Raw genomic sequence first — 57,671 nt, 5'->3', positions numbered from 1 at the left:
GCAATAGTTCCTTGATAAAAGTTTCCGGGCCTAGTGATATGATTGCAGATCCACAGTTTATGAATGCCTCGGCTGGTGATTTTAGGCTCAAGTCGACGAGTCCGGCAATCAATAGTGGTATGAAGTTCAATAATGTGACAACCGATTTTCTAGGCGAGCCTCGTGTGAAGGGTTCACGATCCGATAGAGGGGCACACGAAATGCGGTAGTAGTTAAGAGGATGTTTTAAAAGTCTTGTTGTAGGTATCAAAACGTTCTAGATCCTCCTAAATCCAGACCTCTTGCTCATGGGGGAAACCCCCTTCTCTACGAGACGCTCCGCGTTGGCGGAATCCTCTCCCTTTGCAAGAGGTTAAGAGCGATGGGATCTCCCAAAGTGGAGCGACTAGCATGGGTTAGGGGGGATCAATAAGTGTCTAAAATCACAGCCAAATACTTTTCAAACATCCTTTATCAGTATGGAATTGGGTTGTATGGCAAAATCCTGATTTATCCAGCGTTTTTGTCTACAACCCGTTTTTTTAACACACTGTTCGCTCATAGCAACTAAGAAAAAGTGTGGTGGTAAATAATCAGGGTTTCAGCGTTTGCAAAGATAGTTAATACCTATATCAAGCTACGCTAATGCATAGGTAATTGCCTGCTAAACCTCAATACAGTTCAGTTAAGTATTTCTTCCTTCTCTTTGCGTCCTTCTCTTCGAGACACTTCGTGAAGGCGTCCTTCTCTGCGAGACGCTGCGCGATGGCGGTAGCCTGCGGCAAGCCGATGCAGCGTCTACGTTAAAAAAATAACTTTGGCAAAGAGTTTTAGCCTTAAATGAACCGTATTGTGGTAAACCTAGCTGTTGCTTCAACGGCAATACATTTTCTAGATTTAATCCCCGATCAAAACTAGATTCCTAATTTTTCCTAACTCTAATAAAAATAAAATGGGCGAACTGTAAGTTTTAACCTACATTCCCCATTTCAAGGTGTCACATGAATTAGGATCATGATTTATTAAGATGTATTGGAGTAGTTCCTAACCTTTGAAGGTTTTATTTTTTTGCAAGTCCTTGAAACTCTTTTGCCAACTTTGTTGGTTTAAAATATTCATGATCGTGATATAAATAACTACTAGATTCGTTTTTATCAATGATTCCATTCACGACTAAGCCTAGTACGTTGTAATTGGATCTTTCTAACATCTCTTGAGCAGCATTAGCACTGTTGGAATCAATTACCCCAGGTCGAGCTACTAACAAAATCCCGTCAGTCATTTGGCTTAAAGTCAAAGCATCGGCTGCCAAAAGGAGGGGAGGAGCATCAATAATTACAAAATCATAGTTATGTTTAGATGAGAAATTTTCAATTAATGATGCCATCCGTTTCGAGTCAAGCAAAGCAAGTGGGTTGGGAGGTCTAACCCCAGCACTTAAGACATCAAGATTATCCATTACCTTAGATACAGTAACGTCAAATTCAGCCTGCCCTACAAGAACCTCACTCAAACCAACTGCATTCGTTAGCTGCCAAAGATGATGCTGAGAAGGAACTCGCATATCTGCATCAATTAATAAAACTTTACGCCCTAGTTGAGCGATCGCTGCTGCCAAATTAGCTGAAACTGTAGACTTGCCTTCTTTAGGAACTGCGCTAGTTACCACGATAGTTTTGAGCACTTTATCTGAACTCAGGAATTTCAGATTGGCTTGAATCATTCGGTACATTTCACTAGTTAAAGAGTAAGGCGTATCTCTGACAGCAATTTTTTGAGTTATTGATTCTACATTTGAATAACGAGAGCGAACCTTTTTAACAGACAAAGGAATAATTCCTAGCAATGTATATCTAAATACATCTCTGACTTCCTTAAGTGTTTTCAAAGATCTATCTCTCATGCTTAGGAAGAGAATAGTTGTAGTGGCCAAAAATAACCCAAACATCACTCCTAGCAATAAAATGATAATTTTTTTGCCTACTACTGGATCTTTGGGCACTAAAGCCTGAGCAATAATCCGCGAACTGGCTGTATTTGTATTCTCAACTAACTGTAATTCTTGAACCTTTTTCAAAAGAGTTTGATATGTCGATTCTGCAACTTCAACTTTCCGTTCTAACTCTCGCTGATTTTGTGCTAACTGGGGTATGATTTTCACTCGCTGCTCGTAGGTAGAGCGGGAATTAGATAGAGAGGAGAGTCTTTTAGCTAAACCAAGGCGCTGTATTTCTGATTGTAGAAAATTTTGGATCAGGTTTTGTCTGAGTTCTCCAATCTGCAATAAGCTCTGCGGAATTTGTGTTTGATTACCAACAGTTTGACCAATTTGCTGTTGCAGGAGGGATTTTAAGCTAGCTTTCTTTGCTTCTAAGTTAATAATTACGGGGTTATCATCTAGGAAACGGCTACGCTCAATTGCTAACTGTCGGTCGGTATCTTGAAGTTGTGTAAGAACTCCCTGGACTGCTGGCGACTGACTGAGGGCACTCACAGCGATCGCTTCCTGAGAATTTAGCTCTACTTTCTGGCGCAGTTCATTGGTTTGGGCATTTACCTCATCCAGTTGAGCCCTAACAGTATTCATCTCATTGTCGAGATTTCCGATAGTTTCAACGGCTGACCTTGTTTCCTCTGATAGATTTGCTATCTGATGCTTCTGTTTAAATATACGTAGCGCTACTTCTGCATTATTAACAGCCTCTTGAGTTTTAGGAAGCTGCTTGGCCATAAATTGACGAGTTGCTGCTGCCTCAGAGCGATTTGTCAAAATATCATTTTCTAAATAAAGACTCATGATTGTGTTGACCACTGCCGCTGATTGTTCAGGGTCACGGCTGGTATAGCTAATTCGCAATACATCTGTGCCGTTAACAATTTTCAGTGTGAGAGAATTTCGTAGTTTCTCTACTTCCAGAGGTTTACCTTCTTCGTCTTTAAGCTGTAGTTTGTCTATTGTTCGCTGCAATAGATTAGGTGAGGAAATAACTTCTATTTGAGTGTTTATAGGATTTTGAGTTGCTAGCAGGGATTTTAAATCTCCTGGATCTCCTCCTTCAGCGTTAGTAGGAAAAAGATTGGAGCCTACTACTTTAAAAGAAGGAATTCTAAATAGCAGTTTTCCTTCGGCTTCATAGGATGGCTTCATAAATTGTGTAGCTATAGCACTTAGCATAACTGTAGCTGCAAATATTGCAGTAGCAGGTAGCCACCATCGTTTTAATATCAATAAGTAACGACTAAGGTCTAAATCAATAGATTCCCTAGATTCCATAGATTTTTCTGACATAAATCTTCAAGAGTACAGGTTTTAAGCAAGAAACTAAAATTTGACTTAGAGAATGCACAAACAACTGCAATTGACAAGACTGATCTATTTGACAATATGAGAATAGTATAGACTATCTAAGTTACAAATTTAGTTTCTATCCAAAATTTAAAGTAACTACTAGCTTTGCCAAATTTTATTATAAGCCTCTAACAGTTTCGGAGCTTGATATTGCCACTCAACTATCTTTTCCGTTCTGCTTCGCCCCTCGGCTCCTATCTCAGAAGATAATCAATTCTCTATGGTTCAGCCATGACAGTTTCTCATAACCGGAAATACCACTCTGTTGAGTAAGCTAGAACTTAATGTGATAATCTTGAGACTATTAATTCTAGACCTTAGCTGCAATTTTTGAATAATTGGTCTATCTTTGATTAATATATCAGCGAAAGAATCACAAGTTAAGGTTTGATTTATTTTACCAGATTCAAAACGCTCCCTAGCTTTATCCTGAGGTCGAGTCAGCCTATTGATTTTATTTTTACAGATTTGCACGTGTGGAAAGTTTGCTTGATAATATCGTTGATACATAAAGTATCCATTCCAAACTATTTTGCTCTAATAATGTAGTTTCAGTTAGATTTGAAAGAATAATATAGGTAAAATAAACTAAAAGCCATAAATTTTCAGATGTTTGATTCCATCGGATTAAATATATCGCTCCTAATAGATTAATAACGAACCCAATTGCAAAAACCAAAACTCCTAGTAGACCCAACGCTAGCCAAAGATCCAAAAAACCATTGTGAGCATTAGGAGCATCCCATTGTACGGTTTGTATAACAATAGAAGACTCACTACTATTTTCCCAGAATGCTCCATAGCCATATCCTAGCCACGGTCTTTTCGCAACCATTTGCAACACAGCAGGCCATAGTTCTGCACGTCCAGTGAGTGTTGTGTCCTTACCTACTGAGCCTAGAATTGTATCAGCTTCAGAGATAACAAAAGTATACAAAGCTATACCAAGTGTTGATATAAACGTCACAACGGGTATCATTACTTTATACTTTAAATGTAAAATTCGATAATATATAAGAAAAGCAACTGTAATAATAATAAAATTACCTAAAGATGTTGTTGATTTTGATAATAATACAAGTAATCCAGAAGTAACATAACCAAGCCATAAAACCCAACGATTTTCTCGATTAGTCATGGCAAGGAAGAAAAATATTGCTCCACTAAGTACAAATCTTTTGCCAAGAAGATTCTTTTGTGGATATATTCCTCGCCAAGCTGTTGGGTCTCCAGCAGTTCCCATCCCGTACTGTGGAATTAGTACAACAAATAAGATACACATAAATGCTGAGATACCAAGCATGTATGCACATAACTTCAGTTGTTCTTTTAAGGTGTAGCGTGAAGCGAAATAAAGCCCAAAGAGCATTGTTCCCGTCAGACCTACAACACGACGTATAGTAATATCTGAATTTAAAGACCAAAAACTAGAAATTGCACAAACTCCGAGCAATACCCAAATAAGTTTATCTCTGTTAAAGACGTAAGCAACCTTCTTCCAACGTAAACCAATTAAGGAAAGGCTAACTATATATGTAAGAGTGAAAAGCAATCGAGCTATTAGTCTATCACCTTCTTTGATAGTAAAGCCATTGGTCATCAACGGATCTAGTGGAGTTCCTGAATAGATCATCAAAGAAGCGATTGTAAATAATTTTTCAGCGAGAAGTAGAAATTTTCTCATTTTTTATCATGTGTCAATATCATCGTATATATATATTTAACAAGTCACAAAGTTGTGATTACTAGTCCCCGTTAATTTGGAAAAATACTTTACTAAGTAATCGGAAAAAAATATTTACATATGACCTTTTAGACTGGATGAAGCTTTCACGTCAAAATTTGTGTAATTAATTTTGTCTTACTACTTATATCTATTCACTCATTTTTAGATGCTGTATTTTTTGAATTAGCATTTTTTCATTCAAACCGAAGACAGAAGTAAGCTAAGTATCCAAGCAGATAATTTAACCACAGACGTTTTGTATATAGCGCTATGGCTATTGCCAAAGATAGCTTTTTTTGGTGGTCTTTAAATTCACACTTCAAGGTTTTTTGTAATTATTTTTATTTTCTGCCTTTTGCATTTCTTGTATAAAAAGCCTCTTATTTTTTGGACTTCTTAGTCAAAACAGAGCTAACTTGCTGCCTCAGTTCCTGAGGGAACAGCCACATAATCAAGTACAAGCATATATCAATCGGGCGGGGCTTACCCCAGCGTATAGCTTCCCACAACAAAGGAAAAAAGGCTTTCCAATCACCTACTGAGGACGCAGAAGGAGTGATCATTGTTGCAATAAAGCCTGAATAAGCCTTTGGTGTTACTAAATTGCGGGTCGAACGAATCCAATCCAAGGAATATTTCCAGTCGTTGATATTGCTTAAGCGCTTGATTCCCACTTCTGAATGCCAGATTGCCATAGGCTCAGGCACAAACTCTACTCCTACACCTTCCATAGCAGTAACCCGAAGCAACCACTCCCAATCCTCATGTCTGTAAAATTTTTCTTCCAGAGGCATTTTTTGGACTAACTCTTTTTTCACGAAAATAGTTGAGGTTTGTATGCAGCCCTCTTCTTTAAAAAAGGAGTTACGTGCAAAAAGATATTCACTTAGAGGTTCAGAGAGGTTAGGTAGCCTTGTCGGACGAATAAAATCACCTTTTTGAGTCTGGGAAATGAAACGACTAGCGACAACTGGAAAATCATAATGGGAATTATTTGCTACTTCAAGTTGACGCTCCAATTTTTGTGGAAGCCATTCATCATCATCATCTAAAAAGGCTATCCAAGTGCCTTTAGCTTCCCTCACACCAGTATTTCTAGCCCCTGATGGTCCAACATTTTTTGATAGTTCTATCACTCTCAATCTGGGATCGGTTATCTGAGATAGTACATTAACTGTTTCCTGATCGGGGCCGTCTATTATAACAATCACTTCAATTGATTGCAGCGTTTGAGTTAATGCAGTTCTGACACCCCTCGCAACAATCTGTGGTCTATTGCGTGTAGGAATCACGACGCTGACTATTGTTTGGTTACTTTCATTGACCATTGTTAATTTCTGGTTTGTTGATTTTTTTGATTGAAGATATTCAATATTCATTGCTTTTATTATCTGTTATGCAAATTTCCTGTTTTATAAGCAGGTTGGGCTATTAAAACTTCATCATTTTTACAATTTTTTCTCTTACAATATGAATTCCACCTAAAACATGAATGCTCAGAAAAATAACAAATAAAATATAGGAGAAAATCGCAATAATTAGAGTAAATAAAAAGTCTAAATTGATTGTTTTTAAAATTAAGAATACAAATAGCATCAAAGTGCTTATTATAACAGGACGGCGAATAACTCGCCATAAATTTAATGGAAATAGGAGAGTATAAGTGAAGTAAAGATACTGGCTAAAGGCAAGAATAGTCATTAGCAATGCCATTATAGCTGCACCTACTAACTGATATTGCGAAACTAATGCTATACCTCCCAAACTTCCTAATGTAGTTGTAATAACCACTTCACGCAGATTCACTATCTCAAAATGGTTGGCTACAAGTAGAGAACACAGTGTGCGTATGAAGGGCAATAAAAGCAGTGATACAGCGCTTATACTAAGAGCTAAACTTGCTTGAGCAAAGCTAGAATCATAAATAAAAATAAGTAAATTTTTGCCAAAAAATAACAATCCAAGGAATAAGGGTAATCCTATAGTTAATAAAATTTCAATAAAGCTTTCAGTGATCTGCTGCTGCTTTTCCCGTCCTTGATCTACTACTTTTGAGAGTCTAGGAAACATTGCTACAGTTATACTGTTGGCAATTATTAAAAATGGTTGTAGCAGTTGTACTATTGCACCGAAAAGACCTACTAAAAACTCATTCCCTAGCAATGAAAGAATCAAGATTTCAATTCTACTACTGACTACAGCTATTGCTTCAATAGCAAAAAATGTCCGTGAAATTTTAATTGTATTCCATACAAAATCTTTATCAATTTGCCATTGTATTTTTACTAAATGTGTGATCAGAATCCATTCAATTACGAGAATTAATGTTTCCGAAAAAAATAGTATTCCTCCCAGATATTCAATCCCATACTTCAGTTGCATTACCCAGATCATTATTATTAGGCGTAATATATACACTGGCACTGTAGCAATGGCAATCAAATGCATCTTTTCTTTAGCTTGGAAAATTGCCTCTGTTACGTTGGAAAGTGCAAAGGGAATTATCGTTAAGCCCATTATGTAGCAAAGAGTCGAGGTTTTGGAACTATAGGGAAGTAAAAATACTATAATCACCAACGCCCCATAACTGAGCAAACTAAATATTAACTGTAGGCAGGTACCACTAATCAAATAAACTGATGTTTTTTGTGGTTCGCGGGCTAGTTCTCTTGTAAACAATATCTTTAGTCCCTGGGAAGCAATGCCCACAAAGATAAAGTAGTAGCTATAGGCTAGTAGATACTGACCTATAGCTTCAGCTCCTAGATTACGAGCAATAGCGGCGGTTAATACAAAAGCTGTTATGCTTTGCGCTAACCGATTGACTATCATTGAGAGGGAATTACTTATGAATTTGTACTTTTCTACCATTCTTAAATTATTAATTCACCTTAATTCGCTCATTTTGAATCGCCAATACCTATATATCTCATAACTGGAATTTTTTTCGGATATATCGTTAGAAGCTTGAGTAGTTAACGCAAAAGCTTTTATCGCCCTTAAGTAGGTAGTTAATAACTCAGCAAAGTAGAAAATCTAAATTGAATGCGTAAGAAACAAAAACTCTACTGAAAACAGCAATAATTGTATCAATATGTAAATACTATAATTATTGCTGTTCGCTATGATTTTGTTTTTCTGACCTTAGTAGGCACCTTCTTTTTTCAAAACTACCATAACTGTTTTGAGGAGAATTTCAAAGTCTAACCGAAGCGACCAATTTTCGATGTAGTTAAGATCAAGATTTATCACTTGCTCAAAATCTAAAATATCCGAGCGACCTGAGACTTGCCAAAGACCTGTAATACCAGGTAGAACTTCATGGCGAATAAAATGATGTTCAGAAAACTTATCTACATCTCTAATAGGTAAAGGGCGAGGTCCTACTATACTCATTTCTCCAAGGATAACGTTAAACAGTTGAGGTAATTCGTCTAAACTGTAACGTCGAAGAAATTTTCCAACACGGGTAATGCGAGGATCGTCTTTAATTTTAAAGATAATCCCATCTTTCGTTTCATTTAATGCTTCTAATTCTTTCTGTAATTTTTCTGCATCAGACCTCATCGTTCTGAATTTCCATACTTTAAACTGTTGCCCATGTAAACCTATGCGGGTTTGTCTGTAAAATACTGTGCCGGGAGAGTCCAGTTTGATAGCTATAGCTATAGCTATATAAATAGGAAATGATAACATTACAAATAAAGTCGCAAAGAAAAAATCAGAACTGCGCTTTATCCAAAAATCTTTCCCTGTAATTATCGGACAATCCAAACTCAAACAAGGCATTCCTCCTATTTTATTAAATTCTATGTTTTTATAAATTGGTTTTAATTCCATTGGCAAAATATGTACTTGGATGCCAGATGCTTGAAATAACCAGCATAAAAACATTCTATTTTTTAGAGCATCCCAAGAGATAAAAACTTCTGTTACACCTAATTCATTAAGTTGATTCAATGTTTGTTGACGTTTATATCTATCTAATGAGCTAGCATTAGCTGTTCCAGATACAATATAATGTTTTTCTTTTTTTATAAAGCTAGTTATTTGCTCATGGTCTTGAGGATCGCAAATAATAAAGACAGAAGAACGAACTATTTTTTTCTGTTTTCGCAGATATTCCAAAGTAATATTTATAGTGTACCTACCAGTACAAATAAATAATATACTTAGCAACCAAGATAATAATATTAATCTTGGGCGTGTAATATCAATAACTGGCTTATATAAAAGACAAACTAGGAGTATTAATCCATGAGCAAAAGTTAGCGATTTTATAATGTTGAGATAGTCATAGCGTTTTTGACCTTCTCGATAAATACCCTCGATAGCTAATGAGCCTATTTGAATCCCAATAGTTATTAAAATCGGCAAATAATGACTCTGTATATACGAAGTCAAATGCCCATAAGAAGACTGATATCCAGCTAAAACCCAAGCCAAGGATAAAAGAGTATAGTCTACTAAAAATAATGTTGTTAATCTCAACCACCACGAACCCTTGCGTACCCTGGCAAATGAAGATGCACGTAAATCTAGAGGCACTTCATTAAATTTACTTGTTGTAATGCTTTGATTACTCATAGTTTAGAAACACTTGGTGTAGTTAAAATTTGTTTGATGGAAGCTTATATTTAAGTAAGAAAAATGGGGTATCTCACATTTTTTTTCAAAAAAACCTGGACTTTGTAGCCTACTATTAACCATTTTCTTCGCACTAACTTTAAATTCTTGATCAAAAGCATCTTCCAGGGTCGGTTTGAGTGTGGTTACTACCCAGATACTTAGCTTTTGTTGCAGGGTAGAATCCAATTTAGCCTGGAAATTTTGAGCTTTGATGCCAAAAAAAGGATTTTTTGGTGAGTTAACTTAATAGTTGAATAAAATCCCTGACGTAAATAATCAAGTAGGTCAGGTAAAAATATTAGGAAAGATGTTTAAGGTGCGTAACAGTTGAACTGATTTACTACAGTTTGATTGCAGATTTCCACTTCTATATAGATGATATGCCTTCGGAAATTACTGTAGCATGTTTAGCTAGACTAATTCAGCTTTGTTTAAAACTTCTCTGTTTGTTTACGCATAATTACTGATTAACAAAACTTACACACATAAGATAGAACAAAATGCATCAAAAATTTGATTATTGTTACAAAACTTTACATAAGTTTTTGTCGTGATTGAGCTTGAGTAAGTTTCATGGGCATGTCCAGAGAATTTGGTCATAAAGTAATAAGCTGATATGCATCTAAATTATATAAACATTCTTTATAATCGTTGACGGTTGACGGTTGACGGTTATCGGTCATCAGTCAACCGTCAACAGTCATCAGTCATCAGGTAAATGTACAAGTTAAATGCGTAACAGCTTATCAACACTGTTTGATATCTGTGAGCCTTGTCATCTCTGCATTATAGACATTTTTACCTACTGAGAGAGAATCAATTTTTTAGCTTTACAGTATTTTTACATTTGAATAAACACAATGAAGATTCAGTAATAATTATTTTTTCCTTCAGCAAATTTTCGTAAAAAAAGATAAAGTCTTTTCAGTGATTGTGTTTGAACCATATTATGTTTATACAAAAAAGCAAAAAAATATTTGTAAAGTAAACGTAAATTCGGAAACTAAATCCTTCTCACTGACTGTACCTCAACAATGCAATCAGGTAATTTTTTAAATTTAAATGCATTTTAAAGTTTTAGTTTAAAAATAAAATGTTTTGTAAAAAGCTGGGAATTATTATATTAGAAAAAAATCGAGTAGCTAGAGTTTCAAGTATCAATTATTTTTGAAAATGCATATAATTAGCCTCGGTACTGTAAACCAGAAGTATTTCGCGCACCAGACTGCCCTTAAGCCAAGCTAGGCTTGTATCCTGAGGGCATTCATTAATGTGCAGATTCACATAAAAATTTGTATAAAAACATTTACAATAAATAATAAATTAAAACAAACGTACTTGTTGATGGAGTTGATATATAAAAAATGCAGATAAATAGCCAGACTCCAGAGTATAAGCAAAATATTCCGTTAAATACTTTAACTCACATCATCGGCACTCAAATTCTAGAGGCATGTAATGACACTCAAGTAGTTGATCACGATCTGTGCATCCATCAGATGTTTGAGATGCAAGTAGAGCGATCGCCTCATGCAATTGCTGTAGTATTTGAAGATATACAACTTACTTATCAGCAGTTAAATAAGCGGGCGAATCAACTAGCGCACTACCTACGTACTTTGGGAGTTGGGCCTGAAGTACTTGTGGGCATTTGCCTGGAGCGCTCTTTGGAGATGATCGTAGGAATACTGGCTATTCTCAAAGCTGGAGGCGCTTATGTGCCTTTAGATCCGGCATATCCCCCAGAGCGTTTAGCCTTCATCTTATCAGATACCCAGACACCAGTGTTGTTAACGCAAGAGAAATTGGTCAAGAACCTACCACCGCATCAGACGCAAGTGGTTTGTCTAGACTCAAACTGGCAAGGTAACACCCAAAACAATCAAGAAAATCCTGTAAATCAAACGACGGCTGATAACCTCATCTACGTAATCTACACATCTGGTTCTACAGGACAACCCAAGGGTGTAATGATCCCCCATCGTGGTATCTGCAATCAACTATACTGGCGGCAAACAACCTTTAGATTAACTCAAGCAGATAAAGTTTTACTGACTATTTCTTTTAGTTTCGACCCCTCAGTGTGGCAAATATTCTGGCCATTGTGCTTCGGGGGGCAATTGATCCTGGCTCGCCCTGGTGGACAGCAAGATACTGCTTACCTTGTGAAGGTGATTATTGAGCAGCAAATCACTGTCTTGGCCTTAGTACCTTCTATACTGCGTGTCTTACTAGAAGAGAAGGGAATTGAGAATTGTCGATTTCTCAGGCATATTACCTGCGGTGGTGAAGCTTTACCTAGCGAACTCATAGACCACTTCTTTGCCCAACTGAATTTGGACAATGTTTTCCATAATTGCTATGGCCCCACAGAAGCTTCTATTGATGCCACCTTCTGGACTTGTCAGCGCGGCACTAGTTATACCATTGCTCCCATTGGTCGCCCTATTGCTAATGCAGAGATTTACATCCTTGATGAAAATTTGCAGCCTGTGCCTGTTGGTGAATCAGGTGAACTGCACATTGGCGGGATTGGTTTAGCGCGAGGCTATCTTAACCGTCCTGAATTAACCACAGAGAAGTTCATTTTCAACCCTTTTAGCTCTGAAGTTGGGGCACGTCTTTACAAAACTGGGGATTTGGCACGTTTTCTACCAGACGATAATATCGAATTCCTTGGTCGTATTGACTACCAAGTGAAAATTCGTGGCTTCCGAATTGAATTGGGAGAAATTGAAGCGATATTAGGTCAACATCCGGCACTGACAGAGGCTCTAGTCATAGCTAGAGAGGATGTTCCTGGTGACAAGCAACTAGTAGCATATATTGTTGCCAACTCAGAACAAATTCCTAGTCAGGTTGAATTGCGTCGCTTTTTGCAAGGTCGGTTGCCTGAATATATGGTGCCTGCCTCCTTTGTATGTTTGGACACCCTGCCATTAAACCCCAATGGCAAAATAGACCGCCACGCTTTACCTGCACCCTATACATCTGATCTTCTGTCAACTAACTTTGTCCCGCCCCAAAATGCTACAGAAGAGGTCTTAGCTAACATCTGGGTAAAAGTTTTGCGTTTGGAACAAGTAGGCATTCACAACAATTTTTTTGAATTGGGAGGCCATTCACTGCTGGCGACTCAAGTCATGTCTAGGGTTCGCCAAGCCTTTCAGATAGAAATGCCGTTGCAAATCCTATTTGAGAATCCAACGATCGCTAGTTTAGCTCAAGCGATAGCTCAAACCCAGATTCAAGAAAATGATCCCCAAAACCAGACTATTCCCTCCATCGCCAACCGGGAGTCAATCCCTTTATCCTTTGCCCAGCAGCGAGTCTGGTTTTTGGAGCAGTTGGAACCTAACAGCCCAGCTTATATCATCTCCAATGCACTGCGCTTAACGGGCGAGTTCAACACGAGTATATTGCAACAGGCACTAGATGCGATCGTTATTCATCACGAGGCACTGCGAACAAACTTTATTACATCGCCGGATGGTAGCCCCATACAAGTTATTCGTAAGCCTCGGCCAGTTGAACTCAAGATAATTAAAGTAACCCAAGAGCAGGTACAATCTCTCCTAAATCAAGAGGCGCAACGCCCCTTCAACTTAGAATCTGACTTAATGCTGCGAGCTAGCTTGCTCCAGATAGACGAACAGGAACAGATACTTTTGTTAGTGATGCACCACATCGCATCCGATGGTTGGTCAATGGGTATTCTCTGGCAGCAGTTAGCATCCCTTTATGAAGCCTTATTGAGCGGTAAGCCTTCTCCCCTGGCAAAATTACCCATTCAGTATGCCGATTTTGCTGTCTGGCAGCACCAATGGCTATCGGGTGAAGTCCTCTCCAGCCAAATAAACTACTGGAAAACCCAGTTAGCAGGTGCTAATACTGTACTGGAATTGCCTACCGACCGGCCACGTCTACCAGTGCAAACTTACCAGGGGGCGGCCGAATCCCTCATGCTACCGCAGACTCTGAGTGCATCGCTGATAGAACTCTCGCGTCAGGAAGGTGTCACCCTATTTATGACCTTGCTGGCAGCCTTTGGGACAATCCTGCACCGCTACAGTGGGCAAGAAGATATTCTCATCGGTTCTCCCATTGCTGGACGTAACCGTTCTGAAATTGAAGGGTTAATCGGATTTTTTATTAATACTGTCGTTTTACGGGCTGATTTTTCCGGTAATCCTAGTTTTCGTTCAGTGCTAAGTCGAGTTCGCCAGATGGCATTAGGTGCTTATGCCCATCAAGATATGCCTTTCGAGAAACTGGTAGAAGAACTACAACCAGAGCGAGATACCAGTCGTAACCCACTGTTTCAAGTGTGGTTTAATATGCTCAATTTAAAGGACATCCAACTGGAACTACCTGGGGTGGCGATAGAACCAGTTTCGATGTTAGAAACCGCTTCTAAGTTCGACTTAACCTTGTATGTAACAGAAAAAAATCAGGGAATCCAACTTGATTTAGTCTACAACACTGATCTGTTTACTTCAGAGCGGATGATGGAAATGCTGCATCAATTCCATCATTTGTTGAATCAAATTGTTGCTGCAACGGAATGCCAGATTAGTTTGTATTCTCTTGTCACACCAGGAGCCAGAACTTTGCTACCAGAACCAAGGGCGGTTTTGCCAGAACCTCGGTACGAATTGGTAACAACAATGTTTACCTCTTGGATAAATCGTACCCCAGAACATTTGGCACTCCGTCAAGGATCTCGCACTTGGAACTATGGCGAATTGGGCAAAAGCGCTCAAGCTTTAGCACGGGTGATGTTGTCTCACGGAGTGGAACGAGGAGATGTTGTAGCCGTGTTTGGGACACGAAGCTTTGCACTGATTGCGAGTATGAACGCTGTACTTTTGAGTGGCGGTGTTCTACTGACTCTCGATCCAAAACTTCCCAGCGATACCTTTGGTGGGCTATGCCAACGCCACCTGCTCATGTTAAAGGAAGCTAAAGCTAAATATATATTATATATTGATAGTCAGTATCCAGAATATGAAGAAATATACAAATCTTTAATTATTATCCGTGTAAACCCAGACACAGGAGAAGCGATAAATTCACCCCAAAATAGCAGTAAAGCAATAAACTTGCCTGAAATCGCTGCCGATGATCCAGCTTATATTTTCTTTACTTCTGGCACCACTGGCGTACCTAAAGGGGTGCTGGGATGTCACAAAGGGATGGCGCATTTTCTCAACTGGCAGAGGCAAACATTTGAAATTGGTCAGCAAGACCGGGTTGCCCAATTGACAGGTCTTTCCTTTGATGTAGTTCTCAGAGATATTTTCTTACCTTTGACTAGTGGTGCAACCCTGTGTTTGCCAGAAGAAGGGCATAACCTAGAACCAACTAAAATTCTGAATTACTTGGAACATGAGCAAATTTCTGTGCTGCATACAGTTCCCTCGCTGGCGCAATCATGGTTAGCTAATGTGCCGTCAGGAGTCTATCTACGTAACTTACGCTGGTTGTTATTTGCTGGAGAACCTCTCAAAGAGACACTGGTATATCGGTGGCGCGATGCTTTTCCCGAATCAGGTGAAATTGTCAATCTCTATGGGCCAACAGAGACAACTTTGGCGAAGTGTTATTACAAAATACCTGTTGAGTGTACACCAGGGGTACAGCCAGTAGGATTACCGCTCCCTGAAACCCAAGCACTAGTTTTAACACCAAATAACCAACTGTGTGGCATAGGTGAACCAGGCGAGATCGTTATACGAACGCCATTCCGCACTTTGGGTTATATAAATGCTCAAGAAGAAAACCGTTCTCGATTTGTCAAAAACCTGTATCGGAATGACGAACGAGATTGGCTTTATTATACAGGCGATCGCGGATGCTATCGTCCAGATGGCTCTCTAGCAATTCTCGGTCGCCGAGATCATCAAGTTAAGATCCGTGGGATACGCATTGAGCCAGGGGAAATTGAGACAGTGTTAGCCCAACACCCAGATGTACTTCAAACTGTAGTAATTGCCCGTGAAGATGCTCCTGGGGATAAACGTTTAGTGGCTTACATTATCCCGAATCAAGACTGGGCATCCACAATTAGTGACATACGGAGCTTCCTCTTGACAAAGCTCCCACAGTACATGCTCCCTTCGGCTTTTGTCTTGCTAGACACCATGCCTCTAACCCCCAACGGCAAGGTAGACCGCTGGGCCTTACCTGCACCCGATTCATCAAGGCAAGGGTCGGAAGCTACGTTTGTTGCTCCCCGCAATGAGGTGGAACGCCAGTTAACAGAGATTTGGGAACAAACTTTAGGTGTCCAGCCCATTGGCGTCAACGATAACTTCTTTGAGCTAGGAGGGCACTCCATCTTAGCAGTAAAACTGTTTTGGCAGATTGAGAAGACATTTAATAAAAATCTGCCTCTTGCCATTCTCTTCCAGTCAGCAACTGTAGAGGCTCTAGCCAAAATAATTTGTCAAGAAGATTTAGCAGCAAACAAGGCTTTAGTAAATACCTTAGACGAATCAATAACTACTTGGTCATCCTTGGTAGAAATTCAACCCAATGGTTCCAAGCCACCTTTTTTCTGTATTCACGGACTAGGTGGAGAAGTCTTGTGTTTCCGTGAATTGGCACAGCATCTGGGGCCAGACCAACCATTCTACGGACTACAACCACAAGGGTTAGATGGAAAACATCCTTTCCATACACGGGTTGAAGACATGGCAACTCATTACATTCAAGAAATTCAGACCCTTCAACCCAATGGCCCTTATTTTCTGGGAGGTTATTCTTTTGGGGGTGTAGTTGCTTTCGAGATGGCTCGGCAACTCCAAGAGCAAGGTGAACAAGTTGGTATTCTAGTTATGCTTGATAGTTGTCGTCCAGGTTATAGCTGGCGGGCGTCATTTCTCAAGCGAGTTTTCTTGCATTTAAATAATATTGTTCAACAAGGGCCAGCCTACCTTTGGCAAAGGGTTGTGAGATGGAGTTATTGGCGTAAGTCTCATTTCCAGAATACATACGACCGTTACTTGGAAGTGGCACTAGATATACCTGTAAGTGACAAGCACTTAAAAATTATAGATGCTAACACTCAAGCCGTTAGTGAATATATTTTCCCAGTTTACCCTGGTCGAGCTATCCTCTTGCGAACAGAAGATCAAAATCGGGACGAAGCTATAGGCACACAATACGATCCTCAATTCGGCTGGGGCAAAGTAGTTGCTGGAGGATTAGATATCCATTACGTTCCTGGATCTCACCTTGGCCAACTTAATGAACCGCATGTACAGGTGTTAGCCGAAACATTGAGAAATTGCTTAATCCAAGCGCAGTCTCCAAAGAATTAATCTCACAACCCGCTACCTTAGCAAAAGAAGTCAACCAATTTTTGATTTTTGATTTTTGATTTTGGATTGAAAGAAACTAAAAGGGTACGAGGCTTAAGGATTTTGGATTTTTTCTAGCCTCAACTCAGCACTGCTGGGTGCTTTTGTCATGTCTTAGCCTAAACACTAATTAGGAGAATAATGGAGAAATGTTTGCTAGTGCTAACTAGGATGAGATAATTATTTTGTGGAACTGGAATACTGGTCGCAGTCCAATAACCAAAAGACCTGACCAATTTAATATGCGATGAATCCTGCTAGTGTCACAGATTGAACAGAGGTAGTTATTGTGACACTGTAGGCTTGAATGGCTGTTGTTTTAGATTTTAAGTTGGTAAGCAATCCACAATTTACTGATGCTATATAGACGATTTGGACGCACAGAATTACAGATGCCAGTGTTTTCCTGCGGTGGCATGAGATATCAGTTCAAATGGGAAGATGTTCCCAATAATGAAATTCCTGCTGATAACCAGGCAAATCTGGAAGCGACTATTAGAAGGGCACTCGATGTTGGGATTAATCATATTGAAACTGCTCGTGGTTATGGCACTTCCGAAATGCAATTGGGGAGAATATTGCCCAAGTTTCCCCGCGAAAAGTTGATTGTTCAGACCAAAATCAGCCCAAAGGCAGATGCGAAAGAATTCCGCGAGACATTTGAACAATCATTGCAAAATCTCCAACTAGATTATGTTGACCTTTTAGGGTTGCATGGCATCAATCATGCTGAGTCGTTAAATGACAGCATCCGTCCCGGTGGCTGTTTGGAAGTAGCGCAGCAGTTGCAAGCAGAGGGAAAAGTTAGATTTATTGGCTTTTCCACACACGGATCAACAGATATGATTGTGCAGACAATTAATACCAATCTATTTGATTACGTGAATCTGCACTGGTACTACATTAATCAATGGAATTGGGCAGCAATTGAAGCAGCTAAATGCCACGATATGGGGGTATTTATTATTAGCCCATCTGATAAAGGAGGTTTATTATATAAACCACCGCAAAAGTTAGTAAATCTTTGCGCCCCTTTGAGTCCAATGGTGTTTAATGATTTGTTTTGTCTGAGTCATCAAGAGGTGCATACCCTGAGTTTGGGAGCAGCAAAACCAGAAGATTTTGATGAACACCTGAAAACTTTAGAATTAGTAGATCGGGCATCAGAAATTTTACCGCCGATTTTAGCAAGGTTGGAAGAAGAAGCGATCGCTACTTTGGGAGAAGATTGGGTAAAATCCTGGCAGACAAATCTACCAACCTTTGACCAAACCCCTGGTGAGGTAAATATTCGGGTGATTTTGTGGTTGAGAAATTTAGCGATCGCCTACGATCTGGTAGACTATGCCAAAATGCGTTACAACCTGCTTGGTAATGCCAGCCATTGGTTTCCTGGTAACAAAGCTGATCGGCTAGACGAATTAGACTTGCGGCAATGTCTCGCCCGCAATCCCCACGCCGATAAAATCCCTCAAGTTTTGGAACAAACACATCAGATGTTGGCAGGTGAGGCTGTCCAACGTCTATCGAAGACTTGACAAATTGTAGGAATGGGGCATGGGGTTTGGGAAAAATAATTCCTAATTCACGCCGTGTGCAACTTTCTCTCAAACCTAACCCCCAACCCCTTCCCTACTAGCGTTGGGGAGCAAGAATCAAAGCCTCTCGGACTGTGGGGAGAGGAATGGAAGCGGGGTTCTAAGAATTAAGTTGCACATCGCGTTAACTCCAAACTCCAAACTCCAAACTCCAAACTCCAAACTCCCCCAAGCATTACTAATCAGATTTTGCCGTATCTGGTGATTTATTTCCCTTTGGTACGACCAGCACCTTATCAACGCGGTTTCCATCCATATCCATCACTTCAATTCGCATACTTTGCCATTCAAAATGATCTGCTGCGGCAGGAATACGACCTAAATGAGTGATTACAAAACCGCCTAAAGTTTGATAGCTACCGCGTTCCTCAGACTCCCACTCTTCCATACCGAAAAGTTCCAAAAACTCCTCTACAGGCAACATCCCATCTAAAAGCCAGGAACCATCCTCGCGTTGCACAGCTTGTGGATGATCCAGTCCATCTGTTGAAGGAACATCACCCACAATTTCGCTCATGATGTCGTTGAGAGTGACTAATCCTTGAATCACGCCGTATTCATCCACTACCAGCGCCATGTGAGTGATGGTTTGTTTGAACAATTCCAAAACTTTCAAACCACGGGTGCTTTCTGGGACAAATATGGGCTGTCGCAATCCCACTGTCAAGTCTAGCGGTTCTCCTCGGAAACTCCTGGCTAATAAGTCCGTAACAGGGATAACACCTAGCACATTGTCAAGTCCCCCTTGACAAACTGGATACCGAGAATAGGCACTATCAACCATTTTGTGACGATTTTCTTCGGGAGAGTCGTCTAAGTCTAGCCAGACAATATCGGGACGGGGTGTCATTAAGTAGCTGACAGGGCGATCGCCTAAACGAAAGACTCGCTCCACCATATCCTGTTCGGCTTCCTCAAAGGTTCCCGCCTCGGTGCCTTGCTCAATTAAGATTTTAATTTCTTCTTCGGTAACTTGCGGCTCAGTAGAAGCTGTAATTCCCAGTAATCGCAGGATCAAATCTGTAGAAGCGCTTAAGAGATACACCATTGGGGAAGCGATCGCCGATAAGGCTTGCATAGGAATCGCTACAATCGATGCAATCCTTTCTGGGTTGTTTAATGCCAAACGCTTCGGTACCAATTCGCCAACAATGAGTGACAAATAGGTAATAAGCAAAACCACTATTCCGAAAGATAGCGGTTCACTATAAGGTGCTAACAAGGGCACAAGTTTTACATAGATTGCCAATCGGTTGGCAATTGTTGCTCCTCCAAAAGCACCAGTCAGGATACCGATTAGGGAAATACCCACTTGAACGGTTGACAGGAAATGATTTGGAGACTCAGCTAGTTGCAATGCTGCCTTTGCCTTGGTATCTCCTTGATTGGCAAGCTGCTGTAGCCTAACTTTCCGGGCTGAGACAATCGCCATCTCAGACATAGAAAACACACCGTTGGCAATAATTAGCACCAAAATGATTAAAATTTCAAAAGTGATGGAGGACATGTTTAAAATTGCCGCTTATCAGAGCGAACGTAGCTCAATACCTAGTATCTAGTATTAAAGGTGCTTCTATAAATGCTTTGACTGTACACAAAGTAATAGTTATTTTCACGTTGACTGTTGACTGTTGACTGTTAACCGTCAACCGTCAACCTTTTAAAATAGTTGACATAAACTGCCTCAAGATTTTCTGATCCACAAAGACTCCCACCGCTAGTAGTACTTATGTCATTTTCTTCTATTGTGCGTGCCTTAGCGCGATCGCCGCTCACCACTGAATTTATTTCTAAGTTAAACCGACAACAAGAATTGCGGTTAAATGGCATTCCTCGACTACCCAAGGGTTTGGTGGCTTCGGCATTGGCCCAATCTCAAGGCAAGGATTTGTTTGTGGTTTGCGCCACCCTTGAAGAAGCTGGACGCGTTTACGCACAACTGGAGGCAATGGGATGGCAAACAGTACATTTTTACCCCACCTCCGAGGCTTCTCCCTACGAACCTTTTGACCCGGAAACTGAGATGAGTTGGGGGCAAATGCAGGTATTGGCGGATTTGGTAACAGGGGACAGGGGACAGGGGACAGGGGACACAGAACTGAACAACATCCCCAATCCCGCAGCGAAGCGATCTTTGGCAATCGTTGCTACTCAAGGGGCGCTGCAACCCCACTTACCACCACCAGAAGCTTTTGGGCGATTCTGTCTTACCTTAAAGCGGGGGATGGAATTAGACTTGAATGCCTTCAGTGAGAAAATAACTATTCTGGGATACGAACGAGTACCTCTGGTGGAAACAGAAGGACAGTGGAGCCGACGGGGCGATATTGTTGATGTGTACCCAGTTTCATCTGAGTTTCCAGTCCGGCTGGAATGGTTTGGTGATGAAATCGAGCAAATGCGGGAATTTGACCCAGCAACCCAACGTTCCGCCCTCGACAAAGTTGATCAGTTAATTCTTACCCCCACTAGCTTTGCTCCCATCGTCATGGCGGCACTGAAGAATAGTTCTGAGTTAGGAGTTATGAGTTATGAGTTAAATTCTGACTTAGAACTTAGCACTGAGAACTCATCACTCTTGGAGGGTAGTCGTCGCTTTTTGGGGTTGGCTTTCGAGCAACCAGCGTCCCTGCTAAACTATTTATCAGAAAATACCCTGATTGCCATTGATGAGCCAGAACAGTGTCATGCTCATAGCGATCGCTGGGTGGAAAATGCCCAGGAACAATGGAGGCTGGGGACTGGGGAAGAATTAAACCTCCCGAAAATTCATCGGTCGTTTGATGAGTGTTTGGCTGACGTTGCCAAATTTAAAACCTTATATTTATCGGAACTGTCAGAAGAAAATGATGGGATTAATCTTGCCAGCCGACCTGTTCCAGTCACGCCGCACCAGTTTGCTAAACTAGCTGAAACCATCCGCCAAGAACGCGATCGCAATTTCTCGATCTGGCTGCTTTCTGCTCAACCTTCGCGTTCTGTCTCTCTATTGCAAGAACATGATTGTCCGGCTCAGTTTATCCCCAATCCCCGCGACTACCAAGCGATAGATAAGCTCCAAATCAACCATACTCCCATAGCCCTAAAATATTCTGGTCTGGCGGAACTAGAAGGTTTTATTCTGCCGACATATCGAGTGGTAATCGTTACAGATCGGGAATTTTTTGGGCAGCATTCTTTGGCGACTCCCGGCTATATCCGCAAGCGTCACAAAGCTACTTCTAAGCAAGTTGATCCCAATAAGCTGCGTCCAGGCGATTATGTGGTTCATAGAAATCATGGTGTTGGCAAATTTGTCAAGCTGGAAAGTTTGACGATTAATAATGAAACCCGTGATTATTTGGTAGTGCAGTATGCTGATGGGTTACTCAGAGTCGCAGCCGATCAAGTAGGTGCTTTATCCCGGTTCCGCGCCGCAGGTGATAAAGCACCGGAACTCAACAGGATGACCGGTAAAGCTTGGGAAAATACCAAGAATAAAGTCCGCAAAGCGATCAAAAAATTGGCGGTGGACTTGTTGAAACTGTATGCAGCGCGATCGCAACAACAAGGTTTTAGCTTTCCAGGTGATATGCCTTGGCAGGAAGAACTGGAAGATTCTTTCCCCTACCAACCTACAACGGATCAACTCAAAGCTGTACAAGATGTAAAACGCGACATGGAAAGCGATCGCCCAATGGATCGCTTAGTTTGTGGCGATGTCGGTTTTGGTAAGACGGAAGTGGCGATTCGTGCTGTTTTTAAAGCAGTCACCGCCGGTAAACAAGTGGCACTCCTTGCGCCAACGACTATTTTAACACAGCAGCATTACCATACACTCAAAGAACGTTTTGCACCCTACCCGGTAAATGTCGGCTTACTCAACCGCTTTCGGTCTGCTGAAGAACGCCGTGATATTCAAAAGCGATTGGCAACGGGTGAATTAGATGTAGTAGTTGGTACGCACCAACTTTTAGGTAAAGGCGTGACATTCCGGGATTTAGGACTGTTGGTGGTGGATGAAGAACAGCGATTTGGGGTGAATCAGAAGGAGAAAATTAAAAGCTTGAAAACTCAAGTGGACGTGCTTACCCTCTCCGCCACTCCTATTCCCCGGACTTTGTATATGTCCTTGTCGGGAATTCGGGAAATGAGTTTGATTACCACACCACCCCCAACTAGACGACCGATTAAAACCCATCTATCACCAATAAATTCCGAAAGTATCCGTACTGCAATTCGGCAAGAATTAGATAGAGGCGGACAGGTATTTTACGTAGTTCCACGAGTAGACGGAATTGAAGAGACAACAGCCAATTTACGAGAAGTTTTACCGGGAGCTAGGTTTGCGATCGCTCACGGTCAAATGGATGAAAGCGAGTTAGAATCAACCATGCTCACCTTCAGCAATGGCGACGCAGATATCCTCGTTTGTACGACAATTATTGAATCTGGCTTAGATATTCCACGAGTCAACACGATTTTAATTGAAGATGCTCATCGCTTTGGATTGGCACAACTGTATCAATTACGCGGTCGTGTGGGACGTGCAGGTATCCAAGCTCATGCTTGGTTATTTTATCCGAAGCAGCGGACGTTATCTGACGCGGCACGGCAACGATTACGAGCAATTCAGGAATTTACTCAGTTGGGTTCTGGATATCAACTGGCAATGCGCGATATGGAAATTAGAGGCGTGGGTAACTTGCTAGGTGCAGAACAATCCGGTCAAATGGATGCCATCGGTTTTGATTTATACATGGAAATGCTAGAAGAAGCAATTCGGGAAATCCGAGGACAAGAAATTCCGCAAGTGGAGGATACCCAGATTGACCTCAACCTGACAGCATTTATCCCAGCAGATTACATTACTGATTTGGATCAAAAGATGAGTGCATACCGGGCAGTGGCGACAGCTAAATCTAAATCAGAATTAAAGCAGATAGCTGGTGAGTGGAGCGATCGCTATGGTACTTTACCAGTCTCTGCAAATCAACTTTTGCGAGTCATGGAACTCAAACAGCTAGCGAAAAAACTTGGATTTAGCCGCATTAAACCAGAAAACAAGCAGCACGTCGTTTTAGAAACACCAATGGAAGAACCCGCTTGGAATTTATTGGCGGCGAATTTACCAGAAAATCTCAAGACGCGCTTTGTCTATTCTCCAGGGAAAGTGACAGTGCGCGGGTTAGGAGTTTTTAAAGCAGATCAACAATTGCAGAATTTGATTGATGCTTTCGGGAGAATGCAAGGTGCGATTCCAGAGGCGGCTGTTGTTTAAATGCTAGAAAAAGATTAGTCATCAATTGCTTGATAAGTTTTGCTCAAGTTTTTATCAATTAAGAACCAAACCTACAGGGGATAAGCAGAGTGAGTATTAATCTTGATTTGCCACCAGAGCTAGAAAACCAGCTTTTTACTGAAGCTTCTCGGTTAAATCTTCCTCTTTCTGAATACATTCTTCGGATTCTTTCTGTGAGACAGGTTTTAGCAAATCCTCCTAAGACAGGAGCCGAACTCGTTGCTTATTGGCAGAGCGAAGGTGTGATCAACTCACGACCTGATATTACAGATAGTCAAGCATACGCTCGCAAGTTACGCCATCAGACCCAAACGCGTGAGCGAGAATAGGTAAAGTTGATGTATTTGCTAGATACCGACGTTTTGATTGATATTCAACGAGGTCATGCTCCTGCAATAACTTGGTTTGCCAGTTTATCAGAGTTGCCCAGTGTGCCCGGCTTTGTAGTCATGGAACTGATTCAGGATTCTCAAAACAAGCAACAATTAAGTAATGCTTTAAAACTGGTTGCGCCGCTACCTGTAGTCTGGGCTACTGAGGCTGACTTGACTCGCGCCTTGTCTGACTTTACGACCTACCATTTATCTCACAGTTTAGGGTTGTTAGATGCGCTGATAGCTGCTTGTGCTGTTGGGCAAGGTGCAACATTTTGTACATTCAATGTAAAACATTACCGTGTTGTTCCCGATCTTGTTATGGCACAGCCCTACATACGTTAACAGCTACCCAACACTTGTACAACCGGGGTCTAAGATTTGGGTTGGAGCGATCGCTATTTCTGCCAGATCCTTCGCGTTCACGTAGTGTCTCGCAGAAATAGCGGTTCGATAAATTAAGCTTTTTGGCAATTTTTGCCTAAGTCCTAACGATATATAGGACTAGTATTTGATTTTTGAAATCCACGTAGGCGAGCCAGTCGCGTGGGCGGGTTTCCCGACTTGAGCGAACTGGCGTTGTGTTAGCGATAGCATAACGCACCATTCCAAGCTTGTGGTGCGTTACGCTCTGCTAACACACCCTACAATAATACTTAGATTTTTTCACACAATCAAATATGATTCCTGTATCGCACAGTAGCAGATGTTGACCATCATCGGGAGTTGCCCAATTTAAGTAATAGACCAAAACTCAAGACCGCTAAACTAGCAAATCCAAAGGTAGGTTCGGGAATAGATTTTGCAACTACAAGCGGTTGAATTTCAGAAGAGGTAATATAATTGGTAAGGAAAGGCTTGCCAATATAATTAAGATAAGGCAAACCAACAATATTAGCAGTATACTCATCTAAATTTTCATAAGTTGAGAAAGCTAATTTAGAATTACTAGAGTTAAATCCAAAAGAACTTAAACTAGATACACCCAACCATTTCTCTTGCGGAACTTTGGAGTTGCCAGAAAATATCAAATCAAACGTATTTAACTCACTTGTGTAAATTAACCCATCATTATTTTCATCTACACCAGAAAATGAACCAGACAAGATACCTCCTCCTTCCCAGCCTGATTGTGTAAAGGCGTAGTCCAGAGATGCAGCTTGTACTTGGTTAACTGAGCTTCCTAGCAAGCTGAAAATACTGAGAGTAGTTGTAAATGCTATCTTTGGGAACCATCTCATAGTTTTATACCAGAGAATTGTTGAAGAATTTTTGATATTGAAAAAGAGAAAATACTTGCTCAACACTAGCTGTTACTCACCCAAAGGCGCTCCTTCACGACGTGGGTCAGCACCACTAACTAGCCCCTGATTAGTCAGTACAATTCCGGTGGAACCACTGGTTAATTGTATAACGCTGATTGTATGACCCCTAGCTTCTAAAGCAGATTTGAGGTTGGCAACATCTGTATTTTCTTCTAGTTCAGTTGGCCCATTACGACTACCAAAATTTGGCAAAGATAGCGCTTGCTGAATGTCCAATCCCCAGTCCAGATGGGCTACTATTGCCTTAGCGACATAATTAATGATTTGCGGCCCACCAGCTGAACCAATTACCATTACTAGCTTGCCATTGCGATCAAAGACCATCATGGGAGCCATTGAGCTTCTAGGACGTTTCTTGGCTTCTATGCGATTAGCAACGGGCTTTCCTTCTGATGTCGGCGAAAAAGAGAAATCTGTCAGTTGGTTGTTAAGTAAGAAGCCTCGTACCATTAATCTTGAGCCAAAGGCATCTTCAATGCTAGTAGTCATTGAAATAGCGTTACCTGCCGCATCGACAATTGAAACATGACTAGTAGATGGGAAATCCCTAGATTGATCTTTACCCAAGGGATTTACTTGCTGTAACAATGGATTGCCTGCTTGGGCTTGACCGATTGAACGTTCAGGATTGATTATTGCTGCCCGTAACTTCAGGTAGTTAGGGTTAATTAATTCTTTGACTGGTACTGAAACAAAATCTGTGTCAGCTATATATAAATTTCTGTCAGCATAGGCTAAACGTCCAGCTTCAGAAAATAAATGGACTGCTTCTAAAGAAGCTGGCTTTAAAGCTGCCAGATTAAATTTTTGAAGAATACCTAGAATTTGCAGTACGGTTAAACCACCAGAACTTGGAGGCCCCATGCCGCAAACTTTGTAAATTCGATAAGTGCCACAAACTGGCTCTCGCAGTTTAGCTTGATATTGCACTAGATCAGTGGTGGTTAAGTCACCTGGTACAGCTGCTTGGCTCACCGTAGCTACTATGTCTTTAGCAATATTTCCTTGATAAAAGGCATCAGCGCCTCCTTTGGCAATCTGACGCAATACCTCTGCCAAAGACTGATTGACCAATCTTGTACCAACTGGCTTGGGTGTACCATCGGGTTGATAGAAATAGCTCTTAGCTGGCTCGTTGCGAGATAGATATTGATCCTTACTTAGCAGAGTGTACAAACGTGGTGAAAGTGGAAAACCTTGTTCAGACAGTTGGATAGCTCCTTGAAACAGTTGAGACCAAGGTAACTTGCCATATTTTTTGTGTGCCAACTCTAGCATTCGTAACACCCCAGGCACACCTACAGATTTACCTCCGACAACAGCATCATAAAACTGTAATGGTTTGCCATTGGCATCGAGAAAGCGATCTGGTTTCGCCGCAGCCGGTGCAGTTTCTCGACCATCATAAGTGACCAACTTCTTCGTTTTGGCATCGTAGTAAACAAGGAAAGCACCACCACCAATACCTGAAGATTGCGGCTCTACCAACGTCAGTACCATTTGGACTGCAATAGCAGCATCGATCGCACTACCTCCACGACGTAGAACATCACGTCCGGCTGCTGATGCTAGTGGATTTGCAGCTACTACCACATACTTATTTGTGCGAACAGCTTCACGCTCAACTCGACCACTTGCAGCCTCCGGTGGAGGAGGGTTTTGGGCTTTGCCTATGATAGCTGGCAAGAGGGCAGCACTGAGTGTGAGAGGGAGCAAACAAGTCTTTAACGCAAGCTTAGATGCTGTAGTCAACGCAACTCTCCGAATTTAAATATTTCATTTATCGTTAATGCTGGAATTGCAAGAAAATCTCATCGAAACTCTAGTAATATCGAGAATCTTGCTTGTTGATTTCTTGTTTACTTCACAGATTAACTTACAAGACATCAACTTACAGTATATTAAGAGGCTAGTCAACTATTTATCACTTTTCAAAATTTTGATTGTGTATGTATTGAAAACAAAGCGATACCTTCTCTGCGAGACGCTACGCGTAGCTTGCTTCCCCGTAGGGGTACGGTGGGCTACGCCAACGCCACCCGCACCACCTGTAAAGATATCGTTGCCAGTAAGCTGTTCCACATCTAATTTTGCATAAAATCTAAATTAGACAAACTCGTGTATCTACTGCTAAGTAAGTCGGCTTTAAAAAATTAACCTATGTGACAAAATATAAAATCAGTAAACAGATTAAAAATTGGTCATTCCACAGTTTTTACAAAACTAAATATACATGGGTTTTATCATGCCGACTTACTTATGCCAGCCATTAGATACCTAACTCAATCGCAGAAATGAAAGTTTACAAAAAGCTCTTTCAGAGAGTAGGTAAGGACGATACAGTTTATCTGTCAGTGTTCAGCATCAATTTCCTGCTCTGATTCATCTACTAACTTGCTTGGTTCACCAGGGTAGAAGTCATAGTCCACAATCTCAAGACGCGCTTTGTGTATTATCCTGGAAAAGTTACGGTGCGCGGGTTGGGAGTTTTTAATGCAGCTCAACAATTACAGAATTTGATTGATGCTTTTAGGAGAATGCAGGGTGCGATTCCAGAGGCAGCTATGCTTGTTAGCATATTCTCACAAACTAGCTCAACAAGTTTGTCAGTAACTCAGGGCTAAAGCCACTGAGCTTGTAAGAGAAATCAAAACAAGCTGTACTGACCAGTCTAAGTCTTAACTGACTACGTTTTTTGAGTCACGACACCCTGGAATGCGTAGCTAGTTCCTCGCCCTGTCACTTGCAATTAAACAGTTTTAAAGTCACTGAAACAGTGTTGCAAGTCTAAAAAGCTCTTAAAACATTGACGAAGCTAACATTACCCGAAAGGAGGGACTTTATGTCCAAAATATTTGTTTTAGATACCGAAAACAGACCATTAGACCCAATCCATCCTTCACTTGCTAGACAATTATTACAAAACAAAAAAGCGGCAATATTTAGACATTTGCCATTCACAATTATCCTCAAAGAATCGCGCTCTGAGTCTCCTATCTCACTTTTGAGAATAAAGATTGACCCAGGAGCAAAATACACAGGAATTACATTAGTTAACGATTCAACTGGAGATGTTGTATTTGCGGCTGAATTAAAACATAGAGGCTTTGCCATTAGAGAAGCTTTAACGAATAGGAGGCAGTTAAGACGTAGTAGACGGGCAAGAATTACTCGTTACAGACAACCAAGATTTTTGAATAGAACCCGTCCAGATGGATGGTTAGCCCCAAGCTTGCAAAGTCGTATTGATAATATAAAAACTTGGGTTGAGAAGTTGCGTAAATTTGCACCAATTGGAGCTATTAGTCAAGAGCTTGTACGCTTTGATATGCAACTAATGGCTAATCCTGATATTCAAGGCAAAGAATATCAACAAGGGACTTTAGCAGGTTACGAAACACGAGAATATCTATTAGAAAAGTGGGGTAGACAATGTGCATACTGTGGAGTAAAGGATGTTCCCTTTCAAATTGAGCATATTCATCCAAGAGCAAAAGGAGGTTCAAATTCAATTACAAACCTTACTTTAAGTTGTGAAAAATGTAACATCAAGAAAGGAACTAAAGATATTAAGGAATTTCTCACAAAAGATACAACAAGGTTAGAGAAAATCTTGAAGCAAGCAAAACGACCATTGGCAGATGCAGCCTCTGTAAACACAACTCGATTTGCATTGTTAAATACTTTAAAAGTTACAGGATTAACAGTAGAAACAGGTTCAGGAGGATTAACGAAGTTTAATCGCAGTCAACAAAAACTAGAAAAAACACACTGGATTGATGCGGCTTGCGTTGGTCAATCAACACCAATTCTCAACATCAAAGGCATTAAACCACTGTTAATTACTGCTAATGGTCACGGCACTAGACAATCGTGCAGAACAGATAAATATGGTTTCCCAAGTCGCCACTGTTCTAGAACTAAGTTTCATTTTGGTTATCAAACTGGAGACATTGTTAAAGCAGTCGTTAAAACTGGTAAAAAAGTTGGCAAATATCTTGGAAGAATAGCAACTCGTGCTACTGGAAGTTTTAACATATCAACTAAGAATGGATTAGTTCAAGGAATTAGCTTTAAAAACTGTACCCATATCCATAAAAAAGATGGTTACAGTTACTCAAATTAAAAAGATTCACCGCGACTAAAGTCGCTTGAGTCGCTTCCCTCTCAGGGCTAAAGCCACGCTCGTTTCCCGCATACCACGTATTTTTATGAAAATCAGAGCAATCATTCATCCAGCAGAAGAAGGCGGCTATTGGGCAGAGGTTCCCGCGCTTCCTGGTTGTATTACCGAAGGAGACACTATAGAAGAGATGATGGCTAATTTAAAGGACGCTATTGAAGGTTGGCTTGAAGTTGCTAACAGTCGTAATGCAATTGAGTCAACAGATCAAGTTGTCGAAATTGCTATATGAAATCGATTTCTGGCAAGCAACTTTGTAAGATTTTGGAGCAAAAAGGTTGGGTTTTGCAAAGAATTACTGGCAGTCATCATATTTATGAAAACCCTGAAGTACAAAAAATCCTATCAATTCCTGTTCACCGCAATCAAGATTTGAAAATTGGAACCTTGAAAGCTTTGATGAAAATAGCCCAGCTATCTGAAGAAGATTTACTTTAATTTCAAATTACTGCTCTGATTCATCTAGTAACTTGCTTGGTTCACCGGGGTAGAAATCATAGTCCACAATCTCTGACAAACTGTAAGGGCACTCTACCGGAAAAGTCCGCTTGGGCAAATCTGTTTCTCCAACAGCCAATTCGACACCTTTAAGGTAGGCTTTGCGAAGTGCTTCTTCAAGGTAGGGCTTTAAGCTAGGATTGTCTTCGAGCAGTTCAGCAATATCTAAGCGTTGAATCCGAAGTGTTGCTAACCAGCTACGGCTACGACGCCCTGACTGGTACTGCCATTTTAGTAAATGTCTAATCAACACACTCAGACGGTTTCGCAGTTCTTGACGTTGCTGTTTACCCAAACATTGAATCTCCTCAATCAGATTTTGCAGATCAATCTGACTCCACTGCTCATTGCGAAGTAAAGTTACTTGTTCCTGTGTCCAAGCGTAAAAATCAGTCTCGTAGAGGCTTGGTGAAAGCATTGGTATCTTTGGGTTTGTTTCAGGTACACCTATTAGGTTAGTTCAACCTCAACGTCTTTGCTTTTATTGTAGAACTGTCTCAAACTCTACTAGTTCTGCTATTGAGAGCGATCGCGCTTTGCTCCCACCCCAAGCGATCGCACCCAACAGAGTGCAAGCAGAGATAATTTATAGTATGACTTTCGTAACGATTAACAGCTATGACTGAGCTACTTGAACAAGCGATCGCTAAACTAAAAAATTTACCTGCCAATGAACAAGATGCGATCGCGGCGATAATTTTGGAAGAACTAGAAGATGAACGCCGTTGGGATGAAGCTTTTGCCCGTTCTCCAGATATGCTTGCCAAACTTGCAACCGAGGCAATGGCTGAATACCGTACAGGAAAAACTCAAGAGTTAGATCCAGATACATTGTGAAGTCACGTATAACCGCTCAGTTTCGTCAAGGGTTTGCTGATCTACCTGAGCAAGTTCAAGAGCAAACCTGTGAAGCATACCGCCTTTTCAAACAAGATCCGAGCCATCCAAGCTTGCGCTTCAAAAAAGTACATCCAGAACTACCAATTTATTCAGCACGGATTAGCAAAAATTATCGAGCGGTTGGACAGTTAGATGGAGATACCGTTATTTGGTTTTGGCTTGGTTCACACGCAGAGTATAACAAGTTACTCTCTCAGTTGTAGCGACACAGTGCGATCGCGTACAGCAAATAGTTGAACTATTAAATTTAGAAGAGTGGATTGATGAAGACACTGAACCAGAAGAACCAGCAGATTGAAAAGCCGTCCTTAGAATATTATTTAAATCTTCAGTACCCTGTAACACTTTACCCTGACCCAGAGGGGGGATATGTAGCCCAAATTAAAGATTTACCTGGATGTCTTACCCAAGGCGAAACTCTTGAAGAGACAATGGCAAATCTCAATGAGGTGCGGGAATTGTGGATTGAGACAGCTTATGAAGCCGACGATAATATTCCCTTACCAAGTAGTAATAATAGCTATAGCGGTAAACTACTACTACGGATGCCAAAATCTTTACATCAACGTTTAGCTGAGACTTCTGAACGGGAAGGCGTTAGTCTCAACCAGTATATTGTGTCTTTGCTGAGTGCGGTAACATAATTAAGAGCAAAGCAATCTTAGTAAATTGCCAGAGATTTTATAAATATTCAAAAAATACTTCAGGTACTAATCTTAATGCCCCAGATTTCAAGCGAGAAATATCTATCCATAAGGCTCTATGTTTATGAGTTTGTGATTCTGAAAAAACTAAACTTTCCAGTTGATAAAATTTAGAATCAACAAAGTCACATTGATAAAGCTGAATAATTTCATGACCTTGCCTACCACTAAATGTAAACAGGTTTTCTATACAACCTAGATATTTAATATTCGTTAAATCTGCCTGAATTTCCTCTTGAAACTCGCGTTCTAAGGCGGCGCGGCTGGTTTCGCCAAATTCAACACCACCGCCTAAAGCACGATAAAATGTTTCTTGCTTAACGGGGTCGTAGCCTTCAGAAAGAAATATGCGTTCGCCATCCCGAATTAGCCCCAAGGCTATTACCCGAATTTCGCCTGCTTTATTCATTTTGGTAACTAATTATCGTAAATAGACTGAGGACGACTTTCGCTACCCTCAATAGGCCAATCTGGGTTTTCGCCACCGATGTACAATTCTTCAATGGTGACATATTCCTGACTTAGCTGGCTGAGGGCGTTGATTAAAATATCCAATGCGATCGCATCACTGGTTCCTAAGTCAAACCAACAACGCCCCCACTGACCCTCATATTCAAACTCACCAATGTTGTGCATCAGTGCTAGCAAGCTTTTGTCATACCCTTGCTCATCATAATTCATGTAGCTGATATCAAGTCCAGTGTCCTGCACCTGAAGATTCTCTGCATTAAATGCACCCAATTTACCCAGATAAAACCAGGAATTGAAAACTTCTTCTACATACTGCTTTTCACGCGCAGAAGGATTTGTGCTGAATTTCAGCCAAATCCATATATCAAAAGGATTAATTTCGCGGAACTGAATCTCCATTTTGGTCTAGTATCTCAATTACTGTTCTGCAAATAAGCATATCAAAGTAGGGAGTGGGGAGTTAGGAGTTAGGAGTTAGGAGTTAGGAGTTAGGAGTTAGGAGCGATGCCCACAGCAAGCCGTTGGGTTAGGAGTTAGGAGTTATTATTTCGCGCCTGCCCTATGCCCAATTATCTAGGATTGTTCAGGGTAACAGCACTGCTGCGTTCACTCTCAATTTGTTTGACTAAATCGCCTGGGAGTTGGGATTTTTTAGTTAATGCTTTGTCAAAATTAGCGATCGCTTCCTTGATCATCTGCTGGCTTTTTTCTTTTTGCCCCAGTTCTTTCAGGATTTGGGCTTTTAGATAATACATTTCTGGGTTATCGGATGTGGTTTTGATCGCCCTGTTGACATACTCTAGTGCTTGTGGATACCGTTTTAAATCGCGGTAAGCAAGAGCAATACCCCGATCCACGAGATACCCAGGAGCAGCATTTTTTTCTAAGCGTCCAATAGCCTGATCTGGGCTAGCAAAAGGCAAATTAACCGCCAACAATAAATCCATATAACCCTTGATTAAATTCAGTTCTGGGTCGTTGGCAGAAATTGCTTCGGCTTTGTCTAAATATTCATAAACTTGCCGCAACCGACTAAAAGCTTGTGGTACACCGTTGACTGTACCCTCACGGCTGAGAACTACTGCACCCTCTAAAAAATGACCAACAGCAGTGTATAAATTACCACGCAATGGATCACTAGAAATCAGTTTTCGTCCGGCTTCTAGAGTTTTCTGACTGTAGGTGTCTAATTTAGCCCAATCTTTATTTCCGTATGCTAAAGATGCCTTCATAGCATAAGCTAGAGGTTCATTTGGCTCTTTGGATAGTGCTTGTTCCAGATAACGCTCTGCTGCTGGATAGTTGCCCTGTTGGAAAATCGCTTTAAAAGCGGCTTCTGTTTGGTCGCCAATTTGATGAGGTTCACGATTGCGAAACGGATCGCCAGCCAAGGAGGGATTTACCCACAAATTAAGTGCGATTGCCCAAGGGGCAACGCCAAAGGCGAACGCAGCGCCAAAAGCAGTCTGAGCAAGGTTAGTGAGTCTAGCAGACACTACTAATCGAGGCGAAGAAAACCTTTTAGTCATTTTAACCCTCAGAATATTTGCGGTTGAAATAGTTGTATGTGTTACTTAGAATGCAAAAATGGTTAATTTTTACACTGAGCGACTTGCCTTGAGCGCAGTCGAAAGGAGTCGAAGTGTTAACTTGCCTCTGCTTCAACCAAAATTTTCTTATATAAAGGTTGACTTTGGTAATTTTTCCATGTTCCCAGGCTGGCTGGTTACAGCCAAAGTTTTAATGGTGAGTCTGCCACAATGGAGAAAAAGTGGATGATTCTTGCTGCTAGATTAAGATGTTAATCCTTTCTTTGAATTTTCCAGATGCTCTCAGTGTAGCTAATCAGTAATTTGCTGACTTTTTGGTAATCTTAACAAATGCTCTATCTCCGAAATCTAAATTATCACCCCACAGCGTGCCCAACAGCGATTCTCAAATCGATCAACTTGGAATTAGCACCCCAGCAGCTAGGTCTGATTATTGGCGCGAGTGGTTCGGGTAAAAGTACCTTACTAGAAATTTTGTCGGGACTAGCCGAACCCACTAGCGGCGCACTCTTCTGGCGGAAACAAGAACTTATAGCCGAACAGCTGCAACAATTAGCTGGGTTGGTATTTCAGTTTCCAGAACGGCACTTTTGCGGTGGTTCAATTTTAGAAGAATTGCGTTTAGGACATCCTGAGTTAGGGTCAGAACGAGTTAAACAGGCCCTTACTGAGGTGGGATTAGAGCATTTATCGCTCTTTGCCGCCCCCCATGCTTTGAGTGGTGGTCAGCAACGACGTTTAGCTTTGGCTGTGCAATTGATTCGCCAACCAAATTTACTGTTATTGGATGAACCCACAGCTGGGTTAGATTGGTCAATGCGTCGGCAACTGGTAAATTTATTAGCGAAACTGAAACAAGATTGGACGCTGTTGGTAGTGACACACGATGCTGGGGATCTGTTAGCGATCGCAGACCGTTGCTGGACACTCAACCACGGTGAATTAGAATCAGTAGACCCAAAAACACTAGAATCCAAAGTCAAAGAACCTCTACCATCGGTGTAAGAAAAGAGCAAGGGGACAAGGAGACAAGGGGAGCAGGGGAGGCAGGGGAGGCAGGGGAACAAGAAGTATTGATTTTTGACCAATGATCAATGACCAATGACTAATGACTAATGACTAATGACAAACCTATTGCCTGAAATGGCAGAAATCTGGCAGCAAACTCTCAATTGGCAACCAACTGTCCAACAGCAAGCGCAATTCCAAAGGCTTTATGAGTTAATCCTAGAAGGTAATCGCCAACTCAATTTAACTCGGATCACTGATCCCCAAGAGTTTTGGGAAAAACATCTCTGGGATTCTCTGCGAGGAATTGCACCTCTTTTCTCAGCAAATTTCTCCCCTGCTTCCCCTGCTTCCCCTGCTCTCATCGATATTGGTACAGGTGCGGGTTTTCCAGGTATTCCAGTGACAATTACTGTACCTAATTGCACAATTACTCTTCTGGATTCCACTCGGAAAAAAATTACTTTTATCGACAATATATTAACTGAACTTGCCCTTACCAATGCCAAAACTCTTATTGGTAGGGTTGAAGAAATCGGCCATCACCCGCAGCATCGACTAGCTTACGATATTGCGTTGATTCGTGCTGTAGGGGCAGCCTCTGTTTGTGCAGAATATACCTTACCACTGCTCAAACAGGGAGGTTTAGCCATAATTTATCGCGGTAATTGGACAGAGGATGAAACAACTGCTTTGCAGAATGCTGTGAAGCAGTTAGGTGGCGTGATTGAATCAATCGAACAATTTACAACACCCCTGAGTCACAGCATCCGGCACTGTGTCTATTTGCGTAAGGTAGCCACTACACCAATTCAGTTTCCCCGTGCTATTGGTGTACCTACCCAAAAACCGCTTTGAGGGGTGTTTCGAGGAAATTACAGCTACTTTCAGGTAAATAGACCACGCGATAAGGGCTAAGCTTTGCTCATAGGTGTCAACTTAACGTAAAACCCTTGCAATGACGTTATATCAAGTCCACTCAATTACTAATTAAGCCACTAATTAAGCCGTCGGAACCCCACCCCGCTTTTGTCTAACGACAAAATCTCCCCTCCCCGTTCACGGGGAGGGGATTAAGGGGAGCCAGTGCGGTCTTGGGGTTCACCTGCGTGGAGCCGGATAGCGTGTGGGGTAAAATGACTGTGGAATGAAGCTCTCTGACTTAAGTTGACACCAATGAGCAATGCTGTGCCCTTACGAAAGATGTGGTTCAAATATATGATTTCTGCTGTAACTAGACAAAATATTAGCCCTAATTCCTCAGAATATACCAAGTGCCATTACTCGGTCGCCATACTGCGAAGTCACTTTTAATAGAGAAATTATAAATGGCAGGGACAGGAATATCACCATTTACGCCCAGTTTTCTAGTAACTACTTGACCTGTAGAACTGTTAATTACATACCAAGTACCATTACTTGGTCGCCATACTGCAAAATCAGCTCTAGTATCCTCATCATATTTACCAGGGGCAGGAACATCACCATTTACGCCCAATTTTCTAATAACTACTTGACGCGTATAACTATTAATTACATACCAAGTACCATTACTGGGTCGCCATAGTGCAAAATCAGTTCTACTATCATAATCATAATCGGCGAGAACGGGAATATCGCCATTTACACCCCATTTTCTAGTAACTGTTAGACCTGTAGAACTGTTAATTACATACCAAGTACCATTACTTGGTCGCCATACTGCAAAATCAGTTTTCCCATCATTATCATAACTGCCCGGAACAGGAATATCGCCATTTACGCCCAATTTTCTAGTAACTGTTAGACCTGTAGAACTGTTAATTACATACCAAGTACCATTACTTGGTCGCCATACTGCAAAATCAGTTATCCTATCACCATCATAATCGCCGAGAACGGGAATATCGCCATCTACACCCCATTCTCTAGTAACTGCTTGACCTGTAGAACTGTTAATTACATACCAAGTACCATTACTTGGTCGCCATACTGCAAAATCAGCTCTACCATCCTTATCATAATTGCCGGGAACGGGAATATCACCAGCTACACCCAATTTTATAGTAGTAACTTGAGCTTGTACTTTAAAATTTAAAATTCCAAGAAATAATGGAACAGTTAAAGCAAGCATGAATAATTTGGAACCAATCTTCATGAGAATATCCTCCTTATAATCAAAATGACTCAAGAGTGTTTTTATTGAAATTGGACATTTGAATAAATGATTTTAAGCTTTATGCGTTGTCATGATAAAATCTTAAATTTTAATCTTATATAGCTTTTACTTGTCATAAGTCAATACAGTTCAGTTAAGCATTTATTTCTTCTCTCAGTGCCCTCAGCGTCTCTGTGGTTCCTAAAAAAAATTGACTTTGACAAAGAGTTTTAGCCTTAACCCAAGCGTATTGTGTCATAAGTAATTTAGCACGATAGGTGTAACGCCACTTCCTACAATGGGAGGAGTTCTGAGCAGAGACTTCCTCTTAGACAACTCTATGCAACGCAGTGGTTTTGCTTACTATAGGAATCATATTTTATTTTTTAAATTATCTACGTGGTGCGCGAAGCGCAGCGCAAGCGCGATAGGCAAAGAGTAGGCTTGCCGTGAGCGTAGCCGAACGGGAATATGGAATCAGGCTTTTCGAGTTGAGGGCGAGCTTTTTCAGAAATCAAATCATAGTCCTATACAAGTAAATCATTTTGAAAAAATGAATGACGATTAGCTTATCACATCTGAAAAACTGGCAGCAGAATATTGTTTCTGTTGCCAGTTTTTAAGCGCCTATAACTCTAAAATATTGTCTGGTTTCAGGCAAATTTAGTTGCTGCTGCAAACCGCTTGTTAATCTCATCCCAATTAACCACGTTCCACCAAGCATCTAAATAATCGGCGCGGCGATTCTGGTAATTGAGATAATATGCATGTTCCCATACGTCATTACCCAAGATAGGATATTTACCTGCACTTAAGGGACTATCTTGGTTAGCTGTAGTTGTCACTTCCAACTTGCCACCTTTGTTACGCACTAGCCAAACCCAACCACTACCAAAACGACCAGCACCAGCTTCGTTAAACTGTTTTTTGAAAGCTGCAAAAGAGGCAAAATTTTGATTAATCGCGGAGGCTATATTTCCTGTTGGTTCTCCCCCACCCTTCGGCTTCATAATTTGCCAGAACATTGAGTGGTTCACATGACCACCGCCATTATTGCGTACTGTATTGCGAATATCTTGTGGTACATTGTCAAGTTTCTGCAACAGTTCTTCAACGCTTTTACCTTTGAGTTCTGGATGTTTAGCTAACGCTGCATTCAGGTTTTTTACATAAGTTGCATGGTGCTTATCGTGGTGAAATTGCATCGTTTTGGCATCGATGTGTGGTTCCAGTGCTTCGTAGGCGTAAGGTAAAGGCGGCAGTTGAATAGCCCCTGTTGTATTTGCTGTTGTATTTGCTGTTGTATTTGGTGTTGCAGCGTTTCCGTCAGGAGATTTCTCTGCTAATGCACAAGCATCTAATGCAAAAGCACCCGCACCTGCTGTGAGTAAAAACAAGAAATGGCGTCGATTAATAGTCATATAAGTTTTTGCAGGGAATCCATTAAGTCTCTATTGCAGTTTTTATTTTCTTAGATTCTGGCTACAAAAAATTGGGAATTTGCAATTATTTCTGGCAGTTGAAGAAACTCTTTATAAAATTCTGTCCCCTGTTTTGGGATCAAATACAAACAATTGATTTAAATCAAGTTGTAGAGAAAGGCGATCGCCTGGACGCGGACGCACATCCCCGCCCACCTGAATATTCAACACCACCGGCGAACCAGGTAAACCAGCACGAATCAAAGTTTCCCTTCCCAAAGGTTCCACCACCTTAACTTCCACAATCAGCTGACTCTCATTTACTTCTTGGCGGGTTGGCGGTAGCCTGCGGCAAGCCGAAGCGTCTACGTTAATAAAAATATGCTCTGGACGAATCCCCAATTCATAACTATGTCCTTGACGCAACTGCAATTTTTCTTTCACAACTGCTGGAATTGCTAATAACTGTCCACTTACATCAAAACCGTTATTTTCATAGATTGCAGGCAAAATATTCATTGGCGGACTGCCTAAAAAAGTTGCCACCATCTGATTAGCAGGACTTGCATAAATAGTTTGGGGATCGCCAATTTGTTGAATCCGTCCGTGATTTAGCACGACAATTTTATCAGCCAAAGTCATCGCTTCAACTTGATCGTGGGTGACGTAAATTGTTGTAATGCCTAATTCTTGATGTAGCTGTTTCAATTCTGCCCTTGTATCATCGCGCAATTGGGCATCTAAATTAGATAAAGGTTCATCAAGTAAAAACACTTGGGGTTCACGAGCGATCGCTCTCCCTAATGCTACTCGTTGTTGCTGTCCCCCGGAAAGTTGTTTCGGCTTGCGATCCAGCAAATGATCCAGAGAAAGCGATCGCGCCACATTCATCACCCGTTCTTGAATGATTTTCGAGTCAACCTTTCGCATTTGCAAGCCAAAGCCGATGTTTTGCGCCACACTCATGTGAGGATAGAGAGCGTAGTTTTGGAACACCATCGCCACATCCCGTTGTCTGGCTGGGATATTATTCACCAAGCGATCGCCAATATAGAGTTTGCCAGATGTAGCGGTTTCTAAACCAGCGATCGTTCGCAAAATTGTAGACTTACCACAACCCGACGGCCCGACTAAAACCCAAAACTCGCCATCAGGAATTTCAAAGGTAATATCTTCAATAGCGGTGACGTTATTGAATCTACGTTTAATATCTTCTAGACGAACGTTTGCCATTATCTGATTTGATATTTTCAGTTTGGGATCTGCGGCACTTCCAACTAAGCACTAGGAGGTTTGATCCGCCCCCTCCGAGGAACTGTGAGGCTGCTTTGCAAGTGCAGAAACTTGGTCGTTCTGCACAACTCTAATCAGAAATCTTAGAGCCTCATTGACGGCATCAGCATTGGGAAAAACCTCTGCAACATCCGCTTCTAAACGAATTGTTGTCTTCCCAAAGCTTTTTCGTTCAGGGCCGAACTTTCTGACCCTTAAACTCTTTAAGTCATACTCTGATCGCAGATCGTCTTCCATTTCTGGCTTACCCTTCTTCATAGGCTTCTCGCTCGGATCGTGTTACTTCTCTTGCACTAATGAGACGAATCGAATTTCCTCTCTCTGTATACGACATGATTAGTAAGCGTCCCCGATTTGACTCTCCAATAATAAGGTAACGCTCCTCATCATCAGAGTGGTCTGGATCATAGAAGTCAACATAGAGCGGATCATCGAAAACAGTTTTGGCTTCTTCAAAGGAAACCTGATGTTTTAAAAGATTTATTGCCGCTTTGTTTTCGTCCCACTCAAACTTCATGAAATTATTAAATCACTACCTTTTGAATACTTATAAATTCTGGTATTTCTTCATCACTTGTTGTTTCTAAACAAAGTTCAATTACTTCTTTCATGTTAGCCATCAACTCATCAATTGTTTCTCCTTGACTGTAACAGGCTTGTAGCTGAGGTACTTCTCCGACATAGTAGCCATCTTCATCCCGTTCAATAATGACGTAGAACTCTCGGTTGGTGGGATTGATCATAATCTATTTGTACGTAGGCTCAAAATCATTTTTCTGGATTCTTCGACCAAGCAGGGTGAGAGAGTAAAGAAGCAAAGACTCGTACCCCCCGGAGTTGATTAGAGAGGGGTAAGTGACCTCTAGGCGCACTCAAATCCCAGGTAAACTCGTTAGGGTATCGCGTCCAGTTATTACCTGCTTTCCAGCCAATTTTCGGCCAGAAATTCTCCCAGTTTTTACCCAAACTTAACCAGATTTCTCGCTGCACTGAAAAGCCAAATTTACCTTCGGAGTGGACTAACCAAAGGTTGTTAATGGTTTGCAAGTCAACAGCCGAGGTATTTTCTACCTCAGTAAAGTACAACCATTTTCGTTGTACAGCCGTTGGCCCTGATAGTTCACACATTTTTTCTATGGTGACGCGATCGGCTGCTTGGAAGTCTTGAACAGCTAGTAGCTGTTGCAAAGAATTGTAGTTAATCCCGCACTCTGATTTTAGAGGTACAATTCCTTCAGGAAAAGAGGAGCGCAGAAATTCTTTGGCTTGAGGTGCATCAGAGTTGTAGAGGACTTGGTAAGCTTTGCCATCAACCCAAGTAGCTGGGTTCTCACGTCGTTTCAGTAAAAATTCCATCAACACGTCTAATCCCTCATTACCCAACTCAGCTAATTGTGGGATTATCTGCTGTTGGACTTTTTCAGACCCAGCGATTAACGGTCGTCGGAGGGAGTCGATGTCATTAGCAGGGCCTGATAAAATCATTGGGTCTGTCATGCCATTCTCGTTTTAGCGATCAGTGAAAGAGCGGTAAGCTATTGGGCTTCTCTAAGGTGAAGCATTGATAGCGAAAAGTAGTTTACTATTTTTGATCGTACAAAATTGCGATCGCTTCACTGAATCCCACACTTAATCCCCAAATAAGGTACAAGGGGAGTAGGGGGAAAATCTGCGCCTTATGGCTTGGTGAACAAAAAACACAGCAAAATATACAAGCCTGCCACATAAGGTTTTTTGAATAGCAGCGTATCGATTAGGAGTGTGTGAAGTATGTACGAAAAGATTACCCCCCCCGCAGCCGGAGCAAAAATCACCTTCAAAAATGGTGAACCAATCGTACCGGACAATCCAATTATCCCCTTTATTCGTGGCGATGGTACAGGTATAGACATCTGGCCTGCTACCCAAAAGGTGCTAGATGCTGCGGTAGCCAAAGCATACAAGGGTCAGCGTCAAATTAGTTGGTTCAAGGTTTACGCTGGGGACGAAGCTTGTGATTTATACGGTACTTATCAGTATTTACCTCAAGACACTCTAACGGCAATTGAAGAATATGGTGTAGCTATTAAAGGGCCTTTGACTACTCCCGTTGGGGGGGGAATTCGTTCTTTAAATGTGGCACTACGACAAATTTTTGACTTGTATGCCTGCGTGCGTCCTTGCCGTTACTATGCAGGTACGCCCTCCCCTCACAAAAATCCCGAAAAGCTGGATGTAATTGTTTATCGGGAGAATACGGAAGATATTTATTTAGGCATTGAGTGGCGACAAGGTAGCGAAATTGGCGATCGCTTAATTAAAATTCTCAATGAAGAACTGATCCCCGCCACCCCAGAACATGGGAAAAAACGAATTCCTCTTGATTCTGGTATTGGCATCAAACCCATCAGCAAAACTGGTTCCCAACGCCTAGTCAGACGTGCCATCAAACACGCCTTGCTATTGCCCAAACACAAGCAACAAGTGACTTTGGTGCATAAGGGCAACATCATGAAGTACACCGAAGGGGCTTTCCGCGATTGGGGTTATGAACTAGCAACTAGTGAATTTCGCGCCTGTACTGTCACGGAACGGGAATCTTGGATTTTGAGTAATAAGGAAAAAAATCCGAATATTTCTTTGGAAGAAAACGCCCGCCAGATTGATCCTGGGTTTGATAGTCTCACTCCAGACAAGAAAGCGCAAATTGTCAAGGAAGTTGAAACTGTTATTAACACAATTTGGGCAACCCACGGTGATGGCAAATGGAAAGAGAAAGTTTTGGTGAATGACCGGATTGCTGACAGTATTTTTCAACAAATCCAAACTAGACCGGATGAGTATTCGATTTTGGCGACGATGAATTTGAACGGCGATTACTTGTCTGATGCGGCTGCTGCGATTGTTGGGGGATTGGGAATGGGGCCAGGGGCAAATATTGGTGATTCTAGTGCCATATTTGAAGCTACCCACGGCACTGCACCCAAACACGCCGGATTAGATCGGATTAATCCTGGTTCAGTGATTTTGTCTGGTGTGATGATGCTGGAATTTATGGGTTGGCAAGAAGCCGCAGACTTAGTTAAGAAAGGTTTAAGTGATGCGATCGCGAGTAGTCAAGTCACCTACGATTTAGCGCGGTTGCTGGAACCGCCAGTTGAACCTTTAAAATGTTCTGAATTTGCTGAGGCAATTATTCAGCATTTTGGTTAAGTCTATTAGGGTTAATTAGTCAATTGATACTCCCCACCGCATGGGCGGATGGGGATTCTTAAGTAATCCAGAAACAGATTCTCAAAGGCGCTAATTCTGAAAGGATGTCTGATATCATGTCCGCCAAATCACCCATAATAAAAGAACCCCACCCCCAACCCCTCCCCGCAAGCTCTTAGGGGAGCTAAAGCGCAGCTTTTGCGGGGTGGGGTTCCGGTTATTATGGTTAATTACCCGGACATCATATGAAAAGTTTTTTTGTATACACCTAGCCCTTGGAGATCCCCCTAAATCCACGCCAGTTGCTCATGGGGGAAACCCCCAAGACCGCACTGGCTCCCCGATAAATTGGGGGACTTTAAGACTCTTATCCCCCCTTTTTTAAGCTACCGTGTATACACAAGTCGTCCTCTACCCACATTTTTGTCAGAGTGAAACTGTCACGCTCACCGATATCCCGCCCAGAATTGAAGTTCAGGGCTGATAGCTAAAGTCCACTCAAGTGGACTGAATTGATCATTTAGTCCACGCTTAGTGGACTTCAGCTATGAGACTCGGAATTCATTCCGAGGCGGAATAGAAACGCAGTGCGAGATTTATTAATAAAGATATGGCTGCGGTAAGACTTGTGTGTACACCGTAACTTTTTTAAGGGGGGTTAGGGGGGATCGACAAATATTTAATACTTCTCAGACATCCTCTGATAAATCAACCATTTTAAAAAAGCGAAATGGCATTTTATTTGCAAAAAACACCAAAATCAGAAAGCAAACTGGGGTTTGAGTAAGTCAAAGCTGATTTTACTTGCGGAAAATACCAAAATGAGAAAGTCAAAGCTTCTTTTGAGTAAGTCAAAGCTTCTTTTACTTGCGGAAAACACCAAAATGAGAAAGTAAACTGGGGTTTGAGAAAGCAAAAGCTTCTTTTACTTGCGGAAAACACCAAAATGAGAAAACAAACTGGGGTTTGAGAAAGTAAAAGCTTATTTTGAGAAAGTAATTGCGGATTTTGCTTATTGAATTTAGTCCAAATATGAAGTTTAGATAAAATTATTGAAAAAATTGCTGATAAATTTTGATCCGTCAAATTTTAAAGTAGTCAAAAAACAAAGTCCCCGGCTTTTCTAAAAAGTCGGAGATTTTTTTGGGGCAATCCCCTATCAAGTTTCCGTTATATCATGTCCGCTTGATTACTTATGAAACCCGAAGAACCCCACCCCGCCAAAGCTATGCTTTGTCTCCCCTCCCCGCAAGCTCTTAGGGGTTGGGGGTGGGGTGTAATGACTGTGGTTAGCGTAACTATTTATGCGGACATGATATTATTCGGATTTAGAGTTATCGAGAACTCGGCGCAAGTTCTCCATTAATTCGGATTTAACCCAATCGGTAATTGCTTTAACTGTGATTTCGCTAATTTATCAGGCGCGATCGCTCCATTCTCTGTAATGATGGCTGTAATCAACTCAGCTGGAGTAACATCAAAAGCTGGGTTGTAAAAATCTACACCCGCAGGTGTGAGAATAGTATCGCCAACTTGATAGATTTCTGTTGGTTCGCGTTCTTCAATGGGAATTTTGCTGCCATCGGCTAATTCAAAATCAACTGTGGAAAGGGGCGCAGCGACAAAGAAGGGGATATTATGTGCTTTAGCTGCGATCGCAACACTATATGTACCAATTTTGTTAGCAGTGTCGCCATTAGCAGCAATTCGATCAGCACCCACAACTACAGCATGAATCAAACCCTGTTTCATGCAATGGGCTGCCATATTATCAGTAATTAATGTAACTGGAATACCTTCTTGCACACATTCCCAAGTGGTGAGTTTTGCGCCTTGCAAACGGGGACGGGTTTCGTCGGCAAATAAACGTTCTAAACGTCCTTCCCTCCAAGCAGAACGCACAACACCTAAAGCAGTGCCATAACCAGCAGTAGCTAATGCTCCAGCGTTACAGTGAGTAAGCAGCCTCAGCTTTTCTGGGGTATTGGGCAAGACTGCTAAACCATTGTCGCCGATCGCCTGACAGGTTTGCAAATCTTCAGCGTTGATTGCTTGGGCTGTTTGGAAAAGGGTTTGCTTAATCTCTTCTACCGTTCCCAGCGTTTCGTAGGCGGCTTTCATCATCCGGCTAATTGCCCAAAATAAATTCACCGCCGTTGGACGAGTAGAACGCAACAGCTGGGCTACTTTATCTAAGTGTTGCAAAAATTCGTGGCGATCGCTTGTTTCAATTTCTCTTGCGCCAAGATACATTCCATACCCCGCAGCCACACCAATTGCAGGCGCACCTCGCACAATCATGGTTTTAATCGCCCGCGCCATATCTTCACTGCGGTGAATTTCTACGAATGTATATTCATTGGGTAAGCGAGTTTGGTCAATTAGTGACACTGAGTCATTGTGCCAAATAACGGGATAAACTTGGTTTGTGGAAGGTGTCATAAAAAAAGATAATTAGTGGATAGGCAATATTTTTTACTTTAATACACCTTGATGAAAGCGAAAATCTTTGTTATAGCTGAAATAATCTAGTTATATCATGTCCGCATAATTAGTTATGATTCCCACAGTCATTGCACCCCACCCCCAACCCCTCCCCGCTTGCGGGGAGGGGAGACAAAGCATAGCTTTGGCGGGGTGGGGTTCTTCGGGTTTAATAAGTAATCAAGCGAACATGATATAATATCATGTCCGCATAATTAGTTATGATTCTTACAGTTATTGCACCCCGCCCCTTACTCCCCTCCCCGCAAGCGGGGAGGGGAGACAAAGCGTAGCTTTGGCGGGGTGGGGTTCTTCGGATTTAATAAGTAATCAAGCGAACATGATATTATTAATACTTGTTGAAAAATACACCCCATCATTAGGTTAATGGGGTGTATTTTCAATTAAATATCCTTGAATTAACTAAACCACAGCCGATACTTGCTGTTTAAAGAAAGCTTGCAACACTCTCTCTGCTATTTGATGACTAGTTAAACCTAATTCTGTCTTAGATTCATTGGGTTCAGCATGGTCTACTAACACATCTGGAACACCGAATCGCTTGACAGGAACGAGAATATCTGCATCTAGTAAAGCTTCAGCGATCGCACTACCAAAGCCACCCATGACACAGCCTTCTTCTAAGGTGATAACGCGGCCGATTTTCTTAGCTAAAGGTAAAATCAACTCGGTATCCAAAGGCTTAACAAAACGCGCATTGATTACAGTTGCTTCAATGCCGTGTTCGCTGAGAATTTCCGCAGCTTGCATTCCTGGATAAACCATTGTGCCATAGCCGACGATTAACACGTCATCGCCTGTACGCAGAATTTCTCCTTTGCCGATTTCCAAGGGTTCCCAACCTTCTTCCATCAGGGGGACACCGTAGCCATTGCCGCGAGGATAGCGCATAGCGATCGGGCCACTGGTATGGTTAACGCCAGTTACTACCATGCTTTGCAGTTCTGCTTCGTCTTTGGGTGCCATTATTGCCATGTTGGGAATGCAACGCAGATAAGCGATGTCATACATACCTTGGTGGGTGGGGCCATCAGATCCGACAATTCCTGCCCTATCCAAACAGAAGAATACTGGTAGGTTTTGGATGCAGACATCGTGAATTATCTGGTCATAAGCGCGTTGCAGGAAAGTAGAATAAATGGCGGCTACGGGGCGCATCCCTTGAGTTGCAAGTCCTGCTGCTAGGGTGATTGCGTGTTGTTCAGCAATACCGACATCAATATATTGATTGGGCAGTTTGGCTTGAAGTTTATCTAAGCCTGTCCCCGTTGCCATCGCCGCAGTAATCCCAACGATTTTCGGGTTTTGTTCGGCAAGTTTCACCAGAGTGTGAGAAAAGACTTTGGCATAAGCCGGAGGTTTGGGTTTACTGGAAGGAATAGCTTTGCCAGTTGCGACGTTGAAGGGGCTTTGGGCGTGGTAGCCAACTTGATCTAGTTCGGCAATTTCATAACCTTTGCCTTTGACTGTTGATACATGTACCAAAACTGGGCCTGGTATTTGATGTGCCTGTTGGAAGGTGGCAATCAATTCTTCGAGATTATGCCCATCGACTGGCCCAATATAGGTAAAGCCGAGTTCTTCAAAAACTGCACCTACCTTGGGAACAGCCAAGCGTTTCATACCTTCTTTGATGCGTCCTAGTTCGGGAGACAGGGATTCACCCACGAAGGGAATTTGCTTAAATTGTTCTTCAAGATTATCTTTAATAAATTGCACCGGCTGGCTGAGGCGCATTTTGTTCAGATAGCGGGGAATCGCGCCGACGTTACGAGATATAGACATGTCGTTGTCGTTGAGAACAACCAGCAGGTTAGTTTTCGGCAAGTGTCCGGCATGGTTGATGGCTTCTAAAGCCATACCCCCAGTCAGCGCCCCATCCCCAATCACAGCAACGGCTTTAAATTTTTCTCCTTTTAAGTCTCGCGCTAAAGCCATGCCCAATGCTGCTGAAATACTTGTAGAAGCATGTCCAGCCCCAAAGTGATCAAACTTGTTTTCACAGAGTTTGAGATAACCTGCAACTCCGTCTTTTTGTCTGAGGGTGTGGAAGCGATCGTAGCGTCCTGTAAGCAGTTTGTGGGGATAAGCCTGGTGTCCAACATCCCAAATCACTTTATCCCGATCTAAGTCCAGTGTCTGGTAAAGTCCTAGTGTTAATTCTACAACACCCAACCCTGGCCCCAAGTGTCCACCATTAACTGCTACGGTTTGGAGATGCTTATCTCGAATCTGACGGGCAATCTGTTGTAGTTGGCGAACAGATAAACCGTGCAACTGATTAGGATGGGTGATTTCGCTCAGATGCATATTATAGGGTTTTCCTCTCTAACTTCAGGTTTTCGGTATTTTGATTTTCCCACGGTCGGGTTGTTCACATAATCAGACTCTTATTATTGTTACTAAGTTGTAGCGGAAAGTATAACTTCGTAATTGATAATGGTGAAAAATTTGTTACCCCTTAACAATTAGTCCAAACTAGGTTGAAATCAGCTAAAGTCGCAGCACATTTGTCAATAAGTGATGCTACTTAAAGATAGTTTTTAGTTCGTATAAAAAACAAGTGTTACAGCAGCAGTTTGCGGAAGTTCCTTAACTAGATCACTCGCTTTAGCTAAACTCAGTATTTCTTTAGTAAAATAATCTTTCTAAATTAATTAGAAAATTTTGTGTTACTTCTGAGATAACTAGCGAATAACATGCCGATTAGAATCACAGCACAAAGTTTATAAATTAATCTGTGCAATAAATTTAGACTTTCTTAGATTATTTGTAAACAGCAAGATTCCCAACTTCTTACAAAAGTCGGGAATCTAAGCCTTTCGATTTGAACGAAATCAAATAGGATTACTATTTACCAAAAGCATCCTTGATGCTATCAACAGTGCGCTCAACAGCATTCTTTGTGTTGTCTACTGCTTCTTTAGTCCGAGCGGCATCTTCGTCTGCTCTTTTTTGAATTGTAGCCGCATCTCTCTTTGCTTTGCGCTCAACAAAACTGCCATTGTCTGTTGCTTGATCAACTTTACTGGCGTTGCTCTTGGCAGCTTCCTTAACTTTATCTTTCGTATCTTCGATGAAATTTTTGGCTCGTCCAGCATCTTTACTGGTTTTTTCTTGAACTTTATCCCCTGCGTCTGTTGATGCGATCAAGGTTGCAGTAGGAGCAGCCATTGCTGAAGTGTTCGATAAAAATGCACCTTGCCAAACGAAAGCGATCGCTAACATACAAAACACTGCTGTAGCCATCCAGCGTTTTACCGTAGAAAGCTGTTTTGTAACATAATTCAATTTCATAGAATACAATCTCATGTGACTTAGTATACTATTTTTACTTCATTTAGCTTATTTGCCATATCGTTCCCTAGATAGAAGTTTTTGCGTCATTAGTTAGTAAATGAATTCACTATTTTGATAGATTGAATTTTGAGTAAAGGTTTTTTGCTGGTAATTAAGGAGCGAATTAAACAATTCACAAATTTTGGGCATGACCGTAGACACGTAGGGGCTTGTCGTTAGACATCGCGCTTAGAGGAAAGTTAGCGATCGCTGTTCAGTTAATTAACTTGCGATCGCAACGAAACAATCGCATTGTCAGCCGGAACAATCGCATTGTTAGTCGAAACAATCGCATTGTCAGCCGAAACAATCGCATTGTTAGTCGAAACAATGCCATTGCAGGAGGTTGCATTAGATAACGTGGGGATGCAATTACTAAATCGCAAAATGCTTTACTGTTGGATTATCGTGTGAACTTTCTCCACAGACAACATTAACAAAGCATCACGCTGACATCAATTGCTGGAGGCGCTGTGGTTCCTCTCCCAGCCAATCTGGATTTTGGGCAGTGCTATCGAAAATTGATGAGGTTTTGAAAGGCTCAAACTCGCCGCGTGATGCCGCTTCTGCGGTTTTTGCTAAGAGCGATCGCACATATAGCCATCTGCCAATTCAAACACAAGAGAAAGTTGACAATATCTTGCTGAAGATACACTTTTCAAGCCGATCAGGAAATTACTGAAGAAGCCAAAATACCGATGGCAATTTGGGATGTGTGAGATAAAGAATTGAGGGCACAGCAATGCTGTGCCCCTACAACATATTTGGTTCAAATAAATGAAAACTGTTGTAAAACATTAACAATTATTTACCACTATAAAAGAAGGCAATTTCTTTTTCTTTTAGGGGTGCGAAACCAGCATCAACAAGTAATTGGTCGAGTTCTGCTTGGGGAATGTGTTTTGCGCCAATTCGCACAATGCGCGATCGCATAGTATTAGATACGCCACTGCGCTGTCTATTGCCTTCTAGCGCCATAACTTTACCATAAAGCTCTAGCTTGGCAGGTGGAATGGGAGAACCATCAAAATCAATTCCTTGTGCGATCGCTTCATCAATAGCATCAGCACCTGTGGTAGTTTGATTTCCTGGGTTAGTTTCGGTAGGCATGGTGATTTACTCTTCTTCGTTATGGGTAGATTTTACCAGCCTTGTTGACACCAAACCTGCCTACTGGCTTTTTTGCAATTCTTTGCGCGAGAAATCTATCTTGATTAAGTCTAAATGATCGCAAAAAAACCTCTCCCTGGTTTTACTACGCAAAACCGTCCCTCTCCGACTCGGAGAGGGACAGACTTGAACTTTAGTTCAAGGCAGGGAGAGGTTCATCGAACTCACGCTAGACTAATCACGAGCTTGTCGCGTCACCAAACCACCAACAAAAGCCCCTAAGATAGTGCCTGTCCATAGTCCTGTTGTGCTACCTTGCCATATTGCTCCTGGTGTCATCCAAGCGTTGCACATTTCCTTGAAACCCCAAGGTTGGTTTTGGCACTTTTGGCTATGGAGCATTATGGTAATTTGCCCACTGGTGTAAGCACCAAAAAAACCTGCTGATAGCGCCAAAAAAGTGCAAATTAAAATTCTATTTTTAGTCATTAGTCATTAGTCATTAGTCATTAGTCATTTGTCATTTGTCATTGGGCATTGGGCATTGGTCAATTTCTTCCCCTGCTCCCCCTGCTCCCTCATCCCCCATTCCCCACTCCCCACTCCCCATTCCCCATTCCCCATTCCCCATTCTCAATCAACCTGTATTTCTCATCCCCGCAGCAATCCCATTAATAGTTAACAATGCTCCTCGCAGTAACTCGCCTTTGCTGTAACGAGAGTGAATGACTCCAGAAGTAGCAGTAGTATTTAGGGACTGCCGTAGACGCTTGAGCAGTGAAACTTGGATAAATCCCAAGGGTACAATTGTGCCATTGCGTAACTGCACAGATCGTTGTAAGACAGGATCACCATCTAAGAGTCGATTGTGATCGGTGATTTTTAATACCAAATCTCTTGTGAGATAGAACTCACTAGCAATTTGGTCAAAAACTTTGGCAAAACGAAGTTGATCTTCTGGTTTTGATAATTCCTGGACGTAGTGATGTGCCATTTGCATATCTACTTTTGCCAAGGTCATCTCAGCCTTAGAAATCACCATCTTGAAGAACGGCCATTTAACGTAAAAGTAGCGTAGCAATTTCAAGTGTTCTTCTGGTTCTTCGTTCAAGAATTCTTGTAAAGCTGTGCCAACGCCGTACCAGGAAGGAAGTAAAAAGCGGGTTTGTGTCCAGCTAAATACCCAAGGAATAGCTCGCAGACTACTTAAATCTTTCTTACCAGATGGACGGCGGGCTGGACGGGAACTAATTTGCAACTGGCTAATTTCTTCAATTGGAGTTACTTCGTGGAAGAAGTCAACAAAATCAGGCTGTTCGTAGATTAAAGCACGATAATGTTGACGCGATCGCACTGCTAATTCTTCCATAATCTCATTCCAGGGTTCAATATCATCAAACCCTGTCCGCAGCAGGCTAGCTTGAATCACAGCAGTGGTAATGGTTTCCATGTGGTACAATGCCAAGTCCAACAAGGAGTATTTAGAAGCCAAAACTTCTCCTTGTTCGGTAATCTTGATTCGCCCATTGATACTATGACCCGGTTGAGCCAAAATCGCCTCGTAAGCAGGGCCGCCACCCCGTCCTACAGAACCGCCGCGTCCGTGAAAAATCCGCAAATTTATATCGTAGTTTTCTGCTATTTGTTGCAGTGATTTTTGGGCTTTATGAATTTCCCAGTTGCTGCTTAAAAACCCAGAGTCTTTGTTGCTATCAGAATACCCCAGCATCACTTCTTGTAAGTTTGGGGAGAGGGGGGAGGAGGAGGAAGAAGCAGGGGGGGCAGGGGAGGCAGGGGAGGCAGGGGGGGATGAATTTTCATCCACAACACTTTCTGTTTTTGTCTGTTCGTAACCGCCGGCTAATAAAGCGCGATATAAGGGGAGTTCAAACAGTTTCCGCATGACGCTTCTGGAGCGTTGTAAGTCTTCTACTGTTTCAAATAAGGGGACAACTTGAATTGTTCCGACAGCAATGGCGGGGTCAAAAAGTCTGGCTTCTTTGGCTAAAAGCAATACTTCCAGCACGTCGCTCACGTCGCGGCACATGCTGATAATGTAAGTTTGGCAGATATTTAGACCAAATTCTTGTTGGAGCGATCGCACGACGCGAAAGGTTTCAATCACATCGTTGGTTTTTTCCGAAAATGGCAATTCTGCCGGAATTAATGGCCTTCGGGTTTGCAGTTCTCCTGTGAGCCAAGCGACTCTTTCCTCCTCAGATAGTTCGTTGTAAGGTTGAGGTAATATTTGCAGGTATTCCAGTATCTCATTGAGCGCATCGGCATGGCGAGATGATTCTTGGCGAATATCTAGCTGTGTCAAGTTAAAACCAAAAATTTCTACCTGACAGATCAGATTTTCTAATTCTCGACAGCTTAAACCTGTTTCTGTTAAGTTGCGCTGAATCATCCGCAGTTCTGCTAAAAAATCGGCTCCCGAACGATACAGGGGGCTATCTTGATTTTTTGGCGTTTCCCGATTGTACAAAGCTAAATTGCGATCGCGAGTATTTTCTAGCCGTTTCAGCACATAAGCCAGTTTGAGCCGATAGGGTTCTTGTCGATAACGCAGCGCCAGTGCGTCATATACCTCACTCAACTGGGACTGATCTAACTCTAGAGATTCCAGTAAATCTGGTAAGACATCACTCCAGTGCATCGACACACTCAATAATTCAATCAGATTTTTCACTGACTGAATATATCTCCCTAGTACCATTTTGCGCTGATAGCAAGCTGTTTTCCAGGTAATTTCTGGTGTGACTGATGGGTTCCCATCCCTATCCGAGCCTACCCAGGAACCGAAAGAGCAAAAGTTTTTACTCGGTGGTTCTAGCCAAGGAAAGGTATTAGATAGGGTGTGTTTGAAACGTTTATAAAGTTGAGGAATGCCATCAAATAAAACTTCTTGGAAGTAGTGTAGAGCATAATCTACTTCATCTAGCACGGTGGGTTTGAACTGGTGAAGTTCGTCTGTACGCCACCAGAGGCGAATTTCTTCGAGCAATTGTTCGCGGACATCTGCTGCTTCCCAAGCATATCCCCCAGATGTAGCACCAGAATGGTTTTCCAAGGCATCCAGTTTTTGCAAAAGTTGTACCACCTGGCGCTGCTTATCCCGGATGGTATGACGAACAATTTCCGTCGGGTGCGCTGTGAAAACTAAGCGCACATCCAGATGTGCAATTAAACGTTGAATTTGCTGGGGTGGTACATTCAGTTTGAATAAATAGGGAAACAAAGCAGCAAAAGTACCTTTTGGTTTGACTTGCGCTTTTTCTAGATAATTCTTTCTGAGCAACTCTGCTGCTATTCCCCTGCTAACAGGCGCGTCATCTTCTCTTTGATTAGAAGAATAGTTGACATTGGATGCTATTTCTGCATCTGTAGGCTCTGTTTCTACCTCATAGCGACTCAATTGCTGCCGTTGTTCGTATTCCTGCTCTATGATGTTAATCAACTGAAAATACAGAGCGAAAGCACGAGCCGCGCGAATTGCTTCGTTGATATTTAGTTGTTCAATCAATTTTACGGCTGAGGATGCTTGGTCGTTTGTTGCTTGTCCTTCTGGGGAACACAAATCGCGCAACTGCCGCAACAAGTCTACCATGTTTTGACCGCATTCTTGCCGGAGAACTGACTCCCACAATTCTTCCACTACCTGGAGACGATGACGCAAAAATAATTCCGACACCGGGTATATATCAGCAGTTTGAGACGAAGAGTATAAAAGGGAACCCATATTCTCTATTCTTGTAAAGCTAATTAGTGTTTACGCTTCTAGGTTTCGCACTTAATGCTCACCAGGTTGTTCCTGAGCAAATAATTATTTGGTGTATATTTTCTAAGTTTGATTAGTTTCGTGATCCTCTGGGAAGTCGAGGTTGGGTAGGCGATCGCCTCGCAATAATTCTTCACTGGCTTCCCCTATGGCTTCTAATGCTCTTACTGTAGTTTTTCCGGTAATGAGCAGCAGTAATATAGACGCTGTACCTATTTGTAAAAGGAAAGATTGGGGAATGCTAAAGAAATCCAGATTGGATGCGGGGTTAGTTGAGGGTTGTTGGTTGGCAGGAGGCATTGCTAATTCTTGGTTATGGGAATATGAGTAGAGATTAATCGCGTCTGTACAGGAATTAAGAGTAGAGACGCGATTAATCGCGTCTGTACAGGAATTAAGAGTAGAGACGCGATTAATCGCGTCTGTACAGGAATTAAGAGTAGAGACGCGATTAATCGCGTCTGTACAGGAATTAAGAGTTAGAAGTTAAGATGACTCCAACAATAAAAGCATGGAGTTGAAATGGGATAAGCTTGTTGTTTGTTTCGCCCATCAGGGGCGTTACGCGAATCAAGCTTTAAACGACAAGTGATCAGCCAGTCATATAGAATTATTCTGACTCCTGGCTCCTAACTTCTGAATTCTGACTCCCTATTAGTAAAATAAACGCAAAACTCAACATTAGTCAGACTTGCAACCTGTACAAGACTATCTTGGCCGATTTTATGATCTACGAAGGTAACAAAATTGTTAAAAAAAACCGTCAAAGTGTGGTAGACCTATGGTTCTAGTTTACAAGTGCAGGCACTATACCCCAACAATCGCTTCTTGTAAAATTAACTGAGCATGAAAACAGTATTACCAGATCGCCAGCAATCCTTAGTGCAGTGGGTAAGCCAAGCAACAGGGATCAACACTTTCGGGGTGAAAGTCCGGTTACGGGGAAATAACCTTCATATTCTTTGTGAAGGTACAGAATGTCCGCAGCGTTGGCATACTTTGTCTGACTTGCTGCAAGCACTACAGCAGACAGACTTGGATATTCTCACAAGTAACGAACAACCTTCAATATATCAAGTATTTGTCTATGGCCGAAGAAAAGGGGAACAGCGCCCCAATTGGTGCCATCGGGTTTACTTGAATCAAATAGATAAGCATCTGGAGCAGGTAGAGCAAGCGCTGCTAGAAGATTCGGAAAAATCAAAACAATCGGCTGGGGCACTGATTGTCTCTAACGAAAGTTTGGCACGCCAAGGCAACCCAGAAGCGATCGCTCGATATCTGAGCGAAACTTTGAGTACGTTAGGTGTATCAGTACAGGCAAAAATTAAGCCATATAAGCCAAAGAACTCTCAGCCAGAAGAAAATCGCCTGTGGATATTTTGCCAGTCGAGCTATAGCCCTGATGCATCATTGCTTGCTGAACCTATAGCACAGAAGTTGCGTTATCTCAAGCTTTCCGGCTACCAAGATGCAGTAATTGTTTCCCAGGTGAGCGGCGAAACTGCCCCTGATTGGCTGCTGCGGGTGGATTTGACGCCACCAGAGGTAATGCTGAAGGAGTGGGCGCGTTGGGGGGATATACAAGCGATCGCGCGATTATTAACTGAGGTATTGTCAGGGTTAAAAGTTGCTGTCCAAGCTTTTCTGAAAGAATCAACGCTACATATCTTTTGTAGCCCAGCTTTTGATCCTTTAGGAACTGCGCCAATCCCCGACAAGGAAGTGTGCTTAGAGGCGATTTTACCCCAACTAGAAGCGATCGCACCCCAAGGCATTCTCGCCGCCACCATATACGGACAAAAAGCAGGCGACAATGAACCAACTTGGATTGATTGGGTAGCTTTACCTGCTACAAAATATCCCGCCTTTGCCACATCACCGCTAGATTTGGCGAATACTGGCGATGAACCAGCCATCATATTTTTACTGGAGCGTTTACTCAATCCTGACCTGGATTGGCGTCTATTGACAGGTGGAGTTCGCGTACTTCTACTGAACAAAAATGATTTATTGCACATTATGTGTGATGCACCTGTTTGTCCAGGGCGTCAACAAGTGGCAAGTAAAGTTACGCAGTTTATCCGCCAGTTAAAAATTCCCGGTATTATGGGGGTACGTGTCTACGGTCGCCGAGCTGGGAATAAAGAACCTTTTTGGCATTATGGCGTTGATATTGAGCATCGCCAACGTTTAGTACCAGAAGCAACCCCAGAATTTGCTGCTACTTCTAAATACGTTAACGATCTGGTAACCTCTGAGACTAGTGAGCCAATTTTGCGCCCCGACTTAACGACAGAAGAAGTTCAAAGTTTTGTGACAGAAGTTGCGCGAGATTGGATAGCAACGGCGAGTACAACCGCGAAAAAATTCCTGTTACAAAGCCAGCTATTTACCGAAAGCGACCAGTCAGCAGAACAAAGCCGTGATGTTCAAGGACTTAAGGTTGCTTTAGTTTGGGGGACACTGGGATTATTACTTACCCTTCAAACTGATTGGGTGTTGGGTCAAATTATTGCAAGTACTACACCTTCGCCAAAAGTAGCCAGTGTCTTGCCTTCATCATCTTCTGGACAAAAGGCATCTTTGACATCTGGAAAAACTCAGAGAGAGAAAACGACATTTTTTACCAGCACTTCCAAAACAAAATCTTCTCCAAATCAGAGTTCTGTATTTAATGCTTCTGAGTTTACCCAAACTGATGATACCCCGACAAATAATTTGGCAGCCGCACCACTGAAGGAAAAAGCAACCGCTACCGCTATTCTTTTAGCAGCGCGATCGCAGATGCCAAGTTTCAATGTTAGGCAGTTAGACGAACAACTAGCATTGTATAAACAGCGTTTGGCTACAACTGGTAATGCTCCAGATGTGTTGATTATTGGCTCCTCCCGCGCCCTAAGAGGAATAGATCCAGCAGCACTTTCTAAAGCTTTAGCGACTCAAGGCTATCCAAATATTGACGTGTTTAACTTTGGGATCAACGGTGCTACCGCACAAGTTGTAGACTTTGTGATTCGCCACGTACTGGAACCATCAGAACTGCCTAAAATAATTCTCTGGGCAGATGGGGCCCGTGCTTTCAACGGTGGACGCGAGGATATTACCTTTAAATCCATCGCGGCATCGGCTGGTTATAAACAAGCATTCCAAAAAGCCCCAACAACTGCCAATAGCAGCGATTTGCCCGAAAATCAGGTAAATTCGGGAGAAGAAAAGATAAAAGAAGAAAAACCGGAAATTAGCGCCTATGAAGCTGTTAATCAATCGTTAAATCAGGCTCTAGCATCTCTTTCTACTAGCTATCAAAACCGTGACCAAATAAAAAGTGTACTGCAAAAACAACTGCTTATAATTGGTCGCAATCAGACAGTTGGCTCACAAAGACAGCTAACAGACGGTACTTCAGATGAAAGTACTTCCCAGCAAGCAGTTGATTTTGATGGCTTTCTACCTTTGTCTATTCGCTTCAATCCTGCTAGATACTATCAAAAACATTCTAGAGTTCCCGGAAATTACGACAACGACTATAAATTTTTCAAAATAGAAGGACAGCAAGATGCTGCCTTTCAAGAAGTGCTTCAGTTTACCCAGTCTCAGAAAATTTCCTTAGTGTTTGTCAACATGCCTCTCACAGGAGATTATTTAGATCCAGTGCGTAAACAACATGAGCAAGAATTTCAGGAATATATGTTGCGTCTAGCTACTAACCCCAACTTTATTTATCGAGATTTGAGCCAACAGTGGCCAAAAGCAAATGACTACTTTTCTGATCCCAGCCATCTCAACCGCTTTGGAGCATACGAAGTCTCGAAAAAATTGGCTAACGATCCGATGATTCCCTGGCCAGTGAAGTAGGAGAGTGGGGATGAGGGAGCAGGGGGAGCAGGGGAAGCAGGGGGAGCAGGGGAGGATATTACCCAATGCCCAATGCCCAATGCCCAATGCCCCATG

The 57,671-nt window shown here is 41.9% G+C and carries 47 protein-coding genes and 1 pseudogene (2 of these 48 cut by a window edge); 19 read left to right on the top strand and 29 right to left on the bottom strand.

What is annotated here, in order from left to right; genetic code table 11:
• Positions 1 to 209 carry the 3' end of a right-handed parallel beta-helix repeat-containing protein gene (locus LC586_RS12025; protein WP_229484765.1) on the top strand. It extends 1,192 nt beyond the left edge of the window, so only the last 209 of its 1,401 coding nucleotides appear in the window; its start codon lies beyond the left edge, outside the window; the stop codon is at positions 207 to 209.
• An 830-nt stretch (positions 210 to 1,039) separates the two neighbouring features.
• Here LC586_RS12025 and LC586_RS12020 read toward each other — a convergent pair.
• From LC586_RS12020 to LC586_RS12000, 5 genes are all read right to left on the bottom strand, one after another.
• A complete protein-coding gene (locus LC586_RS12020; RefSeq protein ID WP_229484764.1) occupies positions 1,040 to 3,253 on the bottom strand; it encodes a GumC family protein in 2,214 nt (737 codons plus the stop codon).
• Positions 3,254 to 3,788: 535 nt separating this feature from the next.
• On the bottom strand, positions 3,789 to 5,012 hold the full coding sequence (locus LC586_RS12015; RefSeq protein ID WP_229484763.1) for an O-antigen ligase family protein: 1,224 nt from the start codon (positions 5,010 to 5,012) through the stop codon (positions 3,789 to 3,791).
• A 422-nt stretch (positions 5,013 to 5,434) separates the two neighbouring features.
• Entirely contained in the window at positions 5,435 to 6,433 is a 999-nt protein-coding gene (locus LC586_RS12010) for a glycosyltransferase family 2 protein (RefSeq protein WP_229484762.1), read from the bottom strand.
• 52 nt (positions 6,434 to 6,485) lie between these two features.
• On the bottom strand, positions 6,486 to 7,925 hold the full coding sequence (locus LC586_RS12005) for an oligosaccharide flippase family protein (protein ID WP_229484761.1): 1,440 nt from the start codon (positions 7,923 to 7,925) through the stop codon (positions 6,486 to 6,488).
• A gap of 273 nt (positions 7,926 to 8,198) precedes the next feature.
• Positions 8,199 to 9,641 (bottom strand): sugar transferase, encoded by a 1,443-nt coding sequence (locus LC586_RS12000; RefSeq protein ID WP_229484760.1) that lies wholly within the window; start codon positions 9,639 to 9,641, stop codon positions 8,199 to 8,201.
• 1,406 nt (positions 9,642 to 11,047) lie between these two features.
• Between LC586_RS12000 and LC586_RS11995 the strand changes: the two genes are divergently transcribed.
• Both LC586_RS11995 and LC586_RS11990 read left to right on the top strand, forming a co-directional pair.
• Complete coding sequence (locus LC586_RS11995) at positions 11,048 to 17,008, top strand: non-ribosomal peptide synthetase (protein WP_229484759.1); 5,961 nt, start codon at positions 11,048 to 11,050, stop codon at positions 17,006 to 17,008.
• A gap of 395 nt (positions 17,009 to 17,403) precedes the next feature.
• Positions 17,404 to 18,585, top strand: coding sequence for an aldo/keto reductase (locus tag LC586_RS11990; RefSeq protein ID WP_229484758.1), 1,182 nt, complete (start codon positions 17,404 to 17,406; stop codon positions 18,583 to 18,585).
• 238 nt (positions 18,586 to 18,823) lie between these two features.
• Here LC586_RS11990 and LC586_RS11985 read toward each other — a convergent pair whose 3' ends face one another.
• Positions 18,824 to 20,152: a hemolysin family protein gene (locus tag LC586_RS11985; RefSeq protein ID WP_229484757.1), complete on the bottom strand. Its 1,329-nt coding sequence runs from the start codon at positions 20,150 to 20,152 to the stop codon at positions 18,824 to 18,826.
• Between the two features lie 222 nt (positions 20,153 to 20,374).
• Here LC586_RS11985 and mfd point away from each other — a divergent pair, with 222 nt between their 5' ends.
• The 3 genes from mfd to LC586_RS11970 all read left to right on the top strand — a co-directional run bounded on the left by mfd (position 20,375) and on the right by LC586_RS11970 (position 24,645).
• On the top strand, positions 20,375 to 23,905 hold the full coding sequence (gene mfd, locus LC586_RS11980) for a transcription-repair coupling factor (protein ID WP_229484756.1): 3,531 nt from the start codon (positions 20,375 to 20,377) through the stop codon (positions 23,903 to 23,905).
• Positions 23,906 to 23,994: 89 nt separating this feature from the next.
• On the top strand, positions 23,995 to 24,255 hold the full coding sequence (locus LC586_RS11975; protein ID WP_229484755.1) for a hypothetical protein: 261 nt from the start codon (positions 23,995 to 23,997) through the stop codon (positions 24,253 to 24,255).
• Between the two features lie 9 nt (positions 24,256 to 24,264).
• Positions 24,265 to 24,645 (top strand): PIN domain-containing protein, encoded by a 381-nt coding sequence (locus LC586_RS11970; protein ID WP_229484754.1) that lies wholly within the window; start codon positions 24,265 to 24,267, stop codon positions 24,643 to 24,645.
• A 371-nt stretch (positions 24,646 to 25,016) separates the two neighbouring features.
• On the opposite strand, the gene LC586_RS11965 is transcribed toward LC586_RS11970, so the two are convergent.
• From LC586_RS11965 to LC586_RS11955, 3 genes are all read right to left on the bottom strand, one after another.
• On the bottom strand, positions 25,017 to 25,541 hold the full coding sequence (locus LC586_RS11965) for a hypothetical protein (RefSeq protein ID WP_229484753.1): 525 nt from the start codon (positions 25,539 to 25,541) through the stop codon (positions 25,017 to 25,019).
• Positions 25,542 to 25,613: 72 nt separating this feature from the next.
• A complete protein-coding gene (gene ggt, locus LC586_RS11960; RefSeq protein WP_229484752.1) occupies positions 25,614 to 27,377 on the bottom strand; it encodes a gamma-glutamyltransferase in 1,764 nt (587 codons plus the stop codon).
• A gap of 165 nt (positions 27,378 to 27,542) precedes the next feature.
• The gene (locus LC586_RS11955; RefSeq protein WP_229484751.1) at positions 27,543 to 27,707 is read right to left on the bottom strand and encodes a hypothetical protein; all 165 of its coding nucleotides are present in this window, start codon (positions 27,705 to 27,707) and stop codon (positions 27,543 to 27,545) included.
• A 344-nt stretch (positions 27,708 to 28,051) separates the two neighbouring features.
• On the opposite strand from LC586_RS11955, the pseudogene LC586_RS42595 reads away from it, so the two are divergent.
• The 4 genes and pseudogenes from LC586_RS42595 to LC586_RS11940 all read left to right on the top strand — a co-directional run.
• A pseudogene (locus LC586_RS42595) lies at positions 28,052 to 28,249 on the top strand (hypothetical protein); the annotation flags it as partial.
• A gap of 218 nt (positions 28,250 to 28,467) precedes the next feature.
• Positions 28,468 to 29,751, top strand: coding sequence for an RNA-guided endonuclease IscB (gene iscB / locus LC586_RS11950; protein ID WP_229484750.1), 1,284 nt, complete (start codon positions 28,468 to 28,470; stop codon positions 29,749 to 29,751).
• An 85-nt stretch (positions 29,752 to 29,836) separates the two neighbouring features.
• On the top strand, positions 29,837 to 30,040 hold the full coding sequence (locus tag LC586_RS11945) for a type II toxin-antitoxin system HicB family antitoxin (RefSeq protein WP_229484749.1): 204 nt from the start codon (positions 29,837 to 29,839) through the stop codon (positions 30,038 to 30,040).
• Entirely contained in the window at positions 30,037 to 30,246 is a 210-nt protein-coding gene (locus LC586_RS11940) for a type II toxin-antitoxin system HicA family toxin (RefSeq protein ID WP_229484748.1), read from the top strand. Before LC586_RS11945 ends, LC586_RS11940 begins: the two co-directional genes overlap by 4 nt.
• A 7-nt stretch (positions 30,247 to 30,253) precedes the next feature.
• On the opposite strand, the gene LC586_RS11935 is transcribed toward LC586_RS11940, so the two are convergent.
• Positions 30,254 to 30,724 (bottom strand): DUF29 domain-containing protein, encoded by a 471-nt coding sequence (locus LC586_RS11935; protein ID WP_229484747.1) that lies wholly within the window; start codon positions 30,722 to 30,724, stop codon positions 30,254 to 30,256.
• 200 nt (positions 30,725 to 30,924) lie between these two features.
• Here LC586_RS11935 and LC586_RS11930 point away from each other — a divergent pair, with 200 nt between their 5' ends.
• The 3 genes from LC586_RS11930 to LC586_RS11920 are packed head-to-tail and all read left to right on the top strand — an operon-like array spanning position 30,925 to position 31,850.
• A complete protein-coding gene (locus tag LC586_RS11930; protein WP_229484746.1) occupies positions 30,925 to 31,143 on the top strand; it encodes a hypothetical protein in 219 nt (72 codons plus the stop codon).
• Positions 31,140 to 31,409: a ParE family toxin-like protein gene (locus LC586_RS11925; RefSeq protein WP_229484745.1), complete on the top strand. Its 270-nt coding sequence runs from the start codon at positions 31,140 to 31,142 to the stop codon at positions 31,407 to 31,409. The genes LC586_RS11930 and LC586_RS11925 overlap by 4 nt, the downstream gene beginning before the upstream one ends.
• Positions 31,410 to 31,469: 60 nt before the next feature.
• Positions 31,470 to 31,850 (top strand): type II toxin-antitoxin system HicB family antitoxin, encoded by a 381-nt coding sequence (locus LC586_RS11920; RefSeq protein ID WP_229484744.1) that lies wholly within the window; start codon positions 31,470 to 31,472, stop codon positions 31,848 to 31,850.
• 37 nt (positions 31,851 to 31,887) lie between these two features.
• Here the strand turns inward: LC586_RS11920 and LC586_RS11915 are convergent, their stop codons facing one another.
• From LC586_RS11915 to LC586_RS11905, 3 genes are all read right to left on the bottom strand, one after another.
• Positions 31,888 to 32,319: an NUDIX hydrolase gene (locus tag LC586_RS11915; RefSeq protein WP_229484743.1), complete on the bottom strand. Its 432-nt coding sequence runs from the start codon at positions 32,317 to 32,319 to the stop codon at positions 31,888 to 31,890.
• An 8-nt stretch (positions 32,320 to 32,327) separates the two neighbouring features.
• The gene (locus LC586_RS11910; RefSeq protein ID WP_229484742.1) at positions 32,328 to 32,780 is read right to left on the bottom strand and encodes a DUF3531 family protein; all 453 of its coding nucleotides are present in this window, start codon (positions 32,778 to 32,780) and stop codon (positions 32,328 to 32,330) included.
• Between the two features lie 170 nt (positions 32,781 to 32,950).
• Positions 32,951 to 33,910: a Sll0314/Alr1548 family TPR repeat-containing protein gene (locus LC586_RS11905; RefSeq protein WP_229484741.1), complete on the bottom strand. Its 960-nt coding sequence runs from the start codon at positions 33,908 to 33,910 to the stop codon at positions 32,951 to 32,953.
• A 351-nt stretch (positions 33,911 to 34,261) separates the two neighbouring features.
• On the opposite strand from LC586_RS11905, the gene LC586_RS11900 reads away from it, so the two are divergent.
• Both LC586_RS11900 and rsmG read left to right on the top strand, forming a co-directional pair.
• Entirely contained in the window at positions 34,262 to 34,936 is a 675-nt protein-coding gene (locus tag LC586_RS11900; RefSeq protein ID WP_229484740.1) for an ABC transporter ATP-binding protein, read from the top strand.
• Between the two features lie 117 nt (positions 34,937 to 35,053).
• Positions 35,054 to 35,797, top strand: coding sequence for a 16S rRNA (guanine(527)-N(7))-methyltransferase RsmG (gene rsmG / locus LC586_RS11895; RefSeq protein ID WP_229484739.1), 744 nt, complete (start codon positions 35,054 to 35,056; stop codon positions 35,795 to 35,797).
• Positions 35,798 to 36,191: 394 nt separating this feature from the next.
• Here the strand turns inward: rsmG and LC586_RS11890 are convergent, their stop codons facing one another.
• From LC586_RS11890 to LC586_RS11860, 7 genes are all read right to left on the bottom strand, one after another.
• Positions 36,192 to 37,076, bottom strand: a complete 885-nt coding sequence (locus LC586_RS11890; protein ID WP_229484738.1) for a PspC-like choline-binding domain-containing protein — start codon at positions 37,074 to 37,076, stop codon at positions 36,192 to 36,194.
• Positions 37,077 to 37,729: 653 nt separating this feature from the next.
• Positions 37,730 to 38,497, bottom strand: coding sequence for a superoxide dismutase (locus tag LC586_RS11885; RefSeq protein WP_229484737.1), 768 nt, complete (start codon positions 38,495 to 38,497; stop codon positions 37,730 to 37,732).
• 111 nt (positions 38,498 to 38,608) lie between these two features.
• A complete protein-coding gene (locus LC586_RS11880) occupies positions 38,609 to 39,730 on the bottom strand; it encodes an ABC transporter ATP-binding protein (RefSeq protein ID WP_229484736.1) in 1,122 nt (373 codons plus the stop codon).
• 51 nt (positions 39,731 to 39,781) lie between these two features.
• Positions 39,782 to 40,048, bottom strand: a complete 267-nt coding sequence (locus tag LC586_RS11875) for a hypothetical protein (RefSeq protein WP_229484735.1) — start codon at positions 40,046 to 40,048, stop codon at positions 39,782 to 39,784.
• Positions 40,035 to 40,307 carry a BrnT family toxin gene (locus LC586_RS11870; RefSeq protein ID WP_229484734.1) on the bottom strand — a complete coding sequence of 91 codons (273 nt, stop codon included), beginning with the start codon at positions 40,305 to 40,307 and terminating at the stop codon, positions 40,035 to 40,037. Before LC586_RS11870 ends, LC586_RS11875 begins: the two co-directional genes overlap by 14 nt.
• Before the next feature lie 7 nt (positions 40,308 to 40,314).
• Entirely contained in the window at positions 40,315 to 40,533 is a 219-nt protein-coding gene (locus LC586_RS11865) for a type II toxin-antitoxin system HicB family antitoxin (protein ID WP_229484733.1), read from the bottom strand.
• Positions 40,534 to 40,558: 25 nt separating this feature from the next.
• Positions 40,559 to 41,287 (bottom strand): GUN4 domain-containing protein, encoded by a 729-nt coding sequence (locus tag LC586_RS11860; RefSeq protein WP_229484732.1) that lies wholly within the window; start codon positions 41,285 to 41,287, stop codon positions 40,559 to 40,561.
• Between the two features lie 273 nt (positions 41,288 to 41,560).
• Here LC586_RS11860 and LC586_RS11855 point away from each other — a divergent pair, with 273 nt between their 5' ends.
• Entirely contained in the window at positions 41,561 to 42,982 is a 1,422-nt protein-coding gene (locus LC586_RS11855; protein WP_229484731.1) for an NADP-dependent isocitrate dehydrogenase, read from the top strand.
• Positions 42,983 to 43,720: 738 nt separating this feature from the next.
• On the opposite strand, the gene LC586_RS11850 is transcribed toward LC586_RS11855, so the two are convergent.
• The 4 genes from LC586_RS11850 to LC586_RS11835 all read right to left on the bottom strand — a co-directional run bounded on the left by LC586_RS11850 (position 43,721) and on the right by LC586_RS11835 (position 48,784).
• The gene (locus tag LC586_RS11850) at positions 43,721 to 44,068 is read right to left on the bottom strand and encodes a hypothetical protein (RefSeq protein ID WP_229484730.1); all 348 of its coding nucleotides are present in this window, start codon (positions 44,066 to 44,068) and stop codon (positions 43,721 to 43,723) included.
• Between the two features lie 276 nt (positions 44,069 to 44,344).
• On the bottom strand, positions 44,345 to 45,424 hold the full coding sequence (mtnA, locus tag LC586_RS11845) for an S-methyl-5-thioribose-1-phosphate isomerase (RefSeq protein ID WP_229484729.1): 1,080 nt from the start codon (positions 45,422 to 45,424) through the stop codon (positions 44,345 to 44,347).
• Positions 45,425 to 45,889: 465 nt separating this feature from the next.
• Complete coding sequence (dxs, locus tag LC586_RS11840) at positions 45,890 to 47,797, bottom strand: 1-deoxy-D-xylulose-5-phosphate synthase (RefSeq protein WP_229484728.1); 1,908 nt, start codon at positions 47,795 to 47,797, stop codon at positions 45,890 to 45,892.
• 540 nt (positions 47,798 to 48,337) lie between these two features.
• Positions 48,338 to 48,784, bottom strand: coding sequence for a hypothetical protein (locus tag LC586_RS11835; protein WP_229484727.1), 447 nt, complete (start codon positions 48,782 to 48,784; stop codon positions 48,338 to 48,340).
• A gap of 212 nt (positions 48,785 to 48,996) precedes the next feature.
• Between LC586_RS11835 and LC586_RS11830 the strand changes: the two genes are divergently transcribed.
• Entirely contained in the window at positions 48,997 to 49,185 is a 189-nt protein-coding gene (locus LC586_RS11830; protein WP_229484726.1) for a hypothetical protein, read from the top strand.
• An 85-nt stretch (positions 49,186 to 49,270) separates the two neighbouring features.
• Here LC586_RS11830 and LC586_RS11825 read toward each other — a convergent pair whose 3' ends face one another.
• The 5 genes from LC586_RS11825 to LC586_RS11805 form a co-directional block, all read right to left on the bottom strand.
• On the bottom strand, positions 49,271 to 49,420 hold the full coding sequence (locus LC586_RS11825) for a hypothetical protein (RefSeq protein WP_229484725.1): 150 nt from the start codon (positions 49,418 to 49,420) through the stop codon (positions 49,271 to 49,273).
• 210 nt (positions 49,421 to 49,630) lie between these two features.
• Positions 49,631 to 49,936 carry a small RNA NsiR4-regulated ssr1528 family protein gene (locus tag LC586_RS11820; RefSeq protein WP_100898458.1) on the bottom strand — a complete coding sequence of 102 codons (306 nt, stop codon included), beginning with the start codon at positions 49,934 to 49,936 and terminating at the stop codon, positions 49,631 to 49,633.
• Between the two features lie 234 nt (positions 49,937 to 50,170).
• Positions 50,171 to 50,425: a hypothetical protein gene (locus tag LC586_RS11815; protein WP_229484724.1), complete on the bottom strand. Its 255-nt coding sequence runs from the start codon at positions 50,423 to 50,425 to the stop codon at positions 50,171 to 50,173.
• A 148-nt stretch (positions 50,426 to 50,573) separates the two neighbouring features.
• Complete coding sequence (locus tag LC586_RS11810) at positions 50,574 to 53,678, bottom strand: phosphoenolpyruvate carboxylase (RefSeq protein ID WP_229484723.1); 3,105 nt, start codon at positions 53,676 to 53,678, stop codon at positions 50,574 to 50,576.
• A 102-nt stretch (positions 53,679 to 53,780) separates the two neighbouring features.
• Positions 53,781 to 54,017: a hypothetical protein gene (locus LC586_RS11805; protein WP_229473292.1), complete on the bottom strand. Its 237-nt coding sequence runs from the start codon at positions 54,015 to 54,017 to the stop codon at positions 53,781 to 53,783.
• A gap of 546 nt (positions 54,018 to 54,563) precedes the next feature.
• Here LC586_RS11805 and LC586_RS11800 point away from each other — a divergent pair.
• Together LC586_RS11800 and LC586_RS11795 are read left to right on the top strand one after the other, a co-directional pair.
• Complete coding sequence (locus tag LC586_RS11800) at positions 54,564 to 57,575, top strand: DUF1574 domain-containing protein (RefSeq protein WP_229484722.1); 3,012 nt, start codon at positions 54,564 to 54,566, stop codon at positions 57,573 to 57,575.
• Positions 57,576 to 57,585: 10 nt separating this feature from the next.
• Positions 57,586 to 57,671, top strand: partial view of a histidine kinase gene (locus LC586_RS11795; RefSeq protein ID WP_229484721.1) — the 5' portion only. The gene runs 22 nt beyond the window's last position; 86 of the gene's 108 nt are visible here — the first part of the coding sequence; it begins with the start codon at positions 57,586 to 57,588; its stop codon lies off the right edge, out of view.

It is taken from the genome of Nostoc favosum CHAB5714 (assembly GCF_020829495.1).
In the GTDB taxonomy this organism is placed as follows: Bacteria; Cyanobacteriota; Cyanobacteriia; order Cyanobacteriales; family Nostocaceae; genus Nostoc; species Nostoc favosum.
This window is presented reverse-complemented; position numbering and strand designations above follow the sequence as displayed.

Bases quoted from the DNA above. Each gene is read 5' to 3' on its own strand.
- LC586_RS12020 (WP_229484764.1), bottom strand. From the start codon at position 3,253: ATGGAATCTAGGGAATCTATTGATTTAGACCTTAGTCGTTACTTATTG.
- LC586_RS11815 (WP_229484724.1), bottom strand. From the start codon at position 50,425: ATGACTAAAAATAGAATTTTAATTTGCACTTTTTTGGCGCTATCAGCA.
- dxs (WP_229484728.1), bottom strand. From the start codon at position 47,797: ATGCATCTGAGCGAAATCACCCATCCTAATCAGTTGCACGGTTTATCT.
- LC586_RS11995 (WP_229484759.1), top strand. From the start codon at position 11,048: ATGCAGATAAATAGCCAGACTCCAGAGTATAAGCAAAATATTCCGTTA.
- iscB (WP_229484750.1), top strand. From the start codon at position 28,468: ATGTCCAAAATATTTGTTTTAGATACCGAAAACAGACCATTAGACCCA.
- LC586_RS11805 (WP_229473292.1), bottom strand. From the start codon at position 54,017: ATGCCTCCTGCCAACCAACAACCCTCAACTAACCCCGCATCCAATCTG.
- LC586_RS11865 (WP_229484733.1), bottom strand. From the start codon at position 40,533: ATGATCAATCCCACCAACCGAGAGTTCTACGTCATTATTGAACGGGAT.
- LC586_RS11945 (WP_229484749.1), top strand. From the start codon at position 29,837: ATGAAAATCAGAGCAATCATTCATCCAGCAGAAGAAGGCGGCTATTGG.
- LC586_RS11990 (WP_229484758.1), top strand. From the start codon at position 17,404: ATGCTATATAGACGATTTGGACGCACAGAATTACAGATGCCAGTGTTT.
- LC586_RS12005 (WP_229484761.1), bottom strand. From the start codon at position 7,925: ATGGTAGAAAAGTACAAATTCATAAGTAATTCCCTCTCAATGATAGTC.
- LC586_RS12010 (WP_229484762.1), bottom strand. From the start codon at position 6,433: ATGAATATTGAATATCTTCAATCAAAAAAATCAACAAACCAGAAATTA.
- LC586_RS11930 (WP_229484746.1), top strand. From the start codon at position 30,925: ATGACTGAGCTACTTGAACAAGCGATCGCTAAACTAAAAAATTTACCT.
- LC586_RS11870 (WP_229484734.1), bottom strand. From the start codon at position 40,307: ATGAAGTTTGAGTGGGACGAAAACAAAGCGGCAATAAATCTTTTAAAA.
- LC586_RS11810 (WP_229484723.1), bottom strand. From the start codon at position 53,678: ATGGGTTCCCTTTTATACTCTTCGTCTCAAACTGCTGATATATACCCG.
- LC586_RS11935 (WP_229484747.1), bottom strand. From the start codon at position 30,724: ATGCTTTCACCAAGCCTCTACGAGACTGATTTTTACGCTTGGACACAG.
- LC586_RS11970 (WP_229484754.1), top strand. From the start codon at position 24,265: ATGTATTTGCTAGATACCGACGTTTTGATTGATATTCAACGAGGTCAT.
- LC586_RS11920 (WP_229484744.1), top strand. From the start codon at position 31,470: ATGAAGACACTGAACCAGAAGAACCAGCAGATTGAAAAGCCGTCCTTA.
- LC586_RS12000 (WP_229484760.1), bottom strand. From the start codon at position 9,641: ATGAGTAATCAAAGCATTACAACAAGTAAATTTAATGAAGTGCCTCTA.
- LC586_RS11890 (WP_229484738.1), bottom strand. From the start codon at position 37,076: ATGAAGATTGGTTCCAAATTATTCATGCTTGCTTTAACTGTTCCATTA.
- LC586_RS11820 (WP_100898458.1), bottom strand. From the start codon at position 49,936: ATGCCTACCGAAACTAACCCAGGAAATCAAACTACCACAGGTGCTGAT.
- LC586_RS11910 (WP_229484742.1), bottom strand. From the start codon at position 32,780: ATGGAGATTCAGTTCCGCGAAATTAATCCTTTTGATATATGGATTTGG.
- LC586_RS11880 (WP_229484736.1), bottom strand. From the start codon at position 39,730: ATGGCAAACGTTCGTCTAGAAGATATTAAACGTAGATTCAATAACGTC.
- LC586_RS11855 (WP_229484731.1), top strand. From the start codon at position 41,561: ATGTACGAAAAGATTACCCCCCCCGCAGCCGGAGCAAAAATCACCTTC.
- LC586_RS11885 (WP_229484737.1), bottom strand. From the start codon at position 38,497: ATGACTATTAATCGACGCCATTTCTTGTTTTTACTCACAGCAGGTGCG.
- rsmG (WP_229484739.1), top strand. From the start codon at position 35,054: ATGACAAACCTATTGCCTGAAATGGCAGAAATCTGGCAGCAAACTCTC.
- LC586_RS11900 (WP_229484740.1), top strand. From the start codon at position 34,262: ATGCTCTATCTCCGAAATCTAAATTATCACCCCACAGCGTGCCCAACA.
- LC586_RS11905 (WP_229484741.1), bottom strand. From the start codon at position 33,910: ATGACTAAAAGGTTTTCTTCGCCTCGATTAGTAGTGTCTGCTAGACTC.
- LC586_RS11800 (WP_229484722.1), top strand. From the start codon at position 54,564: ATGAAAACAGTATTACCAGATCGCCAGCAATCCTTAGTGCAGTGGGTA.
- LC586_RS11835 (WP_229484727.1), bottom strand. From the start codon at position 48,784: ATGAAATTGAATTATGTTACAAAACAGCTTTCTACGGTAAAACGCTGG.
- LC586_RS11875 (WP_229484735.1), bottom strand. From the start codon at position 40,048: ATGAAGAAGGGTAAGCCAGAAATGGAAGACGATCTGCGATCAGAGTAT.
- LC586_RS11985 (WP_229484757.1), bottom strand. From the start codon at position 20,152: ATGTCCTCCATCACTTTTGAAATTTTAATCATTTTGGTGCTAATTATT.
- LC586_RS11940 (WP_229484748.1), top strand. From the start codon at position 30,037: ATGAAATCGATTTCTGGCAAGCAACTTTGTAAGATTTTGGAGCAAAAA.
- LC586_RS11965 (WP_229484753.1), bottom strand. From the start codon at position 25,541: ATGAGATGGTTCCCAAAGATAGCATTTACAACTACTCTCAGTATTTTC.
- LC586_RS12015 (WP_229484763.1), bottom strand. From the start codon at position 5,012: ATGAGAAAATTTCTACTTCTCGCTGAAAAATTATTTACAATCGCTTCT.
- LC586_RS11860 (WP_229484732.1), bottom strand. From the start codon at position 41,287: ATGACAGACCCAATGATTTTATCAGGCCCTGCTAATGACATCGACTCC.
- LC586_RS11915 (WP_229484743.1), bottom strand. From the start codon at position 32,319: ATGAATAAAGCAGGCGAAATTCGGGTAATAGCCTTGGGGCTAATTCGG.
- mtnA (WP_229484729.1), bottom strand. From the start codon at position 45,424: ATGACACCTTCCACAAACCAAGTTTATCCCGTTATTTGGCACAATGAC.
- mfd (WP_229484756.1), top strand. From the start codon at position 20,375: ATGTCATTTTCTTCTATTGTGCGTGCCTTAGCGCGATCGCCGCTCACC.